The 57671-nt window shown below is 58.8% G+C and carries 43 protein-coding genes (1 of these 43 running past the window's edge); 19 read left to right on the top strand and 24 right to left on the bottom strand.

The window, feature by feature from the left end; all coding sequences use genetic code 11:
• The 4 genes from Pan181_RS00210 to Pan181_RS00195 all read left to right on the top strand — a co-directional run.
• Nucleotides 1-71, top strand: the 3' end of a protein-coding gene (locus Pan181_RS00210; RefSeq protein ID WP_145244915.1) for a hypothetical protein. Its footprint begins 313 nt before the window's first position; 71 of the gene's 384 nt are visible here — the last part of the coding sequence; its start codon lies beyond the left edge, outside the window; it ends in the stop codon at nt 69-71.
• A gap of 471 nt (nt 72-542) precedes the next feature.
• Nucleotides 543-1178: a TetR/AcrR family transcriptional regulator gene (locus Pan181_RS00205; RefSeq protein WP_145244914.1), complete on the top strand. Its 636-nt coding sequence runs from the start codon at nt 543-545 to the stop codon at nt 1176-1178.
• A gap of 31 nt (nt 1179-1209) precedes the next feature.
• Nucleotides 1210-2610, top strand: a complete 1401-nt coding sequence (locus tag Pan181_RS00200) for an efflux RND transporter periplasmic adaptor subunit (RefSeq protein ID WP_145244913.1) — start codon at nt 1210-1212, stop codon at nt 2608-2610.
• The gene (locus Pan181_RS00195) at nt 2607-5765 is read left to right on the top strand and encodes an efflux RND transporter permease subunit (protein WP_145244912.1); all 3159 of its coding nucleotides are present in this window, start codon (nt 2607-2609) and stop codon (nt 5763-5765) included. Before Pan181_RS00200 ends, Pan181_RS00195 begins: the two co-directional genes overlap by 4 nt.
• A 26-nt stretch (nt 5766-5791) precedes the next feature.
• Here the strand turns inward: Pan181_RS00195 and Pan181_RS00190 are convergent, their stop codons facing one another.
• Nucleotides 5792-8242 carry a carboxypeptidase-like regulatory domain-containing protein gene (locus Pan181_RS00190; protein WP_145244911.1) on the bottom strand — a complete coding sequence of 817 codons (2451 nt, stop codon included), beginning with the start codon at nt 8240-8242 and terminating at the stop codon, nt 5792-5794.
• Between the two features lie 210 nt (nt 8243-8452).
• On the opposite strand from Pan181_RS00190, the gene Pan181_RS00185 reads away from it, so the two are divergent.
• Nucleotides 8453-8797, top strand: a complete 345-nt coding sequence (locus Pan181_RS00185) for a hypothetical protein (RefSeq protein WP_145244910.1) — start codon at nt 8453-8455, stop codon at nt 8795-8797.
• 10 nt (nt 8798-8807) lie between these two features.
• On the opposite strand, the gene Pan181_RS00180 is transcribed toward Pan181_RS00185, so the two are convergent.
• Nucleotides 8808-10373 (bottom strand): arylsulfatase, encoded by a 1566-nt coding sequence (locus Pan181_RS00180; protein ID WP_231943708.1) that lies wholly within the window; start codon nt 10371-10373, stop codon nt 8808-8810.
• A gap of 216 nt (nt 10374-10589) precedes the next feature.
• On the opposite strand from Pan181_RS00180, the gene Pan181_RS00175 reads away from it, so the two are divergent.
• The 3 genes from Pan181_RS00175 (at nt 10590) to Pan181_RS00165 (ending at nt 15077) form a co-directional block, all read left to right on the top strand.
• Nucleotides 10590-11636 carry a zinc metalloprotease gene (locus Pan181_RS00175; protein WP_145244909.1) on the top strand — a complete coding sequence of 349 codons (1047 nt, stop codon included), beginning with the start codon at nt 10590-10592 and terminating at the stop codon, nt 11634-11636.
• A gap of 299 nt (nt 11637-11935) precedes the next feature.
• Nucleotides 11936-13585 (top strand): HD-GYP domain-containing protein, encoded by a 1650-nt coding sequence (locus Pan181_RS00170; protein ID WP_145244908.1) that lies wholly within the window; start codon nt 11936-11938, stop codon nt 13583-13585.
• Nucleotides 13586-13772: 187 nt separating this feature from the next.
• Nucleotides 13773-15077, top strand: a complete 1305-nt coding sequence (locus Pan181_RS00165; protein ID WP_145244907.1) for an NAD(P)/FAD-dependent oxidoreductase — start codon at nt 13773-13775, stop codon at nt 15075-15077.
• Between the two features lie 542 nt (nt 15078-15619).
• Here Pan181_RS00165 and Pan181_RS00160 read toward each other — a convergent pair.
• Together Pan181_RS00160 and Pan181_RS00155 are read right to left on the bottom strand one after the other, a co-directional pair.
• A complete protein-coding gene (locus tag Pan181_RS00160) occupies nt 15620-16558 on the bottom strand; it encodes a TIGR01777 family oxidoreductase (RefSeq protein ID WP_145244906.1) in 939 nt (312 codons plus the stop codon).
• Complete coding sequence (locus Pan181_RS00155) at nt 16555-18189, bottom strand: endonuclease/exonuclease/phosphatase family protein (protein WP_197528731.1); 1635 nt, start codon at nt 18187-18189, stop codon at nt 16555-16557. Before Pan181_RS00155 ends, Pan181_RS00160 begins: the two co-directional genes overlap by 4 nt.
• Before the next feature lie 705 nt (nt 18190-18894).
• Between Pan181_RS00155 and Pan181_RS00150 the strand changes: the two genes are divergently transcribed.
• Nucleotides 18895-19296 carry a tyrosine-type recombinase/integrase gene (locus Pan181_RS00150; RefSeq protein WP_145244904.1) on the top strand — a complete coding sequence of 134 codons (402 nt, stop codon included), beginning with the start codon at nt 18895-18897 and terminating at the stop codon, nt 19294-19296.
• A gap of 2041 nt (nt 19297-21337) precedes the next feature.
• Nucleotides 21338-22426, top strand: coding sequence for a glycoside hydrolase family protein (locus tag Pan181_RS00145; protein WP_197528729.1), 1089 nt, complete (start codon nt 21338-21340; stop codon nt 22424-22426).
• Between the two features lie 83 nt (nt 22427-22509).
• Here the strand turns inward: Pan181_RS00145 and Pan181_RS00140 are convergent, their stop codons facing one another.
• The 6 genes from Pan181_RS00140 to Pan181_RS00115 all read right to left on the bottom strand — a co-directional run bounded on the left by Pan181_RS00140 (nt 22510) and on the right by Pan181_RS00115 (nt 31157).
• Complete coding sequence (locus Pan181_RS00140) at nt 22510-23511, bottom strand: sigma-54 interaction domain-containing protein (protein WP_231943896.1); 1002 nt, start codon at nt 23509-23511, stop codon at nt 22510-22512.
• A gap of 95 nt (nt 23512-23606) precedes the next feature.
• Nucleotides 23607-25880, bottom strand: a complete 2274-nt coding sequence (locus tag Pan181_RS00135) for a HEAT repeat domain-containing protein (RefSeq protein ID WP_145244902.1) — start codon at nt 25878-25880, stop codon at nt 23607-23609.
• Between the two features lie 12 nt (nt 25881-25892).
• Nucleotides 25893-27272 (bottom strand): argininosuccinate lyase, encoded by a 1380-nt coding sequence (argH, locus tag Pan181_RS00130; RefSeq protein ID WP_145244901.1) that lies wholly within the window; start codon nt 27270-27272, stop codon nt 25893-25895.
• Nucleotides 27273-27538: 266 nt separating this feature from the next.
• Nucleotides 27539-28348: a PEP-CTERM sorting domain-containing protein gene (locus Pan181_RS00125; RefSeq protein ID WP_145244900.1), complete on the bottom strand. Its 810-nt coding sequence runs from the start codon at nt 28346-28348 to the stop codon at nt 27539-27541.
• A 126-nt stretch (nt 28349-28474) separates the two neighbouring features.
• Entirely contained in the window at nt 28475-29590 is a 1116-nt protein-coding gene (locus Pan181_RS00120; RefSeq protein WP_145244899.1) for a hypothetical protein, read from the bottom strand.
• A 625-nt stretch (nt 29591-30215) separates the two neighbouring features.
• Nucleotides 30216-31157 (bottom strand): IS5 family transposase, encoded by a 942-nt coding sequence (locus tag Pan181_RS00115; RefSeq protein WP_145244898.1) that lies wholly within the window; start codon nt 31155-31157, stop codon nt 30216-30218.
• 350 nt (nt 31158-31507) lie between these two features.
• Between Pan181_RS00115 and Pan181_RS00110 the strand changes: the two genes are divergently transcribed.
• Both Pan181_RS00110 and Pan181_RS00105 read left to right on the top strand, forming a co-directional pair.
• The gene (locus tag Pan181_RS00110; protein WP_197528727.1) at nt 31508-32701 is read left to right on the top strand and encodes a hypothetical protein; all 1194 of its coding nucleotides are present in this window, start codon (nt 31508-31510) and stop codon (nt 32699-32701) included.
• 81 nt (nt 32702-32782) lie between these two features.
• Nucleotides 32783-33736 carry a hypothetical protein gene (locus Pan181_RS00105; RefSeq protein WP_145244896.1) on the top strand — a complete coding sequence of 318 codons (954 nt, stop codon included), beginning with the start codon at nt 32783-32785 and terminating at the stop codon, nt 33734-33736.
• Between the two features lie 279 nt (nt 33737-34015).
• Here the strand turns inward: Pan181_RS00105 and Pan181_RS00100 are convergent, their stop codons facing one another.
• The 3 genes from Pan181_RS00100 to Pan181_RS00090 all read right to left on the bottom strand — a co-directional run bounded on the left by Pan181_RS00100 (nt 34016) and on the right by Pan181_RS00090 (nt 36594).
• Entirely contained in the window at nt 34016-34537 is a 522-nt protein-coding gene (locus Pan181_RS00100) for a hypothetical protein (RefSeq protein WP_145244895.1), read from the bottom strand.
• Nucleotides 34538-34552: 15 nt separating this feature from the next.
• On the bottom strand, nt 34553-35581 hold the full coding sequence (locus Pan181_RS00095) for a DUF1559 family PulG-like putative transporter (RefSeq protein ID WP_197528726.1): 1029 nt from the start codon (nt 35579-35581) through the stop codon (nt 34553-34555).
• Between the two features lie 305 nt (nt 35582-35886).
• The gene (locus Pan181_RS00090; RefSeq protein ID WP_145244893.1) at nt 35887-36594 is read right to left on the bottom strand and encodes a hypothetical protein; all 708 of its coding nucleotides are present in this window, start codon (nt 36592-36594) and stop codon (nt 35887-35889) included.
• A gap of 407 nt (nt 36595-37001) precedes the next feature.
• Between Pan181_RS00090 and Pan181_RS00085 the strand changes: the two genes are divergently transcribed.
• The 5 genes from Pan181_RS00085 (at nt 37002) to Pan181_RS00070 (ending at nt 43056) form a co-directional block, all read left to right on the top strand.
• Nucleotides 37002-38555 (top strand): DUF7453 family protein, encoded by a 1554-nt coding sequence (locus Pan181_RS00085; RefSeq protein WP_145244892.1) that lies wholly within the window; start codon nt 37002-37004, stop codon nt 38553-38555.
• A gap of 79 nt (nt 38556-38634) precedes the next feature.
• Nucleotides 38635-38898: a PF20097 family protein gene (locus Pan181_RS26895; protein WP_391483971.1), complete on the top strand. Its 264-nt coding sequence runs from the start codon at nt 38635-38637 to the stop codon at nt 38896-38898.
• Between the two features lie 923 nt (nt 38899-39821).
• Nucleotides 39822-40775, top strand: coding sequence for an IS110 family RNA-guided transposase (locus Pan181_RS00080; RefSeq protein WP_145244891.1), 954 nt, complete (start codon nt 39822-39824; stop codon nt 40773-40775).
• A 562-nt stretch (nt 40776-41337) separates the two neighbouring features.
• Nucleotides 41338-42501 carry a YceI family protein gene (locus tag Pan181_RS00075; RefSeq protein WP_197528725.1) on the top strand — a complete coding sequence of 388 codons (1164 nt, stop codon included), beginning with the start codon at nt 41338-41340 and terminating at the stop codon, nt 42499-42501.
• Nucleotides 42502-42654: 153 nt separating this feature from the next.
• Complete coding sequence (locus Pan181_RS00070) at nt 42655-43056, top strand: hypothetical protein (protein ID WP_145244889.1); 402 nt, start codon at nt 42655-42657, stop codon at nt 43054-43056.
• Between the two features lie 18 nt (nt 43057-43074).
• Here the strand turns inward: Pan181_RS00070 and Pan181_RS00065 are convergent, their stop codons facing one another.
• Complete coding sequence (locus Pan181_RS00065; protein ID WP_145244888.1) at nt 43075-43608, bottom strand: hypothetical protein; 534 nt, start codon at nt 43606-43608, stop codon at nt 43075-43077.
• Nucleotides 43609-43767: 159 nt separating this feature from the next.
• Between Pan181_RS00065 and Pan181_RS00060 the strand changes: the two genes are divergently transcribed.
• Together Pan181_RS00060 and Pan181_RS00055 are read left to right on the top strand one after the other, a co-directional pair.
• Complete coding sequence (locus Pan181_RS00060; protein WP_145244887.1) at nt 43768-44118, top strand: ArsR/SmtB family transcription factor; 351 nt, start codon at nt 43768-43770, stop codon at nt 44116-44118.
• A gap of 62 nt (nt 44119-44180) precedes the next feature.
• Complete coding sequence (locus Pan181_RS00055; RefSeq protein WP_145244886.1) at nt 44181-45614, top strand: SRPBCC domain-containing protein; 1434 nt, start codon at nt 44181-44183, stop codon at nt 45612-45614.
• Nucleotides 45615-45617: 3 nt separating this feature from the next.
• On the opposite strand, the gene Pan181_RS00050 is transcribed toward Pan181_RS00055, so the two are convergent.
• The 10 genes from Pan181_RS00050 to Pan181_RS00005 form a co-directional block, all read right to left on the bottom strand.
• Complete coding sequence (locus tag Pan181_RS00050) at nt 45618-47021, bottom strand: sigma-54-dependent transcriptional regulator (protein ID WP_145244885.1); 1404 nt, start codon at nt 47019-47021, stop codon at nt 45618-45620.
• Entirely contained in the window at nt 47014-48432 is a 1419-nt protein-coding gene (locus Pan181_RS00045; protein ID WP_145244884.1) for a sensor histidine kinase, read from the bottom strand. Before Pan181_RS00045 ends, Pan181_RS00050 begins: the two co-directional genes overlap by 8 nt.
• Nucleotides 48433-48481: 49 nt before the next feature.
• Nucleotides 48482-49528, bottom strand: a complete 1047-nt coding sequence (locus Pan181_RS00040) for a hypothetical protein (RefSeq protein WP_145244883.1) — start codon at nt 49526-49528, stop codon at nt 48482-48484.
• A gap of 73 nt (nt 49529-49601) precedes the next feature.
• Nucleotides 49602-50441, bottom strand: a complete 840-nt coding sequence (locus Pan181_RS00035) for a hypothetical protein (protein WP_145244882.1) — start codon at nt 50439-50441, stop codon at nt 49602-49604.
• Between the two features lie 117 nt (nt 50442-50558).
• The gene (locus tag Pan181_RS00030; protein WP_145244881.1) at nt 50559-51314 is read right to left on the bottom strand and encodes a prepilin-type N-terminal cleavage/methylation domain-containing protein; all 756 of its coding nucleotides are present in this window, start codon (nt 51312-51314) and stop codon (nt 50559-50561) included.
• Between the two features lie 84 nt (nt 51315-51398).
• Complete coding sequence (locus Pan181_RS00025; RefSeq protein ID WP_231943707.1) at nt 51399-51902, bottom strand: hypothetical protein; 504 nt, start codon at nt 51900-51902, stop codon at nt 51399-51401.
• A 165-nt stretch (nt 51903-52067) separates the two neighbouring features.
• On the bottom strand, nt 52068-54620 hold the full coding sequence (locus Pan181_RS00020) for a DNA gyrase subunit B (protein WP_145244879.1): 2553 nt from the start codon (nt 54618-54620) through the stop codon (nt 52068-52070).
• A 110-nt stretch (nt 54621-54730) separates the two neighbouring features.
• Nucleotides 54731-55129 carry a DciA family protein gene (locus Pan181_RS00015; protein WP_197528724.1) on the bottom strand — a complete coding sequence of 133 codons (399 nt, stop codon included), beginning with the start codon at nt 55127-55129 and terminating at the stop codon, nt 54731-54733.
• A gap of 41 nt (nt 55130-55170) precedes the next feature.
• Nucleotides 55171-56286 (bottom strand): DNA polymerase III subunit beta, encoded by a 1116-nt coding sequence (dnaN, locus tag Pan181_RS00010; protein WP_145244877.1) that lies wholly within the window; start codon nt 56284-56286, stop codon nt 55171-55173.
• Nucleotides 56287-56573: 287 nt separating this feature from the next.
• The gene (locus tag Pan181_RS00005; protein ID WP_145244876.1) at nt 56574-57632 is read right to left on the bottom strand and encodes a DnaA/Hda family protein; all 1059 of its coding nucleotides are present in this window, start codon (nt 57630-57632) and stop codon (nt 56574-56576) included.
• Nucleotides 57633-57671 lie beyond the last annotated feature (39 nt).

Genomic DNA, 57671 nt, shown 5'->3' with positions numbered 1-57671 from the left:
CGTTAACCGTCAACGCAGGCCCGATCAACGCCACGATCAAAATCTGGGGCGAGGCGCTCGGGCGCGAATAAGCAATGGCCCCCTACTTAGTTCTTGTTCGTCGGCTACCCCTCAACTAACAGCGGTGTGCCCAACCTCAGCGACTTCAATCCCAGTTCTTCGAAGCGTAGGTGTGAAACTTCTACACGCCGAACTAGAGATCACACTATCGACCAAATGTGACGTGCCCCCCGGCGCGTTGCCCGAGCGATTATCCGTTCCACGGCCGCTGCCAGATAGGCGTTCGCCATTTGCGGAGCCGTTTTGCTTGCTAGCAAGATGCTCTTCTTGCCCGAACCTGTGGAGCTGCTCCCCCCTCCTCGTCAGCGGAGGTTGCACTCGAACGCTTGCACTCGTTACCAGCAACGGAGCGGCGCGGCCCAGGAAACCCACACCTGCGTTGGGGAAACCCGAAAACCTCCCGGAGTGCTATTTTCTTTACCGAACCGTAAAGTAATATTAAATAGAGATGGTTCACCGACTTACCCGAGACAGGACTCTCGATGCCCAGCACTACCAGCAAAACCCGCCGGGGACGCCCGAAGTCGACCGCCAAAGGCGAGGCGATTCTCGATGCTGCTCGCGACCTGATGCTCGAACATGGCTACTCGGCGACCAGTCTCGAGATGATTGCCGAGAAAGCTGGCGTGGGGAAACCGACCATTTACAGCCGCTTTGGTTCGAAAGAGGGCTTGTTCGACGCGGTGGTCGCACGACGCAGTTTGATCGTCGAGCAAACCATCGGCGTGCTCGAAGTACTGTCGGAAGACCCTCGCGTCGACCTGATGGAAATCACCATGCGATTCCAAAAACGGGCGTTGGCGGTGCAACAGCGGCGTTGGGATCGACTTGTGATCGCCGAGGCCGCGCGGCTGCCGCAACTGGCCCAAACGTTGTATAAGGCGGGGCCCGACAAGTTCTTTCGCGCGATCACTCGCTACATTCGCCGCCAGAGTGAACTGGGGCGGCTGAACGTCGACACCCCCGAGGTGGCGGCCGAGCACCTGTTTGGCCTGCTGGTTGGCATCGAGCTGGTGCGGGGGCAGATGGCATCGCTCCCCAAACGCACCGCCAAGTACCACCAGAAGCGGGCCGAAGCCTTGGTCGACATGTTTATGGCCGCCTACGGAGTGCATTGAGCCACACGCCCAGCATGGGAAGAGCATCATCATGAAACTTCGCCGCCTTAACCTCTCGCGACTCGCCGGCCGAGCAATCTTTTTTTTGCCGGTTGCCCTCGGCTTTGCCGTGCTGGCGCTGGCCATCAATCAGCGTTCCGCGCCCGAGCAATTGCCGCCGAGCGAACTGGCAACCACGGTGATGGTGGCCGACGTGGTGCAGCACGACATCGAGCCCCGCGTCGTCGGCTACGGCCTGGCCCGCCCTGCCCGCACCTGGACCGCGATCGCGCGGGTGAAGGGGGCGATCGTCGAGACCAATCCCCATCTGAAGTCGGGCAACTTCGTGAAAGCGGGCGACGTGCTGCTGCGGATCGACCCGGTCGATTACGAGATTGCCCTTGAACAACTCAGCGCCGAAGCCGAAGCGATTCACGCCCAGATGGCCGAAGTGGAACGGACCAAAACGAACAATGAAGAGTCGCTGAAAGTCGAAGAGCGGTCGCTGGAAGTGGCACGCCGCGACTTGCAGAGGTATCTCGGTCTCACGAAGACCGGTGCTGTGTCGGAGTCGGACACCGACAACGCCGAACGGACCGTGCTGATGCAGGAATCGGCCGTGCAGCAACTGCAAAACGCACTGGCGCTGGCCGATCCGCAAACCAAGCGGCTCGAAGCCAACTTGCAACTGGTCGAAAAACGCCGCCGCGCAGCGGAGCTGGATCTCGAACGCACCACGATTACCGCTCCGTTTGATTGCCGGTTGGCGGAGGTCGACATCGAACCGGGCCAGTACGTCGCGGCCAACGAGCAACTGTTCGAAGTGCACGGAGTCGGTGCGACCGAGGTCGAAGCGCGGATTCCGCTCGATGATCTCTCGGTGCTCGCCGCGCTCGCGCTCCACGAAGGGTCGGCGAACCCATCCGCAACGACGGTCAACAGCGCTCAGTCGCTCGATCAGATCGTTCGCGGGCTGCAAGCGACCGTGCGAGTACGGAGCGGTCAATGGTCGCGCGAGTGGCCCGCCCGCGTGGTTCGACTACGCGAAGACATCGAACGCCGCACCCGAGCGGTGGGGGTAATCGTGCAGGTCGACCATCGCCAGATCGCCGAGAGTGAGCCGAAGACCCCGCTGTGGAACGACATGTTCTGCGAGGTGGAACTCATGGGGCGGTCGTGGCCAAACCAACTGATGGTTCCTCGCGAGGCCCTGCGAAACGGCGAAGTGGTAGTGGTTACCGCCGAGCATCGGCTCGAGCATCGCCCAGTAGAGCGACTGTTCTTTCACGACGACATGGTGTGCATCCGCGGCAACCTGACCGCTGGCGAGCAGGTGGTGGTTGGCAATCACGACATCGCGGTAGAAGGTTCGCTCGTGAACTCGGTACCGGTCGACGCTAGTGCAACTCCGCCGAGCGAAGCGTCGTCTACGAGCGAGGTTCCGGCGCTATGATCGCCTTCTTCGCCCGACATCCGACGGCGGCCAACCTGTTGATGGGTGGCATCATGGTGCTCGGCATCATGAGCATCGGGGGAATTCGCCGCGAGACGTTCCCTGATTTCCAGCCTCGCGAGGTGGAGATCCGCGTGGCGTATCCCGGGGCGACCGCGACCGACGTGGAAGACTCCATCTGCCAGCGCATTGAAGACGCGATCGACGGCGTGCGATTCGTCGAGGAAGTACGCTGCGACGCCCGCGAGAACGTCGGTACCGTGACAGTCGAGATGGTGGAAGGAGGAGTGTGGCAAGCGTTCAAGGACGAGATCGATACTGCGATTGGAGCGATCGACGACTTTCCCGCCGAGGCCGAAGAGCCGGTGGTCGAGGAACTGCACACTACTGAGGACGTGCTGACCGTGATCGCTGCAGGGCGGATGAGCCCCGGCGATTTGAAGCGCTACGCCGAACAACTCAAAGACCGCTTGCAGGAAACGGCAGGCATCAGCCTGGTAGAGATCGAAGGCTTCTCCGATCATCAACTCCGCGTCGAACTCTCGAGCGAGGCACTCATCCAGCACGATCTGTCGCCGGCCGACGTGGCCGCGGCCATCCGTCGGCAGAGTCTCGACGTGCCGGCCGGCGTGCTCGAAGCCAACGAAGGGGAAGTGCTGGTGCGTCTCGCCGAGGAGCGGCAAACGCCCGATGAACTCGGCGACCTGGTGGTGCTTGGTGCCGACACGGGGGCCGAGGTTCGCATTCGCGATCTCGGGCATGTGGTCGATGCATTTGAACTCGACGAAGACAAGACGCTGCTCTACCTGGCCGCTGATACCGACCACGAACACGTGCTCAGCGACCGCCCGGTGGAGTTGGATCTCGAGCAAGGTCCCGTGCGTGCGGCGGTGCTCAAGATCAAGAAGACCGATAGCGAAGATACGCTGAACGTCGCCGCGGCGGTGAAAGAGTTCCTCATCACCGAGCAACAAGAGCGCCCCGCGGTGCGGCTGATTGTTACGCAGGATCAATCGACGCTGGTCGCAGGGCGATTGAAACTGCTGGTCGAGAATGGCATTCAAGGCATGCTGCTGGTGATGGCCACGATGTGGTTGTTCTTTAACTTCCGCTTATCGTTCTGGGTAGTCGCCAGCTTGCCGGTTTCGTTCCTGGGGGCGTTCTTCCTGATTCCCAAGCTCGACCTTACCATCAACATGATGTCGATGGTTGCCTTGCTGATCGGCACTGGCATCCTCATGGACGATGGCATCGTGATTGCCGAGAACATCGCCTCGCACCGCGCGAAGGGCAAGAAACCGCTGCAGGCCGCCGTGGATGGCGTGCAGGAGGTCGCCCTCGGGGTGCTGAGTTCGTTCCTTACCACGGTCTGCATCTTGGGACCGCTCGCGTTTCTCTCGGGCAACATCGGGCGAGTGCTGCACGTCACTCCGATCATCCTGGCGCTTGTGCTCACAGTGAGCCTGATCGAAGCGTTCATGATTCTGCCGAGTCACTTAGGGCATTCGCTCGCCGCTTGCGAAAGTCGCAACCGCGTACGCGTGGCGATCGATCGCGGGTTCGACTGGGTGCGCGAACACATCCTCGGCCGCTGTGTCGACTGGGCGATTCGCTGGCGATATTTATGGACCGGAACCGTCGCCGCAGCGTTCCTTGTTGCCTTGTCGATTCCGGCAGGTGGTCTTTTGAAGTTCCAGGCAATCCCCGAACTCGATGGCGACGTCGCCACCGCGCGAGTGCTGATGCCCGAGGGCACCTCGCTAGACGAAACCGAGCGGGTGGTCGCCCAGCTTGTCGCCGGCCTGCGGCAGGTCGATCAGCAGCTCACGCCCGAGCAACCAGGGCAGCAACCGCTGGTGCATACCGTGTACGCCCGCTATAGCCAGAATACCGACGCGTTCGAAGCCGGCCCGCACGTGGTGACCGTGTACGCCGACCTGCTCACCGCCGAGAAGCGAAATGTTCGCCTGGAAGACTTCTTTGAATACTGGCGGCAAGCAGCGGGGCCGATCCCTGGGGCGGTGGCCGTGAACATCTCGGATCCTGGTGTCGGTCCGATTGGGCGGAACATCGAAATCCGTGCGCTCGGGCACGACCTCGATCAGCTAAGCCATGCCGTGACCGACATCCAGAGCTGGCTCGAACGATTCGATGGGGTCGACAATCTGACTTCCGATTTGCGAGCTGGTAAGCGTGAGTTCCAGATTCGCTTCCGCCCTGGCGTGCTCGGCATCGACCTCGATTCGCAACGGATGGCTTCGCAACTGCGGGCGGCTTTCCAAGGCGAAGAGGTCGACGAGATTCAAGTAGCTGGTGAATCGTACGAAGTGACCGCCCGATTCGACGAGGCGAGTCAGAGTTCGCTCTCCGACCTGCTCGACTTCCGCTTTACATTGCCCGATGGTACGCAGGTTCCGCTGGCCACCGTGGCTTCGGTGCTCGAGACCCGCGGCTGGGCCCGCATCGCCCGCATCGACCATCTTCGCGCGGCAACGCTGCGGGGCGACGTCGATAGTCGCAAGGCCAACACCGCTGCGGTGCTGGCCGAGCTGAAGAGCGACTACCTGCCGGAGCTGATTGCCAAGTACCCGCACGTGCGATTCGATCTCGAAGGCGAGGCGGCCGAAGCCAGCAAAACCGCGTCGTCGATCCTGCGAGGCATGATCATTGGCTCGATCGGCATCTTCATCTTGCTATCGTTCCAGTTCCGCAGCTACATCGAACCGTTGATCGTGATGGTTGCCATTCCGCTGGCACTGCTCGGGGTGATTCTCGGCCATGTACTGCTCGGCTACCCCCTCACGCTCCCTAGCCTGCTTGGTTACGTATCGCTCGCGGGCGTGGTGGTGAACGATTCGATCCTGCTGATGCTGTTCCTCAAGCAGTCACGGGCCGAAGGCATCCCCGCCGAGGTGGCCGCGGGGCAGGCGAGTCGCGACCGCTTTCGAGCGATCCTCATCACGTCGCTCACCACCATGGCAGGGCTTATTCCGCTGACGTTCGAAACCAGCTTGCAAGCCATTGTGCTCATTCCGCTGGCGATCAGCATCGTGTTCGGCATGCTCACATCGACCATGCTGGTGCTGTTCGTGATACCCGCGCTGTACGTCATGCTCAACGATTTCGGCCTGACAGAGCACGTTGAACAAGAGTAACCCGGCGGCCGCTTGCCGAGGCTCCGCTAGTCGACCGGTTCGCCATCTTCGATGCTGGCTTTGGCGTACTCTAGGTGATGCGTCATGCCCGGCTTGGTTTCGAGCCGATACGACTCGCCATAGCTGTTGCCGGTCATGTAGCCTTCTTCCGACTCCTTCCACAGGAGGCGGGATACGCGGACCTTATGGCCCGAAGGAACCGCGGCAAACGTGAAGTCCTGCGCGATGCTTTCCGAAGAGCCCTGGGACATTCTGATAAACGTGCTGGTACCTGGAGAATTGGCGACATCGACGTAGAGCATGATCGTCTGGTTGCCCAGCTTGCGATCCTGTGGCAAATGCACCGTGAGTCGCGACCAGGGTGCAAGTGTGATGTCGGCGTTGGTACTGCTGGCTGCGACCATGGCAAAACCTTGTTTGGCGCAGACAATCACATTGGTGCGAGGGGTCGGAAACTCAAACTCAAAGCGACCGTCGCTGTCGGAGTACTTCACCACGTAAGCGTCGGTGGATGCTACCTGCCCGTCGCGGAGTGTCACGTTGTTTGTCCTTTGCCGCGAACCTGTGGCCGGGGGTACCAGCAGCACCACTTGGGCGTCGGCCACCGGGTTGCCATCGGCATCGACCACCCGCCCGTTGACGGGATGCTCGGCTCCTGGGGGCCATTGATCGGTGAGCTTCATCACATCGTACCGATCAGCGGGAGCGTTGAAGAGTATGCGATACATCTGCACGTTCACGCCGGTGGTGTCGGTTAGCATCTGCGCCCAGTTCTGCGCTTCTTGCCGACGCACGGGATCTTCGTACGCTGCTCGCGTGATGTTGTACTGCACCATGGACAGGTCGCCCCCCTTGGTGCCGGCGCGGCGTTCCAGTTCTTCGGACAGGTCGGCCCAGCTGGTCATGCGATCGTTAAAGATCAGCACTTCCTTGGCGACAATCAACGTGCCGATCTCCTCTTGATGCTGCGGAACCTCTGGCTCAAGTAGTTCTGGCGGAGTTGGTTTACTGGTGACCTTCACGTTGACTAGGTCGTTCGGATCGCGATACTCCAGCACCAGCGGCGACTCCGAAGTCACCTTGCCCGACTGCTCCGATTGCCCCAGGATCGACAGGCGAAACTCATCGGGCTGGGCGTCTTCGTTCACATGCAGCGTCGCCTTGCCCTGCTGGTCGGTCTGACCAGCCGCCAGATAAGCTCCCTCGGCCATCACCCGTACATAAATCTCCGCTTTGGGTGCTCCCTTTTTGTCGACCACCTGCAGCTCTAAGGTTTTGCTTTTGGCAATCTCGAGCGGTGGCAAATCGAAGGGCTCCTCGGACTGCGGTACTTCGACGTTCCGTAGCGGGGCCCGCACCCTGATCCACTCTTTGAATTCATCGGGCATCACCACGAGCGTCTGGGCCACAGTGCCAGGCAGCACATGGACTTCGAAACGCCCTTGCTCGTCGGTCAGAACGCTCTCTCGGTTGCTAATGGTGCCATGACGGACCGACACAAAAGCACCGACCACCGGCTTATCGCTGCCACGAGCGACCACTTGCCCGCGAACGAGGGTAGTCTTGTCGTACTCGATATCGACTTCCACCACCTGGTCGGCTGCGACCACAATCGGTTCTATCCGCGGACAAAACGCGGCCTGCTCGGGCGTGTCGATGTACGTACGATACTCTCCCTCGGCCAAGTGTTTGATCTCGAACCGGCCTTGCTCGTCGGTAGTCGACTCGGCAAACCCAACCGGAGGCCCAAAAAGTTGCTCGGATGCTTCCGCGATGATCCTGCGATTCGCCACGATCGCTGGATCGTCGCACACCAGGCGGCCCTTCAGCGTGCCGGTGTTCGCGAGGGCGATCGTGAACTCATGAGCGGACCGATCGACCAGCCTGAATCGCTGATGGCTATCTGCTAGCACATTCACGTTGCGCAATGACTCGCGGGCAATTCCCTGCATGGTTGCCTGACCGGCAGCGTTGGTGGTAGCTGCGACTCGCTGGGCGATCTCATCGGGAACGATGTTGCCCGTATGCCAATGGTGAGGCTCGATCTTAGCCCCAACCACCGGTGCACCCTGCGAATCGACCACGGTGAAACTCAGCGGCTGCTTGTCGGGCAGTACGATGGTTTCTGGGTCTTTGCTGTCAGCTCGCCATTGCCGCATTCCGCGGGTGGTACTCACCGCGTGCCCATCGGCGTACGCCCAGATGGTGCCATCGAAGTAATAGGCACCCGGCACGAGCCACTCGCTGGGAAGCTCCAGCGTGTACTTACCCTCCGTGTCGGTCTCGGTGGTCACCACCCAGCGATCATCGCCAAGGCCGTGTCGCTGCACTAGCACCACCAAGGCTTCGGCCACCGGTTGCTCATGAGTGTCGTGCACCAGCCCCGTGATGCGCTTCGCCTCGCCCGCGATGCCGACAGCAGCCGACAACGACAGCACCCAACCCACGACAAACCAGTGCACCCATTTAGCAACCATGACCACTCCCCTGGGAGAAATTAACTCGAAGCGATTCGCTACGCCCGATTGTAGCGCGGGCGGAGTACGGCGCCAAACATAGTTCCGCGAGGGAGGGGTAAATAGGGGAGCACCCGATTTGGCACAAACGCCTTGGCTTGCGCCGGCGTAGTGGTTAGCCTGAGGAGGGTTCCCCCCCGCCCGACGGTTTACACTTGCCTGATCACGGTTATGGCCAATCCCTACGAGTCGCCCAGTACTAAGAACAGAGTTCACGACGACCAGAGGCCGGTGATTGCCTGGTATCTCCGGCCGTATGTCATCGCTGGCGTGGGGTTGATGGCAATCGCCGCGCTCTGCGTGGTGGCCACGGTGTTCAGCATGCAAGTTGCTTTTACCACGATCGGCAAATCGGGCAGTGCGGTCGATCCAGAGGAGCTTGCCAATGCCATCTCGCACGCACTGCTCTACTCGATCCCGGCCGTTCCGCTCGGCTTAGGCGGCTTGGTGATGGTGATCGTGGGGCTGGCCTCCAAACCTCGGCGGCCAGCCGAGCAGGATTCGTCCGACGCGTAACCGCTGCGAGCTACGGATTCACCAGTGGCGAGTCACTTTGCGGCTGCCAGTCGGGGATGCCGGTGGTTTGCTCTTGCTCGCGAAACGCGTCGTGGAACGGGCGGACCGGCGACATCTCGGCGGTTTCGTTCACCATCATCGGCCGGGTGGTTTGCCACCACTGGTCGTAGGCGGTTCGCATTTCGGCTGCTACCTCGGGGTACTGCTCGATGACGTTCGTCTTCTGACCAGGATCGGCGAGCATGTCGTGCAGTCGGGTGTTGTTCACGAAGCGGAACCGCTCGTTGCGGACCGCGAAGGTGTTCCATTGATACTCGTTCGGTTCGTCGCCGGTCTTCCAGCGGCCCAAGTGCGTGTAGAGGTAGCGATCGGGCCAGTCGGCCGACGCGTCTTCCAGCAGCGGCACCAGGCTCCGTCCCTCCACTTGCTCACGGGGAACTTCGCCGCCGGCGAGTTCGACGAGGGTCGGTAATATGTCGATGTGGGCGGTGACCTGGTCGATGTCGCGACCCGCCGAGTAGCGACCATCCCACCGCACGAACAACGGCACCCGCACCCCTCCTTCGTCGACGTTGCCCTTGAGCCCCCGCATGCCATCGTTGTTCGGCATCATCGGTGTGCCATCCTCGGCTGTGCCCAGCGGTTTGCCCGCGCCGGCGACACCGCCGTGGGCCATACCGTTGTCGGACATGAAGATCACCACGGTGTTATCCAGCAGTTTCCATTCGTCGAGCGCGTGCATCAATCGGCCGACGTTGGTATCGATGTTCTCGACCATGCCGTAGAAGCCGGCCTGATTGTCGCCGAAACCGAGGTCGAGGAACCGCTGCTTCTCGCGCTCCGGCGCGTAGTAAGGAGCATGCGGGGCGTTGGTGGCAATGTAGGCAAAGAAGGGTTGCTCGTCGTCGCGAACGCGATCGATCCAGTCGAGCGCGGCCGTAAAGAACACGTCGGTGCAAAAGCCATGCGTCTGCACGAACTCGCCGTTGTGACGAATCACCGGATCGAAATATTTGTTGCCCGGCGCATCGGCACAGCTACAGTCGTACGCCTGGCCGATGCCTCCGCCGCCATGGATAAAGGCCTCGTCGAAACCACGGTTCTGCGGCTGGTAAGCATCTTCGTCGCCCAGGTGCCATTTGCCAAAGATCGCACTGGTGTAGTTGGCCTCGCCGAGCAATTGGGGCAGCGTGGTCGCGTCGAGCGTCATCCGCTCCCGTTCCAGGATGGTATGGGTCACTCCGTTGCGCATCGGGTGCCGACCGGTCATCAAGGCCGAGCGGGTGGGGGCGCACGTGGGGCAGACCAGGTACCGGGTGAACCGCGTGCTGTGGTCGTACAGGTCGTCGAGATTCGGGGTGCGGATCCACGGGTTGCCATGCCGGCCGAGGGGGCCATAACCCTGATCGTCGGTAATTACGAGCACCACGTTCGGCCGCGGGGCCGACACGGCTGGGGTGTCGTCCGCTAGCACCGGAGGAGCTGCTGCGGTGAGTCCCACCACAACGAGTGCCAGCATCGCCAGAGCGAGGAATAACGGGCGAGAAACAAGAGAATATCGATAGCGACGAGTCATCGGGGCCTCCACGAATCGGGTGCCGGATACTAAGAGTCGGCCTCGATCATAAGGGAGCGACCACCGCTGCTCAAGAAAAAGCCGCCAAGCTCGCCCGGTAGCTCACGGTTTGTTTGCCAGCCCGAGGGAGCAGTGGTACCATGATAAGTGAAGATGGCGAGACTTTCGCACGTCGCTATGCTGTAATGTGGGCAATCGTGCTGGGACCCGAAACGCATGAGTAGGGAAAACGGTTTTCGCTGGACTATCGTCATGGGCCGCTTTGGCAATACCGCCATTGAGGTCCATCTTACGTTGCTACTTACGTTAGTCGTTTTAGTCGCCTACACCAGCGTGAACCGCTTGCTGGGTGGTTTGATCATTGCCGTGTGGTTGGCCAGCGTCGTGCTGCACCAACTGGCCCACTTTCTCGTCGCTTATCGCATGGGTGGCGACGTTACCTCGCTGGTGCTTGGTCCCGCGGGGGGATCGTACGAGGCAGATCTGGCCGACGAGCCGGAACCCCAGGTGCTCACTGCCTTGGCCGCGCCGGCCACGCACATGCTGCTGGTACTGGCTGCCATGTGTCCGCTGGCCTTTCAGGGACCCACCGAGACACTCCCGCTACTCAATCCGATTACCGGTTTCGGCGAGTTCAGCGCAGCGGTCCCGCCAGGGCTGACCATCGTAAAGATGGTGCTTTGGATGAACTGGATGCTGTTCCTGGTGAACTTGCTGCCCGCTTACCCGTTCGACGCGGCGATCATCCTGCGGAGCCTGCTGTGGCCGATGGTTGGTCGCCGGACCGCCCACATTACCACCAGTCGCTTGGCGCAAGCCGCGTCGCTGGGATTCCTGTTCGCTGGGCTGTACCTGGCAGCCATCCTGCAAACTGCGCCGTACGTGTGGTCGGTTCCCCTGGCGGCAGCGTTGTACTTGCTGGTGGCCTCGCAGCGCGACTGGCACCTGCTCGAAAAAGACGAGCATCAGGAACTCGAAGAAGATTGGCTGACCCTCGAAAACGAGATTGAAGCCGACGAATGGCTCCGCGACGATCCCAGCCATATGGTGCTGGTCGAGCAGCACTACGACCAGCTTCGCGAACGCTACGAGCGCAAACGGAAAGCCCAGGAAGACTACGAAGACGCCCGCGTCGACGACATCCTCGCCCGCTTGCACTCCGACGGGTTCGATCAACTCTCGCAAGACGATCAGGCCTTTCTCCGCCGGGCGAGTCGTCGGTATCGCGACCGTCGCCGCGACCGCGGTGAGGGCGAAGACTAATCGGGCGGCTGCGTCGCACCATGGGCGGCCTTCGACCGTGAGCCCCCCAGCTTGGTGACTCGATTCGCTTCGTGCGGCTTTCGTGCGGCAGCCCCAATCGCTACCACCGGAATCACTGTCGCGATCGAACGCGATTTTGCGCTGGGTGTCGCGCCGCAGCGGCCCGCCGGCAGGCCTAGAGCCGACAAATATCGTATTCTAGCGAGCGCTCTGCGCGCGTACAAAAGTGACCTTCTTGTGATATGGATACTTGTTGAATTAACGTGTCTTCCGCTCAGTCCAGTTCGATCACGGACACGATGGCTCCGCCATCGGTGGTGCCTGCGCTAAGCGACACAACACTTCGTGAGCGATTCGAGCAGCTACGCAAGTCGTTTGGGGTTCCCTTCGCCGTGGTCGACCTCGGCACCGGCGAACTGAACCATGTACCGGCCGCCTGGTTGCCGATCGATCTAGATGTCGCTTTGCCGGTGCTCGAGGAAATCGCTCGCCGAGGCCGCCCCGCAGTAGTCGAAGACTGTGCTCCCCTGTTGGTTCTAGCCGTTCCGCTGCTACCCGACGACGATTTACCCTGCAGCGAAGTCGCGGTGGCGACGTTCCTCACCCAAGCGGTCGCTGACGCTGAGCACCTGGCGGCCGCTGCGAAAGCGGTGCGTGTGGAACTCGAAACCCTGCAGCACTGGGCTCTTACCCAGCCGATCTGGCCGCCGCACGCGGTGACCCAGCTTAGCGACTCGGTCTGCCGCCGAGTCTCAGCCGAAGCCGAAAACAAGAAACTACGCACCCAGCTTACGAGTGTGTCGCAACATTTGTTGCAGACCTTCGAAGAGCTGAATCTGCTGCATCGCATCAACGAGCGACTGTCGCTGTCGATGGACGATCATCAACTGCTGGAACTCGCGGTCGAATGGTTGAGCGAGGTGCTGCCGGCGGAGTGCTTACTCGCTTGCATGTTCGAGGCCAGTCCGACGGGTATCCACCAGCTTCCGCGACAATGGATCTACACCGGCGAGTGCCCGCTGCCGATCGACGAACTCGACCAGTTCCTCGATCGCTTAGGCCCCGACGCGAAACAGTCGATGGTAGTGCTCGATCAGGACGAAACTTCGAGTCCCACCTGGTACTACTCGACGGTTCGCGAGGTAATTAGCGTTCCTATTCGCACCGGCAACAGCGTGATCGGCTGGCTGGTGGCCATCAACCACTCTCCTTCGGCCCGACGCCAGAGCAATCAGTTCGGTACGCTCGAAACCAGCCTGCTATCGTCGGTTGCTTCGATGGTCGGCATGCACTCAGGCAATGTACGGCTCTACAACGATCAGTCCACCTTCTTCGAAAGCGTCGTGCGGGCGTTTAGCTCGGCGATCGATGCCAAGGACCCCTACACCTGCGGCCACAGCGAACGGGTCGCCCGCATTTCGGTGCTAATCGCCCGCCAGTTGAAGTGCTCGAAAGAACAACTCAACTCGATTTACCTGGCGGGCTTGTTACACGACATCGGCAAGATCGGTGTCGACGACCACATTCTTCGCAAACCTGGCGAGCTAACCCTCGAAGAGTTCGAGCATATCAAGCAGCACCCCACTTTGGGCTACAACATTCTCAAAGGGGTACGACAGTTACAGCACGTGCTGCCAGTGGTGCTGCACCATCACGAAGCCTGGGACGGTAGCGGTTACCCCGGGGGGTTGGTTGGCGAGGAGATTCCCTGGCTCGCCCGCATCGTGGCCGTGGCCGACTCGTTCGATGCGATGAGCAGCGACCGACCTTATCGTGCCGGCATGCCGGCCGAGAAGCTCAACAAGATCTTCCATTCCGCCCGCGGACAACAGTGGGACGCCCGAGTTATCGACGCGTTCTTTGCGGTGCGCGACGAGATTGAATCGGTGATTCACTTGGACCGCAAGCAGCTGTCACTCGACGTAACCGAGTGGAATGTGATCTACTAAGCCACGACTCGACCGCTAACGATCTGCAACTGCTTGCAGCACTCGCTTGTTGGCTACTCTTTTATCGCTGTCTCCCGATAAACGAACTGTGCGTTCGGGAAATCAATCTCTATGATGTTGATAAACGAGATAAGAATAAGAATAGGTCAAGGCAAATCAATCAGGCGGGGACGCTTCGAGAATCTCCATGGATCGCACACAGTCGGCAAAGCATCGCGTTGTCATCATCGGAGGTGGGTTTGGGGGGCTGCAAGCAGCGCAGTCGCTAAAGCGAGCTGATGTCGAGGTAACCCTCGTCGACCGCTCAAACCACCATCTGTTTCAGCCGCTACTCTATCAAGTGGCCACTGGCGGGTTGTCGCCCGCTAACATCGCGGCCCCGCTGCGGAGCATCCTCGAACGACATGCCAATACCCGCGTGTTGCAGGCCGAAGTCGTGGGGTTTGACCTAGAGTCACGAACCGTGAAGCTCAACGAAGGAGAGCTGGCGTACGATTCGCTGATCGTTGCGGCCGGTTCGTCGCACAGCTACTTTGGCCACCCCGAGTGGTCGTCGCTCGCCCCTGGGCTGAAGTCCATCGAGAACGCAACCGACATGCGGGCGCGCATTCTGTCGGCCTTCGAGCGGGCCGAACGCACCGACGATCCCGAAGAGCGGCACCGCCTGCTCACGTTTGTGATCGTCGGCGGTGGACCGACCGGTGTGGAACTGGCCGGCGCGCTCTCCGAACTCTCCCGCCATACGCTGCGGCACGAATTCCGCTCCATCAAGTCCGAGGAGGCCACCATCATGCTGGTCGACGCTGGCCCCCGGGTGCTCGGCATGTACAGCGAGCATCTGTCGGACGAAGCAACCAAATCGCTGGAGAAGCTGGGGGTCACCCTCTGCAGCGGCAAAATCGTCACCGAAATCGCCCCGTCGCATGTGGTGCTGACGAAAGACGACCAGCACGAGACGGTCGGCACCGAAACCGTGCTCTGGGCGGCCGGCGTTGCCGCTTCGCCATTGGCCAAGATGCTGGCCGACGCTAGCGGGCAGGAAGTCGACCGCCAGGGACGCATCGCGGTGAACGAGAAGCTCGATATCACCGGACACGACAATGTGTTCGTGATCGGCGACATGGCCCGCTGCCTCGACGCCGACGGTCAACCGCTACCTGGGCTAGCACCGGTAGCGATCCAACAAGGCAAGTACGCCGCGAAGCTCATCGCTCGTCGATCGTCAGGCAAAAGCCTAAAAAAGGGCTTTGTTTACCGCGATTGGGGCTCCATGGCCACGGTCGGTCGGTCGATGGCCATCGTGCAAATGGGTAAGTTGGAATTTGCCGGTTACTTCGCTTGGCTCGTCTGGCTGTTCGTGCACCTGATGCAGTTGGTGACGTTCGAAAATCGCTTACTCGTGCTCTTTCAATGGGCCTGGAACTACATTACCCGCAACCGTTCCGCTCGCCTGATCACGAATACCCCTGTAGCCATCACGACAAAGTCGTAGTCGGTGAAACTCGGGCGTTTGCACCGGTGTCGAAGGAGGTTCCGCAAGGTGTCTCGTTCCGCTGTCCGTAGCGGATAGGCGCAGCATACCGGAAGAAACACCTCAGTTCTTTAAGATTCCATGAAGGCACTCTGAAGAGCAAATTCCTCCTAACGTGTTCGTACACTAGGAGTTGATGCCCGGCATGCGGAACTACGCTGCATGCAGCAATCCGCGTGCACCCCTGTCGCGCCCTGCGACTTTGCTGTCGATTAGCGCGACAATCTAGCCACGCTCGTATCAAGTGATTACTATGAGAAGAAATACAATTATTAGCGCGCTCAACATTTCAGCATCTACACTTTAGTAGTACGATATTCATACGAGCTCATCGAGCTATCAGACAAGGTTGGGGGTTCTTACTGACATCCCCCCAAACCGGCAGGCAGAGGGCCGAGGGAATCCTGACTACCCCTTGGTCCTCTGCCGCCTTTTTTAGGTGCTCACTTTTGCTAGAGCATTCGCGCGAGTGACTTCTCGCTGACCCACGCAGCGAAGCTGGCTTACCGATAAACTTCCGCGAGCGCGGGGGCGAGTTCGGGGTACTCGAACTCAAAGCCATGCGCGATCAGTCGCGCGGGAACCACGTAGCGTCCATAGAGTGCCAGTTCGGGATCGGTCCGCAGTACGAGCGGTGCCCCGAGTCGCACCATCCATTCAAAAGCAGGCAAGCCGATCGGCACGCCCATCGTCTTGCGGAGCACGCGCATGAACTCTACCTGACTCACCGGGTGCGGCGCGGTGGCGTTGTACACGCCCGACATCGTTTCGTCGACGATCGCCTGGGCGAACAAGCGATTGAGATCGGCCTCGTGGATCCACGACATCCCTTGCGTTCCCCGCCCTACCCTGCCCCCCAGTCCCATGCGGGCGGCCAGGCTCAGCTTGCCGAGTGCTCCGTTACCGGCGCCGCGGTTTCGCCCCACGACAAAGCTAGTGCGTAGCACCACGCCGCGCTGGTCTGGCAATTTGGCCGCTGCGAAGGTCGACTCCCACGCCCTGGCGACCGTGGGGGCGAGCCCCATACCTTCGGCGGCGGTCTCGTCGCACACCGCGGTCGGTGGATCGCCATAGATGTGCGCGGTACTCATCTGCACCCACACCAGCGGAGGACTCTCGACCACTCGCAATGCCTTGCCGAGCACCCGCGTCGACTCGACTCGCGAGCGCAAGATCTCGTCCTGATGATCCGGGGTCTTGATGCAGTCGACCGATCGCCCCGCCAGGTTCACCACCGCGGTCGCTCCGGCGAGCGTTTGTTGCCAGTCGCCAAGGGTGCGACCATCCCACTCGGCGACCTGCCAACCGTCGATCACTTTCGGTCGCGATCGCGCGAGCACGGTCACCTCCGCCCTCGCGGCGACAAACGCCGCGGCCATCGAGGTTCCCAAGAAGCCGCTACCGCCAGCCAACACGATGCGATGGTTCGTCAGATCGATCATGGCAGCTTCAACTCAGTAACAATCGGGCGATGATCCGAGGCCATTGGTTCGTCGACCACGGTCGATTCCGAAAGCTCCCACTCGTGCTTGCGATCGACGAACAGGAAGTCGATCTCGCGATTCGGTCCGTCAGCCGGAAACGTAAAGCGGTTATCGTCTGGCTTCGCCGCGCGACGAAACTCCTCGCTAAGCATCTCGATGGTTCGGCTGCCGGGCCGATCGTTGAAGTCGCCGAGCAGCACCACCGGCGTGTCGAGTTGCTGGCACGCGTCGCGCAGCAAGCCCGCCTGGCTCCATCGCTTGGTGTCGTCGGCCACCCAGTCGAGATGCGTATCGACCACCGTGACCACGCGGTTGTCGTCGGTCATCACTTCCACCGCGAGCGCTGCGCGGGGCTCGGTGCCCGAGGGGAGTTCGATGCGATGCACCCGCACGATCGGCAGCCGCGACAGCAGGCCGAGCCCGTACCGGCCCCCTTGGTAGTCCATGAACGACAGGAACGCGGTGTGCATCTGCAGGCGGCTTCCCAGTTCGCGAAGTTCGTTGAGCTTGCCGCTCCGCTCCACCGCCATGTCGACCTCCTGCAAGGCAACCACGTCGGCGTCGAACTTGCGAATCGCGTCGGCGGTCCGTTTGAGATCGAGCTTCAGGTCGATGCCCGCCCCGTGGCGAATGTTGTACGACGCAATGCGTAGCGGGCGGTTAGCCATCGGTTGCGGAACAAACGTCGAGAGCACCGCCGCGTGGTCCGAAGGCCATCCGCCGGAGAGTTGGTTGAGCACCTGCGACTGCTGGCACCGCCAGCCGTTGCTGCGATAGTACACAAAGTCGATGCGATCTTGCTGCTGCTCAGGAAAACGCGGGGTCCAAGTCGCGTCGAGATGGCGATTCACGACCGGATTGGCCTCGCGGAACGAATCGCGGAACCGCGCGTCGGTCATCACTCGGCTGGTCGGCCACTCGACGGTTCGCTCGTAGGTATCCTGGTTCACGGCCGAGTAATCGAGGTGCGACATCGAGTTGAAATCGCCCGCCAGCATCACGGTTACGTCTTGGTACTTGTCGTCGGCGAGTCGCTGTTCGATAAGCGGCACCAACTCGGCCAGCACGTCGGCCGAAGGCTGGCAGACCGCGAGCCATTTGTCGAGGTCGGCCTGCTCGCGATTGCCAGGCAGCCAGATGTCGCCATCGAATGGCAGCCAGATGGAGAAGAAGGCCACCCGTGAACCATTGGGCAACTCGACCAACGCCCCCACGCAGTTGAACTCCCGTCCAACCGACAGGTCTTCCACCACCGGGTAGCGGCTGAGGATCGACACGTTGGTGCCCCGCGGCTGGAAGTGAAAGCCGAGCCCCTTGGCAATTTGCTCGCCCGATCCGTAGGTCTCCTGCAGCGCAACCACATCGGCCCCGCTGGCGCGAATCGCTTCGACCACCTGTTGCGGCCCCCGAGCGTCGCCATCCTCCCGCCCGCCATGCCAGATGTTCCAAGCCATCACCCGCAACGACGCGTCGACACCCGCTGCGGGAGGATCCGCCGCCGCAGGAACAGAAACAACCACGAGCAACACACAAACCGCCGCGACCAGCGGAACCACTCGCCATGGGCGAAGCAAAGGGAGAGAAAACATCGGCAAGCCATTTCCAAGGGAGACAATCGGAGAATAACGCCATCGCATTATATAGGCTTGTCGAGCAGGAATGCAGCATGCAGCGGGAGAAGGAGCGAGGATGTAGTGGGATGCTGACGAAAACAGGTCGCGGACTACAAGCGAAGTCGAGGGTCAAGTAGTTGAATGGCTGTCGTTGGATCCCCGAGAGAACGACTAGCCCCTTTCTCGAAGCCGCCACCTGTTTGAGACAGACTCACCCAGGTCTTTTCCGAATGGGAAGCGATGACGAGAGTCACCACTGAACGTCGCTAAACAGCTCCACAACACCAGAATGGTCCCCCTTAGGCACTTGGGAGAGAGAGCTTGTCTGCTTTGCATTCCCTTCCAGTAAAACACACCACATGCGAATTCGCGCACATAGGGTCTTCGCATTAGTTTCACAAATTCGTCGAAGCGACACGAAAACTAATTGCATTGCACCAATGGTAGACATAGACTGACGAACGGTGTCGAAGCAATCGCTTTGTTCTTGGAATAATCGTCTGATAACTGGCGATTACGTTCGGTTTGGCACCTTTGGCATCGCAATTGGATTCGAGATATGCGTGCATGCATTTTCGCGTCACTAGTATTTACTCTCGCAAGTGTTGAAGCGGTAGCGGATAAACTCAGTAATCCCAGCTTTGAAGATGGCAGCGTTGGACTTGCTGCATCCATCCCAGGATGGACAGAAATCGACACACCGGACGTTGCTGTACCGGGTGGCTCGGCTCTAGGAACGCCGAACATTGTCTTGGCAAAGGACATGGTAGCTTCACCGGATGGAGGGCACTTCGCAGGCTCAAGCGTGACTATCCGGACTCGCCATATCTCTTCACCACTGAGCGGCAGGGTCCGCTAACCGATTCAGCCGTGCGGAAAATCGTCACGCGAGCAGGAGAAGTTGCTAAGTTCGCGTTCCCGATTCACCCGCATATGCTCCGGCATTCCACGGGATACAAGCTCGCCAACGACGGCCACGACACGCGAGCCATCCAGCAGTATCTCGGCCACAAGAACATCCAGCACACGGTCCGCTACACCCAGCTATCAGCGGCCCGGTTCAAGGATTTCTGGAAGGATTAGCTCCGCCTGGGCAGGGCTGACGACCGCTTAGCGTATAATCCTGTTCCATTGGTCGTCACACCCCTTCAAACTATCAAGCAGTGTCGATATTGTCTTCGCTCGTCCACCCATGAAAGCTGAAGAACAGTCTTGCCAGACGCTAACCGTGCGGGAGCCTCGCTCGCTCTTCGTGTTCTTGAGTGTGTACCTGCTGGACCTATATGTCCTTGTCTTAGGATTCCTTATGTTCTCAGCGGTACTCCGGTTTGTTTTTGGGATCAACGTTCTAGCGGTATTCGGTCCCAGATTATTGCCCATAGGTATGTTCTTTTTGGTCTTCTTATCAATCTATGCTCTTGTTCACTTTGCGGTGTTTGCTCTGCTAAGAAAGAAGATTGTGATCGAAGAAGGCCGTGTCACAGTTACTTGCATGGGTTGCAAGCGGACAACCTCACTTGAACAGTGTAACTGGTACGCAACTACGGCTCATGAATTGAGCAGAGCAGATCGAAGGTTGTTGAAACTTCGAAAATCGACAAGCATTGGAATTCTGCAGTTGCCCGGTTCTGCTTTCTGTATACACCGCAAGACGTACGTTGTACTGACAATAAACCAGTTGAATTGCCTCGAAACAATCGCACGATCGTCGGCCTGGTTGTGATCGGCGACCCGACACACCGTAACCGTCCCACCATCCCCACCCTCTAACTGGACCATTCCCGGCGGGCGAGCGAACCACGTGCAGCTTCGACTCCGCGGGCCGCGAGCAGGCGAGTTGCGAGAAGAGCAGGTGCCAAATTAGCGGGGGAACAAAGACGCCAAACTGCGATGATAGTTTGGTCAGAAACAGTGCCAAAGCACGATCAAAGCGAGGGCGGTAACACATGAGCGTTCACAAGACCCTCGTCGATTCTGGTTCGTGAGAAATCGGGCTCAATTCTAGGCACCCCCACCGATTTTTCAATCCTTGCTTACTTCCGATATAATCTGTTATCAGAACCGAACTCGCTGGTTGCTTCAGCGAACTGTGTGATAGCTCGCTGATTCAGCATCCAACGCGAAGCGACAAACCACTTCAGAATCGTGGTCGGTGGGATTATTGTACTAGCCTGCAATGGATGCCTAGGCGGCTGGCGGCATTGATGTACAAGCGGAGCAATCCGATACGGATTGGCATAAGTTAGCGTTACCGTAGTAGGTTTGTCGTGCGACTCTCGGCTGGATTCCTACGGGGAGGAGCGGAGACAGCTAGCACTCTCAGCTCCGAATTAGCGGGCGAAACGGATTCTCCGATCTCGCATTTTTCGCTGGAAATTGGCCACCTGTGGTGTTCTAATGGACAGGTGTATTTGGCTGTCGGCTTTCAGCTATCGGCTGTTGGCTGTTGGCTTTTTAGTGATGGAAGGTGATTGCGATGTGATGCTTTTCCGAATGCCAGAATACTAGCGACGCGCAGGCGAAGGGTTGCTTGCGTGGGCGTTCGCTGCTGCGCGTGTGGGTAAAGCTGTGGGCTTTAGGCTGTAAGCGGTAGGCTAGATCTTTCAGTCGCTGGAAGCTCCTTCAAGATCACATCCGCAACTCAGAAATCATAAATCCCAAACTCCCCTGTCCCCCGAATCCTGTTTCCTAACTCCTCCCAAAAATACTTTCCCACCCATGGGAATCTATTTTGGGCACTTTCGGCGGAGGTGTTGATGCAACTCATTGCTAACAAACGACTTGCGACCGCCAGACGCCGTGAGAATAGATTCCCACTCGATGCGTTTTGGGAAATGGGAATCTATTCGAGGTCGAAAACCGCTGGTTTTGTAGCGTGGGCGGAGATTCAATTTTCCCATCGGTGGGTAAATTGGGAATCTATTCGCGAGTGTCGCGTTTGTGCCAACCCTAGCCAGGCTAACCAAAATGGAGTAACTCGGTTTCGGCAGCGACGGATGGCAATGTAATATGACGTACTAGCACACCGGATATAGGTGGTAAGGTAGAGTGCTGGCGACCGTTTTCAGTTAGAGAGCATGGAATGGTGTTAGAGTTATCCCCTTATCGAATCGTAAGTCTCATCGTGTTGTCCATCGCCTTCTGGTCGGTGGCGGTAACGTCGCACTGCGCGGAGACTTCTACGCCTCTCGACTCCACGGCGATCGATCAGGAGACGGTCGAGCGGTGGTCGGCTCCGTTGCGTGGCTGGCACCATTATCCTGACCATGTGATTCCATCCCAACCGCCGATCGTGGGTCACGAAGACGTCAAAATGACAGACGTTCCCACCGTGTTTCAGCTGCCGGGCGAGAAGAAATGGTACATGACTTACATCGGATTCGACGGCAAGGGCTATCAGTCGTTTGTCGCCGAGAGCGACGACCTGGTGCACTGGACCAACCATCGTCTCGCGATGGGCTACGGCCCGAAAGATGAGTTCGACCACGGCGGGGTCGTGCTGGGGGCCTATCTCTACGAATCCTACGACATTAAAGCCGCGCGAACCCTCAAGAAAAAGGATGGCAAGTTCTGGTCCCTCTACGGGGCCTACCCGCGCCAGGGAGGCTACGAGCTCCGCCCAGGGTACGAGGGGGTCGCTACCAGCAACGATGGCATCCACTGGGCCAGGGAACAGGACGAGCCGATCTTATCTGTCTTTCAGCAGGACTGCGGCGAATGGGAGAAGTCGTGCATCTATCAACCCTGGCTACTGGAGCACGACGGGCGCTACTACGACTTCTACAACGCGGCCAATGGCAAGATCGAGCAGACGGGGCTGGCGTTCTCGGAGGACCTGCTAGTGTGGAAACGCTACTCCCACAACCCTGTGATCCCGGTTGGCCCCCAGGGTAGCTACAACCAGGAGTTCTCCTCGGATCCGAAGGTGTTCCGAGACGGCAACCACTGGGTGAACTTGTTCTTTGGGGTGGGTAAAGATGGTGCCCACATCATGGCGGCCTACTCTCGTGACCTGCTGCATTGGACCGTCGATCCCGAACCGCTCTACAAGGCGGGGGCCAACCCGTCGGGATTGGACAAGCAGTATGCCCATAAGGTCTCTCTCGTTTGGAACCCCGCGAACGAGACCTTCTACCTGTTCTACAACGCGGTAGGCAACCAAGGTCGAGGCATCGGGTTGATTACGAGTAAACCACTTGTCGTAGAGGAGTAATATGGCGGATGCAAGGCGTTCGCTTTAAGAAGCAAGAGCACTTCGTATGCAGTCGAGGCCACTGTTTCGAGTCCACCACCACGCTAATCCCCAAGACCGTAGTCTTTGATTTTCTTGTGCAGTGTGTTGCGGTTGATGCCTAATCGGCTGGCGGCTTTGATTTGCACGCCTTGGCATTGGTTGAGCACCTGGGCGATGACTTCGCGTTCGACGCGATCGACGATGCGGCTGTGCAGGTCTTCGGAGTTTTCGTCGGCTTGCGACAGGCCTTCGACCACCAGGCTCTTGGCCAGGGTTTCGAAGTCCATCGGCACCATGCCGTTGGCCGCCATGGAGCCCGAGGCGATCGATGGTTCTGGCTCGCCGAGCACTACGCCTGGCAGGACGTCGGGCGTGAGTTCGTCGCCGGTGGCCATCACCACTGCGTGCTCCACTACGTTTTGCAGCTCGCGCACGTTGCCCGGCCAGTGATACTCCTGCAGCGCCCGCATGGCGGCCGGGTGGATGTGGGTGACGTAGCGGTCGTTGCCTTCGTTGTAGATGTTCAGGAAGTGACCGACCAGCTCGGGAATGTCCTCGACCCGATCGCGGAGCGGCGGCAAATGAATCGGCACCACGTTCAGACGATAGTACAAGTCCTCACGAAAATGCCCCTTGGCCGACATCTCGAGCAGGTTCCGGTTACTGGCCGAGACGATGCGAGTGTCGACCCGAATCGTCGTGTCGCCGCCGACGCGTTCGAACTCCCGCTCCTGCAACACGCGGAGCAGCTTCACCTGCAGAAGCGGCGTAGTGCTGTTGATTTCGTCGAGGAAGATGGTGCCGGTATCTGCACTTTGGAACCGACCTGCACGGTCGGACACCGCGCCGGTAAACGCCCCCTTCATATGGCCAAAGAGTTCGCTCTCGAGCAGGTTCTCGGCCAGCGCGCCGCAGTTCACCCGAACGAACGGGCGATTGCGTCGATCAGAGAGGTCGTGCACCGCCTTGGCGACCAGTTCCTTACCGGTGCCGGTCTCGCCGAGCAGCAGCACCGAAGCCTTCGACCGAGCCACCTGACGGGTGATGCGATACACCTCGCGCATGGCTTCGCCGCTGCCGATGATGCTGGGCAGTGGAGCCATCGCGTCGGGTTTGCCGGTGCTCAGGGACATGGTATTTGCTTGAATGACAGCCACAGTTACTCTTGTTCGCTCTCGTTGGTGCGACCTTGTTCGATGGTGTCGAGTAGGTCGCCCAGCACCTGTTGCGACGCTTTGGTGTCGCGGGCACTGGCGTTGTAGAGATCGTACTGGTGCACGATTTCTTCGGCCGTGATTCGCAAGCCGAAGCGACCTACGCTATCGGCAAACGCTTTGGCCGCCGCTTGGCGCGACTCGATTTGCTCGGTCGTGGTACTGGCGTACGCCAGCAGTGCGACTTGGCTGTCGTGAGTGCCGAGTCGCGACAGCAACTGCCAGGCATCGTCGGTCTCCGGGTAGACGCTTTGGGTAATCTCGCTACTGGCCGACCGCAGTCGATAGAACGTGCGGTCGTTGTCCATCAGGTGATTCATCGCCTTGATGGCGGCCACGCGTTGCTCGAACCGTTGCTCGGCGGTAGGCCAATCGGGTGGCAGCTGCGCGAGCATGGTGCGAACCAGCATCTCCATGGTTTGATCGTCGTGCGGACGCAGGAACGCCCCCACCGCTTTATGCTCGGTAGCAATCAGTCGGGCGGAGCTGAGCTGCGACTCGCGGGCGATCAAGGCAATCGGTACCAAGGCGGTCGACGGGTTGATTCGCAGTTGGTACACCACGTCGCGAACCGACGGATGGTTGAGGTTCATGTCGATCACAATCAATTCAACATCGGCCAGCAGATCGGCTTTCTCGAACAGCTGCTTGCCGCTATTGGCTACCTCGCTGGCCAGGCCGATCGACGTGAGTCCGCCGGCCCAAGTAGCGGCGGTACCAATCCGTGGCGAGGCACCCAGTGCCAGACGCTGACCGCGCGAGCTGGCGAGTTTCACGATGGCCGGGCATAGCTTGCTGGAACCAGGGAATGGAGTCGCCGGATCGATAGCCGCAATGGCCTCGACCGCCGCGGCACGCACCGAAGGATGCGGGTGGACCAAGGCCTTGGCCGTAGGCGAGGGCTGCCCGTTGCTGGTCGCCAGCATACCAGCGTCGCCACGATCGGCAATCACCTGCAGGGCCATCCGCGCGGCGGCCGATTGGTTGTGCTTCAGGGCATCGGTCAGGAGTTGATTGAGCGAGTCGGCTGGCAGTTGCGTCAACTGCTCCATCGGGTAAGCCATGGCAAAGCCATGCCGGCCCAGCACGTCGATCGCTTCGAATTGCAGACGAATCGCTTGCGACTCGGCGCTCGGCAACTCAGGACGAACCGTTGCCAGTGCCGTAGCAAGCTTGTCCATATAAAGAGTGTCGGACTCGGCGGTCGACAGGCTCAAAGCCTTCGGCCCGGGAGTTCCCTTGGAGTCCCACACCCAGTACTTCACCTTCCCCTCGAAGTCGGGCTCGAACACCGGCGAGCCCCCTTCGATCACTTTCATGGTTCGCTCCAGCAATCCGGCGGCCGACTCGGCCGAAGGAGCTTGCCCGGTGAGTTGCTGATACGCCTGCGCCGCCGCACCACCTGTCAGCGCAGGCGCGGCAAGCAGTGGAGCCGCATCGCCCGAGCCAATCGCGGCGAGCAACGTCGCGGCCTCGTCCACCAACTTGGAGTCGGCGGAATCGAGCGTCGCCATCAGTGGGCGTTCCGCGTAAGGAGCTAAACGCATGAGCGACGCCCGGGCACCAACTCGGGCGGTATCGCTGGCATCGGTTCCGCCGAGCAACTCGATGAGCGGCACCACAGCGACTTCGCCAGCGCCGGCCAAGGCAGCCACAGCGCGGCTGCGAGCCACTTTGTCGTCGCTACCGAGTTGGTCGATCATCGCTTTGATGCGTTCGACCGATTGGGCCGCTTGCTGACTGGCGGCCAGCAGCGACTCGGCGAAGGGTCGGGCCTTTGGTCCCAGTTCGGGCGAGCGGGCTAGTTGTTGGATGATCGCGGGGCCAAACTGATTCACCAGTTCGACCTTCGTCGCATCGTTGGGATTGAGCTGCAACAAGCGATGAAACTCACCAGCAGCCAGCGCTGGTTGACCAAGGTCGAGCAGCAAGTGAGTCGACTTCAGGTAGTCGGCCGCGGTTTGTCGCGAGCCATTCAGCACCGCCCGCACTGCTGGATTCACCAACGCCGACGGTGCCGGCGTGGCTGGCACGTATCCTTCGTCGCCCGGCTCGAGTGGTTGCTCGACGACCCCGGCCTCTTCGTCAGCGGCCTGCTGGGCCTGGGCTATGCGAGCCCCTAAAGGCAGCATTGCCAACAAACCAATACCGCAAGCAATCGCTGCGTAACAGCGGAAGTGATTGGCTCGATAAAGGGGAAGAAAAGCAATCGTGCGCATGATGAATTCGCCTTAGTTGTTCAGCTTGTTTTTCCACACCTCAACTTGCTTGGCCACGAGTTCCGGATTCGTGGAACCAAGACTCTGGAACGCTGCTACCGCCCGCTCGACTCCCAACACGTCGTACACCTTGTTGTCGAGCGAAGGATGAGCCGCTTCGAACTCGGCCGCTGGCAAATCGGCCAGGCGGCAATCTTGTTTCATCGCCGTGCCGACGAGCTTACCAATGATCTCGTGGGCAGTGCGCTGCGGCACGCCAACCGAAATCAGGTATTCCATCAGTGTGGTCGCGTCGAGGTAACCGCGGTCGATGCCAGCGGCAATCGACTCGCGTTTGAGCTCCGCGCCGGCTACCATCGGGGCGGCCAGTTCCAGGCAGGCGGCCACGGTGTCGGCCGAGTCGAACACCCGCTCTTTGTCTTCCTGCAAGTCGCGATTATAGGCCATCGGCAGGCCCTTGGTGAGCGTGATCAGCGCTTGCAGATTGCCCACCACGCGGGCGGTCTTGCCGCGAATTAGCTCGAGCCCGTCGGGGTTCTTCTTCTGCGGCATGATCGACGAGCCGGTACAGAACGCGTCGGGCAGCTTCAGGAAGTTGAACTCGGTGGTGCACCACAGAATCCACTCCTCCGCCCAGCTCGACAGATGCAGCGAGATTTGCGTGAGCACGTAAGCAAACTCCAACGCGAAGTCGCGATCGCTCGACGAGTCGAGACTATTCGCGACCACGCCTTCGAAGCCGAGTTCGTCGGCCACCATCTGGCGGTCGATTGGAATAGTAGTGCCAGCCAAGGCTGCGGTACCGAGCGGCAGTTGATTCACGCGGCTACGGCAGTCGGCCAGTCGCTGGCGGTCGCGAGCCAGTTTCTCGCACCAGGCGAGCCAGTAGTGCGACGCGAGCACTGGTTGCGCCCGTTGCAAATGCGTATAGCCCGGCAGAATCACGCCGGGGTCCAAGTCGCACCGATGCACGAACGCTCGTTGCAGGTTGGCAGCGAGTTGATCGAGCGTGTCGATCTGATCGCGAATCCACAAGCGAAAGTCGGTGGATACCTGATCGTTGCGGCTGCGGCCGGTGTGCAGCTTGCGACCGACGTCGCCGATCCGCTCCACCAGCGCTCGCTCGATATTCATGTGGACATCTTCGAGCGATGTTTTAAACTCAAAGGAGTTGTTGGCGATTTCGTCACGAATCTGGACCAAGCCGTCCACAATCTGATCGCGCTCGTCATCAGTCAGCACGCCGACCGCGGCCAGCATGCGAGCATGTGCCACCGAACCGCGCACATCTTGGGCATAGAGCCTTCGGTCGAAGCTAACACTCTCGCTGAATTGCTCCAGTAATTGGTCGGTTGGCTGCTCGAAAGCACCACCCCAAGGTTTGTCGGACATCGCTGTGCGTTACGGATTGAATAAAGGATTACCACCTGAGCCACATGGGCCAACTCGTTTAGGTTAAACGAGTTACGTCGGTTGGTCAATGTTCAGGATGCAGCGAGTGCCTAATCTTTCAGCACGCTAACCGTTAGGCGGCCGATTGTTCGGTGGGTACCGATAATCGTACCTGCCTATCTGCAATGCATGAGGTGCCTAGAAAATCAGGTCGTCGCCAGCGACCCACGAATCATTAGCCAACGCTCGGCCGTCGAAAAGGCCCGCTACCGCCGGCGGAGCACCCCCAGGGCACACCCCATCGCGGTCGCGAGTAGCACCATGCTAGCAGGTTCTGGCACCGAAGTCGCGTTGCCGGCCAGCACTTCGAAGTTGCTGAATACCGCAGTCAGGGTTCCGCTCTCCAGCGGCCCTGACACCGGCGAGCCATCCTGACTCCGCAGAAAGAACGAAGCCAATAGCGGCTGATCGTTCCATTCTTGCTGGCGAGCGGCAAAGGTGCCGAGTACCGAGAAGCTGCTCGCGCCCGGCGTGTCGGAGTAGCCGTAGGCAATGTCGCCGGTCGATGCGGTGTAGTCGACAAACAGTCGACCCACTAGTGGAGCACCAAGTACGTCGAGCGTGGTATCGCTCACGTCGTTCGTGCGGGCAGCACCCCCTACGCCGAGGCCGATGCCATCGAGCACGCCGACGGCCACGCCAGCTGAGTTGGCACCCGATTGATCTTCGCCAATGCCGAAGCCGATACCACCAAGCCCTTGCGACGATTGGCTCGAGATCGCGTAGTCGACCGCGATCGTAAAGTCGGCCGCAGGTGAGAAGTAGAAGCCCGAAGTCGAGCTGGCAACATTGGCCCCGTTGATCGACTGGTAACCAATGTCGACGGCATCGGGCACCGCGTCGATGGCCGTGAGCGTTAGCTGCGATCCACTATCGAGCGATGCGGCCATGCCAGCATGAGGTGGATCTTGCACCAGGGTCCAGGTGGCGAAGTCGTCGATCGTGGCCGCCGAGGACGACACCGACTGCACCAGGAACATCGCCAGCATCACGGGGGCAACAAAGCGAACGAGCATCGCAGACCTATGGGGTGGAAAAGAATCGCTCAACTGCGGACGATTCAGTATGGTAAGTCAACGCTCAGCAAGCAAGCTTTGTGCAGTTTTTCGCTTCTACCAGCGATCGAAATCTAAACCAACCGGCTAAAACCACACTCGCAATCCAAGCAGCGGGCCAGCGAGTTCCACGTCGCCGATCCGCTGGTAGTCGTAGCCGCCGTACAGTTCGCACCGCCCGATCATCGCTCCCACGGTACCAGCCGCATGCAGGTGCTCCGCATCGCCGATGGTGCCGAGGTCCAGCTCGCCGGAGAGCACGATCGGATCGACCGGCGCGAAGTCGGCCTTCAGCGTGAAATTGATGCCATAGTCGGTATCGTACGAATCGCCGAGCCACACGGTGCCCAACCCCAGACGCACGAGCGACCGCTCCGACTCGGCCACGCGATAGAGCAAGTCGAACTCGCCGAGGTGCAACTCGTCGTGCCCGCCCCCTGGTAGGTCTTCGCTGTAGCTATCCCAATCGAAGTCGATTCCCAAGCCGCTCGAGTGTTCGACCAACAGCCCGAAACCGATGCGATCGAGCCCATCAAAATCGCTCCCCATTTCCATCTGTGCGCGGCCAAACCAGTTCGAACCAATGTCGGCGGTGGTGTTGGCCATGAATCCAGCACCCGGCAGTTCGTAAGGATAGCGGGTGAACATCCATTGGTAATGCTCCGTGATCTCCGGCACGATGCGTTCCTCGTACTCCACTGGTTCGGCCGGAGTTTCGAGTACCACTGCTGGCTCGGAAACCACGTAGACCGGGGCGGGCGTGCAGGTGACCGCCGGCCGGCACGTATACACCGGAGGGCAGGCGTGCACCGGGTGGCTCCATCGCACCGGAGGAGTCGGGCAGGGCTGGCTCGACATGAAAAAGCCAAAATGGCTGCCGCCGTGGCTCCGGGTAGGGGGACGATGATAGCTACCGCCGCCGGAGTGGTGGGGTGGGGGATCGGCCGCTGGCGGTGCCGGGGCGGGGGCGGGCTGGGGAGCACTCGGCCGGCGAACTTCGTTGCGGGCCTGCGATAGCTTTCCGCCGGACGATTTGCTGCTCGCATTGCTGCTGGCGGGGGGTGCGGTTTGCTGGTCGTCGTCGTTGCTCGACGTCTGAGGTCCACGAACCGCAGTGCGGGCGCGGGAAAGCTTACCGGCTTGGGCAAATGAGGATGGCACCGCGAGAACCACCAACACACAGGCAACAATCAGAGATCGCATAGCTAGCACTTCCATAGCTGGCGCGGCGGGCGCGCTCGAAGGGTCGTTCCGTCCGGCCGAACCAACCCGCCCGCACTCCGGCGGATCGATCGATTCGGGCCTAGGCTCCCGAACAAGGAGCCAACGAAGACTAGAGAAAGGCAAGCAGCGTGCCGGAACCAGTGAGTCGGTCGCAAACTGTTCTGAGATAACCGTTTACGACGATCCAGCAAAAACAGGGCAAGCAAAGAAGTGTCGTCAGAACGACAACGCTAGCAGAAAACTCTACAACAGCGGCCGCCATGGTTTGGCGACCGCGCAGTAGCCTACGGAGTTTCGCACCTTGTTAAATGGTGCGAGCCTGGAAAGAAATGTCGGGGACCGGAGAGTTGCCACAGTCCCACACACGAGAGCTAAAGCCCTGTGCTTAAGAGATTACTTCTTACGATGGCGGATCTTGGCACGCATCCGGCGCTTCTTGCTGCCCTGTTTGCGACGACCCTTGCCCGATTTCTTCGTACCCAAGCGAAAACTCCCGAGTTAAAGAGGAACTTATATAGTGGAACGGCCTTGTTGACTAACTCCACTCGAACTGTGGAAGCCCGAGTTGGGTGAATTGATTGATGATTTTACAGGGCCTTGTTGACTAACTCCACTCGAACTGTGGAAGCCCGAGTTGGGTGAATTGATTGATGATTTTACAGCGCAAGCGGGCTTCCGTTTGTTGGTTTTCGAATACTCGGTTTTTGAGATGGCTCCCAAAGCTTTGTTTCACTCGGTACATGGTCGTTTCCGCCAAGCTTCTACGATGATAGCCCACTTCCTCTTTCCAACTCCTACGCCCCTTGCGTCGAATCTGACGAATTGCCTCGTCCCGGGGCAAAGGCTCCTCCGCAGAGTTGCCATGTTGTTTGATCTTGGCGTTGTGCTGCGGCGGAATCACCGGCTCAATGCCTTCGGATTCCAGCCCTTCATAAACCTTCCACTTGTCGTAACTACCGTCGCCGTGAAACTTTTTTACGGGCTGCTCCACCTGCTCCAGCATTTCGGGAACCGCATCGGCATCGTGGCAACTGTTCTCGGTCAAAATCTCCGCCACAATCTCGCGGGTGTCAGGATTCACCGACAAATGCAGCTTCCGCCATGTCCGCCGCTTCGACTTGCCATGCGTCCGCATCTTCCATTCGCCCTCGCCAAACACTTTCATGCCGGTGCTATCCACCACGATATCGATGTCGCCCCTCTTGTTAGCGATATCGAGCGAAACATTCAGCTTGCTGGCTCGCTTGGCGAGCGAAGAATAATTGGGAATCGCTGCCTCGACGCCCAACATCGCCACCAGCGAGCGGCCGAATCCCTCAGTCTGCCGATAGGGAAGTTTCAGCAGTTCGCGAATCGTCAGCAAGCACTCGATCGCCGTATCGCTGAAGACAAAAGGGCGACCGACTTTTGTCTGGTCGTTAGGATGTTCCCAGTTCTCCAACGCCTCGTCGCTAAACCAAATAGTGATGTTTCCACGCTCGATGAGCGACTTGTTATACTCCTTCCAGTTCGTGACTTTGTAGGTTCGTTTTTCTTTCGTAGCCATGTTCGATCTCCGTAAAAAAGGTACGTGGTTCCATTCCACGTTAGTTTTTACGGAGGTTTGTGACTAATTGTTCAACAAGGCCTAGTGGAACTACTGAATAATACGTGAACCTTGGATTATAGCCGACCTGTGCAGATTCTCGCAAGTAGGAGGGGAGCGGGTGGCGGTCGGTGAATAAATACGGCACTCCGCCGGTAATCAACCATAGAATATCGATTGCTGCCCCGCCGGGACCAACCGACACGTGCCCTGTTCACTTGCCCGCCATGTACCCCCTCCGCCGAATCCTCGCTCGCTGCCGAAGGTTGCACCCGTTTACTTGGTGTGTAACCGCCGCGGTGACGCTGGCGATGGTGCTCATTGTGGTGCCGGGGGAGGACATCAACGCGTCCTATTTTTCCATTCGATCTATCGAGAAGCCCGAAAGAGTGGCGCTACGCTTTAAGGCCGAACAGACGGTTTGGGAACGATACCCAGATCTGTCACGCAGCACGACTGATGTTTACACCACTAGCTACCAGCATGGCTGGCCGTGGCCCTACTTGGAACGTAGTCGTGCCTTCTTAATCGACTTCTCGCAGCCAGACGTAGTCCCTGAGTTCAAATTCGGAGGTGACGATTATACTCCGTACTACGTCTCACGACCGCTTCCTTCAACGCCTTGGATTTGGTTCTATCCAGAAACAGATCTAATACCACCAGTGACTCATCGCTGCATCACTTGGTCCAATTTCGATCATTGGCCTCTCCGGAGCGATAGCCAGCAATGGTACCGGGTAAATCTGGTACTCGATTCATCCATACTCCTAGGAGTAACACTGGTTACTCTAGTTGGTACGGAGCAATGGATTCGCTGGCGAGGGGGATTGCTGAAGTTTCGTCTCGTCGAACTCTTGGGAGTCCTATTACTTTGCAGTGTTGCGCTGGGATGGCAACAGTATCACGCCCGCTTAGCCCAATTTGAAGAAGGTTTGACGAATGAGCTTTACGCTTCGGTGGGCGAGCTTAATCGTGAACTCATGGCCCCACTCTGGCTGCAGAAACTCGTTGGCTACGAGCCATTGCTACCTGACTTCCTACGTCACGTCACCGAATGTCGGTACTTGGGGCATACAACGCATGGTCAAGCGGAAGAGCTTTGGCAAAGCGATTTTAAACAGTTGGCTAAGCTCGACTACCTTGAAGAACTTACCCTGTCGCTCGACGCCGAGAATACTGCGAAAAAGAAACTGCCCGATTTTTCAAAAGCGGTGCTCCCTGCAGAGCCATTGCTCAAAGTGCAAAAGTTGGCCATCGATGGCACACATTTCAAACACGCGGACTTAGAAGCGTTATTAAATGTAGTCGCCGTTGAGAAGTTATTTCTCACCAACCACCGCTTAACCTCTGCCGAAGTTCAGCAACTGATGGATCGGCATCCCAACATCCAGGTCTGTACTACCGGTAGTACAGAACGTCGAGATCCAAACGACTCGCCATCGCCATCCTTCAGCTCTGATCCAATCAACGAAATTGAAGATAATCCGTTGATTCAAGTCCAATAGCCACTTCCAAGTATGAACCCCCTCCGCCGAATCCTCGCTCGCTGCCGAAGGTTGCACCCGTTTACTTGGTGTGTAACCGCCATGGTGACGCTGGCGATGGTGCTCATTGTGGTGCCGGGGGAGGAGAGTTACTTCGGTGCTGAAGACACCTGGAGCCATCGACAAGCCCACAACGTTCAATGTGAGTTAGCAGGTGAAGATCTGCCCTATGGTATTAAATGGGGGCATGTCAGTGTTTACATCCATGGCTACCCTTGGCCCTGCTTTGTGCGTGGTATCGAAGGGCATCCCGCGGATGAAATCGGCACCACAACCGACCGAGTCTTCTCGGAGCCTCTATTTGAAGTCGAGGGGGAGGAGGACAAGACCTTTGGTGTTCCAGTGTACGAACCGGTCACGTGGAGCAATTTCGACAATTGGCCGTTGGAGACCGATACTTGGCGGGCTGATTACTGGCTACTGTATCTTGATCTGATGATCTTTGCCGTGGTACTGGTTACAACGCTCGTGGCGACCGAGCGATGGATTCGCTGGCGAGGGGGACTACTGCGAATTCGACTCGTGGAACTCTTGGTCGGCATCACCTGCATTAGCCTCCTCTTAGGCTGGTACCATTTTCACAGTCGCTTGCAAGAGCGGGAACAAGACACCCTGGATTTGATGGAAGAACATAGACTCATAGTACATGCTTCCCGCAGTTATTTTGGACCGGTCTGGTTAAGCCGGCTGCTAGGGAATCAGCATTTGACTCCCCAGTTGCTCCACGTCACCCACGCCGACGTCGACTTATCCTTGCGAAGCTGGAGCTCAGATCCACAGGAAGCATCCGCGGTCATGGACGATTTGGCTTTGACCCAAGAGTTCGTTTACTTAGATTCACTCACAATCTGGTCGGAATATTTTGACACGAGTAAAGACATTGCTTCCAGGTCAGCGATTCCTATCTCTAAGAAGGCCGACCGCGTAAAGGTCAAAGTCAATGACCTTACCCTATGCGGCAATGCCTTTTTGAAAGAAGAAATCACGCCTTACTAGAGGGAATTGAGACCAGAACAGTCACTCTGGAAGACGTGGAGATTACGTTCGAAGATTTGGTCGAACTAGAACAAGCTTTCCCTCACATCTCCTTTGAAGCATTTTAGTCACTACAGCGCAATCTCGACCTCTCAAGGTCGAAAGCAACTCCATACCGCTCACCCGCGGATCAAGAGAAGAAAATCGAACGCCTGAGAGAATTGCGAAAGTCGCCAGACAATGGTTCTCTCGATACCGAGGGCTTCTAGCTAGGCGGCACTTCCGCCGCCCTCCACTCTCCTATTCACTCTCAACCGTGAGTTCGAAGTGGTTCTCCGACTGCTTGGCGACCGTGCACTTCAAGTCGCTGGTCGTGCGGCTGGCGTATTTCAACGACACCACTTGAATCGATGCTGAGTGGTCCTCGTGCTCGGGACCAAGTTTGCGGGCGACTTCGGCGTTCATCGGTGGGGTCGATTGCGTGACGAGCACAATGTAGTCGCCGGCGATCGCTCCATCGTCGGACCCATAGGTGCTCAGGGCGAAAGTTCCATCGCGCTCGATAGCGGCCCGCGCCGAGGGGCCGCCGGCCGTGGGTAGGAACTCCACATAACCGGTCCGCAGCGGCATGCCATTGCTGTACGACACACTGCCTGTCACGGGATAGACCGCCGGGCGGCCGCTGTCGCATCCCTGCAGGCAGCCTGTCAGCAACGCCGCAAGCAGCATCCACCGCGCTGGCAGCTTGGGATTACGATGGCCTACGGGTCGGAGGTTTCTCTCCACCAGCGACTCATCCTTCGAGTGACTTCTACGAATCATGTCCTCCACGGTCGACTAGCGAACGCCTCCGGTCGGCCTGGTAGTGGTTTCCAACTCGTAATCGTCGTTCCGGCGACACAACGACTGCAGCACCTGCGTGTCGACGTAGTTGTCGATCGCATCGACCGAGCCGTCGGCCAGCACGAACGGACAGACGCCGGGATGCCAGCTACCGAAACCGATGATCGGCACCGAAACGTCGCTAGGCCCACGGGCGAGCGGTACCCCTTCTCCCCCAATGCGGGCGAAGGCGGTAAGGTCTTTGCCGTTGTACATGGGACCGTTCTCGGGATACTGACTCAAGCGTGTTTCCGGAACGTGCATCTCGCCGGCAAGCGCGGTGTTGCTGGTGCCGTCGACGATGTCTTTCATCCGTATCTTGTCCATCCAGTCGACCGGCCCAGTGGCCCCGCACCGCGGGCGGCTCGAGATGATCACGCCGGTGCCGTTGCCCCCGCGCCAGTAAGCTTTCGCATTGTTGTAGGAGCCGCCGGTGAAGTCGCCATGGTTCGCACCATAGTCGCCGACCGCGCCGCTGGTGAGCTTCACTTGCTCGGTGTAGCTACATCCACAAGGGTAGAAAAGTTCCTGCTCGATCGTTTCGCTCGGGATGACCGCCTCGGTTAAGCGTCGCCGGGTGGGGCACACAAACACCTCGGGCGAGTACTCGCGCAGGTCCGACGCGTTCGCTTCAAACTCGCTGTAGAGCTGCCAGTCGTTGGCCGCGTTGCCCTCTTCCAGGTAGGGAAGAATACGCACCAACCACGACGCTTGAGTATTCTCACAGGCGTTCTCGCCGAAGTCATTACGTGCTCGCAACCGCGCTGGCGGAAACGCTTGCAGGGCGTCGTGATGCATGATCGACGCCAGGCCGATCGATCGCAAATGACTCTTGCACTGCATCAGCCGAGCCGCCTCGCGAGCCGACTGCACGGCCGGAATCAACAAAGCGACGAGCATACCGATGATGGCAATCACCACCAGCAACTCAACGAGAGTGAACGCGCTTTGACGCGACTTAGAGAAGCGAACTTGGAACACCACAGGCAAGCCCTTTCTAGTGATCGATGCCAACAACGATTGCCATTACCACACGCCCGGAACCCGCCTCTTCTCCAGGGGGATCAGCATTCTAACCGCAAACGGTCCCTGCTTGTCCACAATTTCAGGGCCAAAATCAAAGGTTTTTGCCGACTTTTCTAGCTCTTAGAATGGGGGGAATCTTCGGGCAAGCTCGCAACTAACGCGGAACTCCCCTTCGGTAACAGACCGAATAACATCGCAGGGCGCTACGAAACTACCAGGTGCTTCCTCGGTGTTATTCTATGGGAGCGATCAGAACACCCACGCTAAGTGCACACATTGAACACGATCACCGTTCCGCAGTAGTAGCACAGCCCAAAGCAAAAGGCGACGTCTCCCTCGTACTCGTACCAGAACGAGGTATCGCCGGCGACCGGGATCGGCGGCACCATGGTCAGGCACTGGAAATGAACGCTACGATCGTGGAACTCGCACTCGGGGTTCCGGCAAATCACGTCGCCTGCATTCGGGATGGACCCCCGTTGACCACCGAAGGGAAGATAGAACGGATCGTGCAAGTCGTTCCTCAGTTGCTTGTCATCCCCTTCCGCCTGGAAGTACCCGTTGTATTCCATGAAGGTCATAATCCGGGCTTGCTCGTAACTCAGTGGTTCGAGTGCTAAGGCAACGCTTGGAAGCTGGTCGACCTGCACGTACTGCTCGTCCGGTTCGTCAGGCTCAGGATCCGACATGTAAAGAATCTGAATTTCGTTGTCGCTAAGTACTGCGTACTGCACCTCGGGGCCTCCGCACCCGTACTTGAATGGGTAGAAAAGCGGCAGCCGGGCAAGCGGCGCGTCGGCCTCGACCGGCAACTTCTTGTCCGTCAGATCCAGTTCCAGCACTAACTGCAGCGGAACCGTCGAACCACTGGGCGTCGAGCCGTTCACCGTGGAAACACCGCCGAAGCGATGAGGTCCTTGATCGGAAGGGACCAGCCGAAAAGGACGTCGATTTACTCGTTCGATTTTCACCGTCGGACCGCCAAGGTTGGGGGATGTAGGAGTGGGTGGAAGCCTCTATCGATGGACGACATCATACGGGAACACTTCCACGCCGGCAAAGCTTGCGATTTCCAGTCACAAGCTCTTTTCGAACACGAATGCGTGCTGGTGTTTCTTGCCCCTCTCTCTGCAAAAAATACATCGTTTCGCTAGGAATTATCTTGACCTCCGAGCACGTATAGCTAATCTGGGTGTGGCACAATCGGGGGAGTGCTGCCGCCTCTCTAGCCACTTAAATGTGATATTTTTTGTCCGTCGTTGGCTGGATGACTTCAAGCTGATCTTTCGAAGTCGTTCCCACAGTATAGGTAGATTGACTAATGCTTGTTCGCGGCCTGGCACCTGTTGTTTCATGCGCTTTGGTACTCGGTTTCCTCATGGCCGACAGCCGTGTTGCCTGCTGTGCAACGATCGTGATCGCTGTCGACAACGGCGAAGGCCCCGCCAACGGCGATCCGACCCCCACGTTCTCCAGTCCGGTACTCAACGAAGCTGGCCAGGCGGCGTTTAGCGGCTTTCGAGTCGGAGGCTATTTCAGCCCCGTGCTCGCAGGCGGTGTCTACGTTGGCGATGGCATCAATCCCCTGCAAGAACTCGTGAAAACCGGCGATCCCGGCATCACGCCTGATTCGCTGGCAAGCTCCTTTGTCGTCCGAGCCATCAACGATTCCGGCGTGGTCGCCTACGAGCAGCGAGACGTCGCTACGGACAACTCGCCGCTGGCCAACAGCACCAGCGCGGTACTTAACAACGGCTACACCGCGCCAACGATCGTGGTACACGAAGGCGATTCGGCCCCCGGTGGAGATAGAGTCGATTTTATCCGCATCAACGACCTCGATGCTAATGGACGCTTGGGCCTGTCTTTGCGACTTGTCGACGGTTCAGGCCCTGAATCAGCGGTGCTCTTCGATTCAACGACTGGCTTAGCTACACTCGCCACAGTAGGGCAGCCGGCGCCCGATGGGGAAGGGGTGGTTGGCGGTGCTTTCTATCCCGCGCTAAATGATGCAGGGCAAACACTCTATACTCCTCGCATCGCCCGAGCGGGACTGCCCGAACGACCTGCCATCTTTCGCGATACACCCGGCGTTGGTCGGGAACTGCTGTTTCGAAGCGGAGATCCCACCACCTCGCCGAATGTCGATGGTTCCCTTCTGCTTGAGTTATACAACCCGTCGATGAATGCCCACGGTCGCGTCGCCTTCTACGGAAGTGTCGCCGACGCATCGACTCCTGCAGGCAACGGCCTCGGTCTGTTCGTGGTCGACACCCCCAATGGCGCTACGGCCGTAGTTCGCGAAGGCGAAACCGTTCCTGGCGGCGACACGTTCGCTGGATTCGGCCGACCTTCCCTGAACGACGAAGGCGATCTCGCATTCTACGCACTGCTGACCGACGATCCGAATGCCGAACTCGACCGCGAGAACGTGGGACTGTATCGCTACGACACGAGCGGCCTGGTCGAAATCGTTCGCGAAGGCCAACTTGCCCCTAGCGGCGATGGCACCATCGACCTGCCGAGATTCCTGCCGATCTCTAGTTCTGCTCCAAACATGAGCATCCGGCCAATGTTTAACGATGCTGGGGAAGTGGCTTTTCTGGCCGACCTCAACGACACGGCCTCCGGCAACGAAGATGCTGCGATCTACTACTTCAACGAAGTCGATGGACTGCAAGAGGTCGTCCGCACCGGCACGCCGCTGCTGGGAAGCATCATCACAGACCTCGGGCTGCAACAGAACATCAGCAATTCTGGCTACGAGGAAGATGGCTTTAACAACGCAGGGCAAATCGCCTATCGCTTCAGCCTGGCCGACGGACGCCACGGCGTCGCCCTCTGGTCGACTAATTCGATCCCCGAACCCACCTCGGTCGCACTCGTGTCGATGGCAGCGTTGCTCGTAGCATGCTACCGCCGCTTCGCGTGAGGGAGGAGGCGGGGCTACGCGGGGCAATGGATCGAGCTGGCAGGTGAGTTAGGGACTTGGTAGATTGCCTGTTTGATACGTGCTAGTAACTGGAGTGAATGCCGTGCGATGCCCACAGTGCCAAACTGAAATGGAAGAGGGCTATACCTGGCTCGACCATGTGTTGGCTGGTGGATTGTTCTGGAGAAAAGACCCACCTGAATTCAATCCGCTACTTCCGGGACCAACTGGGGAGACCATTTTCCATTCGCATTTGCTAAATAAGAAGCGGGCGGTCAAGTGCGCCTACAAATGCCTCCAGTGCGAGTCCATCACAATTCTGCGTGAGCAAGCGAATGCGTGAGGCGCTAACCATATGACTGTCCCTTCGAACCGACAGTCATGGTGGTGACTATACTAAAGGCTCTTGCTAAACACCCGCGTTCACATTTTGTGAAACGTTGAAGCTACGGTGAGACTGTTGGTCACGCCCTCCCTTCGCTGAGAGACGTTTCCCTTTCAGGAAATGGGGGCGTGTCTTTGGCCGTGATCCGCTCATCCCAGCCGCGCAGCGGCGATAGCGCGTGGCCTGGACGCTAGTCCCAGGGAACGGTTTGTTTCAATCGAAGCGCCGCGTTCTGGTGCTACCCTCCCCGGTCCTGAGTCTGCTTGGATCCTTATCACTACTTCATTATCTGATTGGGTGCTACCCAGTTGCCGAATTTGAAACAGTAAGACGCGTACTCCGCTTCCCACCTCCCCGGGCCTGATAGCCCGACCCGTGTTCCTGAAATTGGGCCAGCGGAGGGTGAATTTGATGCTTAGATTCTTTCCAGTTTTCGCTGGGAATTGGCCACCTATGGTGTTCTAATGGACAGGTGTCTTTGGTCCGTTGCTTGTTGTCCGTGGTCCGTTGTTGGAGGGTGAAATGGTTTAGCAGTTTTTGAATTCCAATGAATGTCAGTATCGACGCGCAGGCGAATGTTCGGTTGCGTGGGCGTTCACTGCTGCGCGTGTGGGTAACGCGGGTGGTGGGGCTGCGTCGCTGGAAGCTCCTGGACCCACCCTTGTATCTTGCAGAGGTGGTGCTATCAACGATTTCGCCGTCTTCTGCGGAGTGAGCGTAGCGAACGAAGTAGAAGACGGCGGCCGCCGGTAGATCGTCCCACCCTCGGTCCTCACGAGACCGATCTCGTAGCTGGATCGCCGGCCGGCCGCCTGTCGCATTAGCCCGAACAGTCGCCAGAGCTGTTTTAACAAGCTCGCATATGCAAGGAAGGGTAATCGATGGAAAACCATTTGCAAAGTACTTGGATTGGGATCGATGTTTCCAAATACCACTGGGACATCGTCGTTGCGGGGCAACCGCAGATGCATCATTGGTCTGCCGGTCAAGAAGGATGCCAGCAACTTCGGCAGTTGTTAGTGCAGCATCAGGTGACCCACGCCTGCCTGGAAGCCACGGGAGGTTGTGAACGCATGCTAGTCGACTTCCTTCGCGAGCAAGGGATTGCGGTGAGTGTCGTCAATCCACGTCAGATTCGCGACTTCGCCCGCGCGCAAGGTCAGCTCGCCAAGACCGATCGCCTCGACGCGCTGGTGATCGCCCGCTATGCCGTGTTGATGCAGCCCAAAGAAACCCAAAAACCCTCGGAAAACGAGCAAAAACTCCGCTCCCTCCGAACTCGTCGTCAGCAGGTGAGTGATGCTCTGACACGGGAAAAGAATCGGCGAGGCACGCAGCGAGATGAGCAGGTGCGTCAGTCGATCGAAGAAGCGATCGACTTCTACCAACGACAACTGGAGCAGCTCGACCAACAGATTCAACAGCTCATCAAAGCCGATCCTCAGTTTCAAGAACGCTCGTCGCTGCTAGTCACGGTGCCTGGCGTAGGAACGACGACGGCGGCGGCCTTGCTCGCCGATATGCCGGAGTTGGGCACTCTCAATCGTCGCGAAGTGGCACGCTTGGCAGGGCTGGCACCGATCAACCGCGACAGCGGAACCTTGCGTGGCAAGCGTATGATTGGCGGCGGTCGAGCGGCGGTGCGTCAGGGACTCTACATGGCCACTCTTGTGGCCACCCAGCACAACCCGATTATCCGCGAACACTACCAGCAACTTCTGCAGCGAGGCAAAGCCAAGATGACCGCTCTCACCGCCTGCATGCGAAAACTACTGCTGATACTCAATGCCATGATCAAAACAAAAACGGACTGGAAATGCTCCAAAGAGACTTGAACTTTAAGACAGTCGCTACTATCCTTTCTAACTTCCAACTCCCAACCCCTAACTCCCATCTCAAAATAGTTTCCCATGGGTGGGAATCTATTTTGGGCAACTATCGCAGAGATGTTGATGCAACTCATTGCTAACAAACGACTTGCGATTGATTCCCAGCGGGAAAATAGATTCCCACTCGATGCGTTTTGGGAAATGGGAATCTATTCGGGAGCGAAAACCACTGGTTTTATAGAGTGGGCGAAGATTCAATTTTCCCATCGGTGGGTAAATTGGGAATCTATTTGCCCAGCAGTGGGAAACTATCGTCGGTCTTGGGAATCTATCGAGTCGGTGCTGGGAAACTATCCCGCGGAGGATGGTGAGGAGCATGGGGGTTCGCGCATGCGGGGGCGAATGGGCTCCCTGGGGAAAGCGGGTCGAAAAGGACGCAAGGGTCCTTTTTTTCTGGTCCCGGCGCGGGAGTTTCGCTACAATGCGTGACCCTACCGGTAGCGCGATTTGTAGCGACTACCACCGACGCCCGCCGCTTTGCCCACCCTGCGATTCCTTCAAGAGGTTGATGATGCGCGTTTCTAGCTCCAAGCTTACCCTTGCTGCACTGGTTTGCTGTGTTGCGTTTGTGGTCGCAGCCGGTGTGGTGGAACTCGGCGGATTGGCGTTTGCCGATCAGGAGCCCGCGGAGGAAACGAAGATCGTACCAGTCGCGGTCGAAGGAACCACGGCCAAGATCGGCCCGGCGAACACCCGCGTCGACTTTGTTGGGATCCACACCGGCAACGATCCGAAACCACGCCTGGGGGGCTTCAAGAAGTTCCAAGGGGTGCTGGTAGTGGAAGGCGATGCGCTGAAGACCATCAGCGTGGAGTTCGAGATTGGTTCGATCTGGACCGAGTTCGATAAGCTCACGCAGCATCTGCAAGCGGCCGACTTCTTTCATGTCGAAGAGTACCCGACCGCGTCGTTCAAGAGCACCAAGATTGAGCCGGCCGACAAGCCAGGCATGGTGGACGTGACCGGCGTGATGAACATGCATGGCACTGATAGCGAGATCACTTTTCCCGCGAAGGTGCGTTACTCGGAAGAGGGCATAGTGCTCGATAGCGAGTTCAAGCTCGATCGCACCGCGTTCGGCATGTCGGATCACCTTGACGGCGTTGCCAAGCTGGTCGACGTGCATGTGGTCGTCGGTCAGGCAACCGACAAAGTGAAGGAAGCACCAAGCGAAGAGAAAGCGACTCCCGCCGAAACGGGCGAGGCTCCCAAGTCGGGCCTGGCAGTTGGTCAGTCGGTCGAGCCGTGGACTCCGATGCATGTTTCGGGACCTGATAAGGGAACGCGTACCTGCCCGCTCTGCACTTACTTGGCGCGGCCAGCCATCGTGGTGTTTGCCAAAGATGGGGCGACCACCGAGAAGCTGGTTGCCGATGTTGAGAAGCTGCTGGCCAAGCATCAGTCGGCCGAACTGAAGGGGTTTGTCGCGGTGCTGGATGCCTCGCCGGGTCGGTTGGAAACGCTTGCGACCGAGCAAGGCTTGAAGCGGACCGCGCTCTGCTATCCCGACGCCCAAACTGGTCTGAAAGATTTGGCTGCGTACCAGATTGATCCCGAAGTCAACAACACGGTCATGATCTACAAAGACTACAAAGTGGTCGCCAATTGGGTGGATCTCGACGCGGCCAATCTGAAAGAGTTCGACGCGGCCGTCGCAAACATGGTGAAGTAACACGGCGCGACAAAACCGCTTGCTGGCAGGCGTTTTGTTGTTTGTGGCGTGATCGCTCCGTGGTAGGATATTCAGTAGTTCACCCCACCCTCAACCGAGAGTGGGTATTTGTGACCTGCTTATCATCCTTACTCTCATCTGCGGTACACACCAATGTCCAGTAATCCCTTCGAGTCACCTCAAGAACAACAAGTCACCGGATTGCTGAGCGGTGACCGCGACGACCTCCGTAAAGTTGCCCAGTATCAGAAGGGTATCTTGGTCTGCATACTGTTATACTTCTGTGCTGTTTTCGCTCAGTTTGCTGTTCCAGCAGAAGTGGTACTCATCGTGGGTTTAGTCGCATTTGCGGCCGCCATTGCGGGGGCGGTGTTCACCTTTTTGCTGGCGGTCAAAACCTATGGAACCGTGCTGGGGATCATTCTGGGATTCCTTTGCCTGGTACCGCTCTTGGGTCTGCTGATTCTGCTGATCGTCAACGGCAAAGCGACCACGATCCTCCGCAACAACAACATCAAAGTCGGCTTGCTGGGGGCCGACCCTTCGTCGATCTAGCGGTTGAAACTGGGAGAGTTAGATCTTCAGCAACTGACCGATGGCTTGCACGAACTCCTCGACGTTCGGCCGGGGGCCGTCGCCGTAGTTGGAGTGGCTGCTCGTATCCCATTCACAAAGAACTGTCCGCGGAGTGTTATCGAGTTGAAAACCCTTTTCGAGCGTAAAGTACCGGGCGTCGACCGGCTCGCCTTCGCGGATGTCGGGCGTGTCGATCAACGCGACCAACGCCACCATGTGGGCGTGGGCTATCTCGTGCGGGTCGGGCAATTCGACTACCGCACAGGAGTAGTCACCGATTCGGACCGGCTGCACGCGAATCGCGTCGGCGTCGAACGACGTCTTGCGACCACAGTTCTCGGCAACGTTGTCGAGCACATCTTCAAAGAACAACTTGCTGTCAGGCGACATGACGATGGCGAGAAACTCAAGCGGCTGCGCGAGCGCGAACATTCGCAGTGCGTAGTGAGCAAACGCGTAGTCGGGCGAAAGACCATCGTCGGCCGACGGCGGTGCCTTGGATTTCCGCCCTAAGAAACTGAATAAGCCCATCGTGACAGCCCCCTGTTCCGATTTGGAAAAGCAATAGTCCGGTCGATCGCTCTAGTGTACCCGCAGTGAGGGGTGCGATCGTAGTGGGAATAAATGGTTGACGAAATGGAGTCGGGACGTTACTTTACCGATTAGTTAATTAACCCAACGGTAAATAACGTGGTCACTGATTCCCTTAGCTCAACGTTTTCTGCTCTGGCCGATCCCACCCGGCGCGAGATTCTGCTGCATTTAGCGAGCGGAGAAGCGACGGTAAACGAGCTGGCCGAGCCGTTCGAACTCAGTTTGCCAGCGATTTCGAAGCACCTGAAGGTGCTGGAGCGGGCGGGTTTGATCGAGCGTACCCGCGACGCCCAACGGCGGCCGTGCAAGCTCGATCCCGCGCCGCTGAAGGTCGCATCGGACTGGATCGCCCAGTATCGGCAGATGTGGGAGGACCGCTTCGACCGCCTGGACGACTACTTGCAGGAACTGCAAAAAGCAAAACAACCGCCACGCAAGAAGAAGTAGTCGTAGCTTCTCAACAAGTGGATCGACGAACCAACAATAACGATACTCACAGGAGTTCAACCGTGGCTGCTGATACGCAAAGCGATGCACAGGTTTCGGGATGCGAGATGATCATCACCCGCACGTTCGATGCGCCGCGGGAGCTGGTGTGGTCGGTGCTGACCGATCCCAAACACATCGGCGAGTGGTGGGGTCCCGAGGGGTTCACGACCACCACCGAGCGGTACGAGCTTCGCGTGGGTGGCACTTGGAAGCACATGATGCACGGGCCGGATGGCACCGACTATCCGAACAAGAGTGTCTTCACCGAAGTGGTTGCTCCCGAGCGACTGGCTTACAAGCATGCGGGCGGTGATGAAGAATCGGGCGGGGTGTCGTTCACTTCGCAGATCACGCTTGAGAAGCTGAGCGAATCGCAAACCAAAGTCACCCTCCGCAACACGTTCCCCTCGCCTGAAGAAGTGCAGCGTGTGATCGAGCAGTACGGCGCGCTCGAGGGTGGTCAGCAATCGCTCGCTCGCTGGGCGGCATTTACCGAACCGCGGGCGACGCGCACCATTGTGATTACGCGAGTGTTCGACGCTCTTCGGCCGCTGGTCTGGAGTGCGTTCACCCGGCCCGAGCATATTACCCAATGGTGGGGCCCGCGTGGATTCGACACCACGGTGACCGAGTACGATTTTCGCGTCGGCGGAACCTGCAAGTACGTGATGACTGGCCCCGATGGCGCCCAGTATCCGGTGAAAGGTCAGGTGCTCGAACTCGAGCGGGGCGAGAAACTGGTGATGACCGATGAGTTCGACGAGGGCTTCGACGCCGGTGGAGCCGACTTGCCAACTGGCATCATCACCTCGTTTCTGTTCGACGATCTCGGCGAGCAAACACGACTCACGATGTTGATCGAGCACGACTCGGTCGAAAGTCGCGAGCAGCATGCGAAGATGGGAGTTACCGAGGGATGGGGATCGAGCTTCGATTGCATGGACGATCACCTGCAGTTGCTCACTGGTACCGATCCCTATGCACTGAGTTTGAAGGTGTTATCGGATACCGAAGTGGAGCTGACCCGACGGTTCGATGCCCCTCGAGAATTGGTGTTCCAGGCGCTCACTTCAGCGGAACATCTACAGCGATGGTGGGGCTGCCGAGAGTTCGAGTGCACCACGTGCGAGGTTGACTTCCGCGTCGGGGGGCAATGGCGGATCGTGCAACGCGCGCCCGACGGCACCGAGCATCCCTTTTGCGGTGAGTACTTGGAGATCGACTCGCCGAATCGTTACGCGAATACGTTCATCTACGATGTCGACTTCATTCGCGATCATCCCTCGATCGAAACGATCACGCTCACCGAAACCGATGGCCAGACCCTGTTGGTGAACCACATCAAGTACGACTCGGTCGAATCTCGCGATGGTCACATGGGTTCGGGCATGGAGTCGGGCGCGACCGAATCGATGGATCGTCTCGGCGAATTGCTACTGGTGATGGACAAGTAGTGCTTACGACTCGCTTACTTCGTAATCGTCCAGCTTCTTTTTGAGCGTGGTGCGATGCAGCCCGAGCGCCCGGGCGGCGGGGGCGTATTCGTTGGCGTAATGGTTCATCGCTCGCAGCAAGAGCGGGCGTTCGACTTCGCTGAGTAGCAGGCTGTGCACGTTGCCGGTGGCTTCGGGGTCGTTCAGCAGTTCCTCAGCCCGGCGGAACAACAACTCGGCCAACTGGGTTTGCACATCTGCTGTGGTCACCGTGTCGTCGCCCAGAGCAGGGTGCGGGGTGGGGAGATGCTCAGGCGTGATCACCCCCGACCGGCATACCACCTGGGCGTGCTCCACCGCATTCCGCAGTTCGCGAACATTGCCATGCCAAGGTCGGCGACGGAGCTCCACGATGGCAGGGTCGCTGAAGGTCTGCGGGGCATGAGGTCGGCGTGCTGCAAAGTGCTGCGCGAGGAGCGGAATATCGTTCGCCCGCTCGCGAAGTGGTGGAATGGTGATTTCGAACGCGGCTAACCGGAAATACAAGTCGTGACGAAACGTTCCCGATTGCACGCACTGTTTGAGCGACTGATGCGACGCACCGATGATGCGGAACCGGGTTTGCACTGGTTGATCGGCACCCACCGGCAACACTTCGCCCTCTTCGACCGCTCGTAACAATTTGACCTGCAGTGGCAACGGAATGTCGGCCACTTCGTCGAGGAACAGCGTGCCGCCGTTGGCTTGTACCAACAGACCATCGCGGGCGCGGCTGGCTCCGGTAAACGCCCCGGCGGTGTGCCCGAACAGTTCCGATTCGGCCAACGATGGGCTTAGCGCAGCAATGTTCACAGCGACAAAGGGTTGGTCGGAAGCAATGCTATGGCGATGGATAGCCCGCGCGACGACTTCCTTGCCGACACCGCTCTCGCCTTGCAGTACCACACTGGTATCGGTTGCCGCGACCAGTGCGATCTGCTTGAACAGTTCCTGCATGATGGGAGTTTGCCCGATGAGCTTATCGGGGCTCGATGGCACTGCTTCGGCCGCAGGGACCTCGGCTGGCGGGGTGTACTCGAGCGCCCGCTGGATGGCCGAGCGAATCGACGCCAGGTCGAAAGGCTTCACCAGATACTCAAACGCCCCGCTCCGAACCGCCCGAACCGCGGTATCGATGTCGCCGAACGCGGTGATGATGATGATCGGGACCTGCCCGAGCGTTTTGCGAAATTGCTCGAAGGCGGTCAGTCCGTCCATCCCGGGCAGGCGGACGTCGAGCACCACCAAGTCGTAAGGCGACTCGGCAGCCAGTTTCAGCCCTTCTTCGGCCGACGCAGCAGTACCGACTTCGCAGCCGATCTGGCGGGCGAGCTTAGCGATTCCCCAGCAAATGCTTTGTTCGTCGTCGACTATCAGGATACTAGGCATGGTCGGCCGCTTCATTACTTAGGGGGATGCTCATCACGAATTGAGTCTCATTGTCAACGCGATGCCATGTAAGACTCCCTCCGCAATTCTCTGCGATATCGCGGGTAACCGCTAGCCCGAGACCGACTCCTTCCGGCTTATCGGAGACAAAAGGCTCAAATAGCGATTCGGACAACCGATCGGGTGGCCCGTCGCCCGAATCAGAGACTACTAGTTTTACATGGGGACACGCAGAATCCCTAGTAAGTTCAACCCGAACGTAACCATTGGTTCCAGTGGTAGCGGAACGTTGCCGAGCGGCATCCATCGCGTTGAGCACCAGATTCATCACCGCCTGGCTGAGCTGTTCGGGGTCGGCCATCGCCTGCGTGGGGTCGGCGGGTGGCTGCCAAACGAGATCGATCCCAGCGTGCTTGGCCGACGAGCGAACCAACCCAATCAGGTCGCCAACCAACTCGCGGAGATCTACGAGCGACTTTTGTTCGCGATCCGACCGCTTGCCGAGTCGTAAATACTTCTGTAATTGACGCTCCATGAGTTGGAGTTGCTGCATGGCCATCTGCAGGCTGTCGTCGTCCCCTTCGCTCTGGCAAACCTCGCGGTGTAGTTCCACTGCCATGCGACAACCGGTTGCCGCGTTACGCATCTCGTGGGCGAGGCCCGAACCCAAGATCCCAAGCGTTCGCATTTGCTCGGTGCGACGGGTTTCGGCTTCGTAGTCGACCAGCCGCTGGGCGGTGCGATTCACGGCAATGGCCAGGTCCTGAGTTTCGTCTTTGACCTCCGGCACTTCCACTGGCGAGAAATCCCCATCGGCTAGTCGCTCGACCTCGGTACCGAGTTGGCCGAGCACGCGATTGATGCGGGCCGCAATGAACTGCGTGGTGAGTACCACCGCCAGCACGGTGGCCATACCGACCAACAGCGGCGGCAGAAACACCGCCCGCCAGGCAGTATTGAAGTCGCCCTGTGGAAACAGCATGTGGAGCACCTGAGTGGAATCGCCACCCCGACGGTCGGCCATCTGCAAACTCGCCAGGTAGTAGAACACGCCATTGAGTTCGACCACTTCTCCGAGCGAAACCTCTTCGGCATGCTTGGCAACTGGCTTGCCGCTGAGCGAGTCGACATTGCCCACTTCCTCTTCATGGCTCGAAGCCACTGGCAGCCCGCGGGAGTTCACGAGTACAAACTCGGCTCCGGCCAAATGGCTCATGTCGTGCAGCACCGCGTCGGTCAGGGGGAAGCCACTGCCTGCCAGCACCGCGGCCACGCCTTGCAGTTGCTCCTCGACGCGAGTGCGGGTGTCGATCGTCGCCCGACGTGCATAGTAGGCCGAGATGGCGGCCAAACTGGCGAGGGCCACCACGATCAACGGCACCATGAACTGATAACGAATGGGCAGACGCAACGCGCGGTGACTCCAAGCAGGGAAAGGGACTCCCAGTAATAACAGGGCTTCAATCTTTGAGTATACCCACCGGTTTTGCCGGATGCCTTGCTCGTTTGCCAGAAAGCACGCCGGCTATCAATAGACACATCAGCAGTAGGGGTTTGGTGGATGGCTCGGGCACTGCGGCCATGGTGGGGGCAACTGCGGGATCCATCAAATGGTCGCGCCATACCGTATAGTCGGCCAGGTCGACCTGACCATCGCTGTTACCATCGGCCAGGTTGCCGCCGGCAAAGTTGGTAAGGTCGCTGCCGAACTGTTCTTTCCAGACCGCGTAGTCGTCGAGATCCACCTGCCCGTCGTAATTGTAGTCGCCTGGCAAAATCAGCTCGTGCTGATTCGCATCGACCCAGGCGTAGGCAGCCTCGACCGATTCCAACGAGTTACTCGCGAGTGGAAAGGTGCTGGCAAGCACGAAGAACGGATCCGACGGGGTGGCTCCCGCCATTCGCAGCCGCATGGCGATCAGGTACGCCCCCTCCGGCACCGTGGTCGGCAGCACCCCGTCGCCATCGTCGAGCAGGTAATAGTTGTGATAGTGCAGTCGCAAGCGATCGTCGGTGGTCGAGGTCGTGCCGAGCAAGGCACCAGGCACCAACTCGGCAGTGCCAGTTACGGTGGCCGACTGCGAGTCGTCGATGTTGTACAAGCTCATCGTCACGCCTGCCTGCGGGACTTGCTCGAACTGAACGCTGTCGATCGAGGTACCTTGGCCATCCCAGTACCACAGGTTCGAAGTCGCCCCGTTGATGGTCATTGGCAGGAAGTCCCAATAGATGTCGGTTCCTTTCGGCAACGCCTCGGTTCCCTCCGGTGGATTCGACAACGACAGATACGACGGCAAATCCTGGGCGTAAGTCACGCTGTTGAGCAGACTGGTGAATACGTTGGTCTCGAAGTTCGGCGGCATCCCCGTTTGTTCCGAGTCGGCCCCGACATCGATTTGACCATTCCGCAGTTGCAGCAAAACCCCTCCGTTGTGGGCCTGGCAATCACTCGCACCAATCAATCCGGCGATAGCTAGCACCGCGATGGTGGTAATCATGCATCGCATGGTTCGTTCCTCAAAGAGAAAGCACCTCGGAACCACCCGACGAGCGTGCGATTCCGAGGTGAAGGAAGGTTGGTTAGGCACGACGCATCCGCGAACCGATCGCCACCGCGAGTCCAGCCGCTGTGAGCAGCAGCCCGCTGGTCGGCTCGGGCACGGGGAGCGTGCGAGCGAAGCTCACCGCGTCGGCGTAGAACGTGTAGTCGGTGCCTTGGTACACGGGGGCTTCGGCGAGCGTTCCATCGAGGTATTCTCGCACCAGCTCACCAACCGCGACACCGTTATTGGCATCCGATTCGGCATTGCCGGTGTAAAGCGTGTCGTCCTTGAGAGTCACCAGATAGTAAGGATCGGACTCTTCGAGTGTGTCGATGCTCACGGTCGCTTTCGCCAGATAGATGCCGTTGGGCACGTCGCTATCGCCGACCACGCCAAACCAGGGGTGCGAGTGGTGGCCGCCATCGATGTCGGTGTCCTGCGGCATCGGAGCGTACCCGCCGGTCACCTGCACAGTGCTCGCGGGCTGGAAATCAAGCTCGCCGGAACCATCCCAGTACCAAACATCGGAGACATTCGCGTACATGTTTGCCAGCGCCGGCAGCGAACCTTCATTCGCGTCGAAACCTGGTTCCTGCGTCGCAAACGTGTAAGGCACGCCGAGCAGACCGCTGCTGGGGGTATGCGGAATCAGTACCGCTTGAAACACGCTAACGGTGGGGTCGAAGTACTCTTGTTCTTCGTCGTTATCGTCGAGCACGGCAAAACCAACGTCGACTTGGCCATCGGTCTGGAACAAAGCGATGTCGCCTCCGCCGCCGTGGGCAAGTGACTCGTTGGCGAAGCTCGCTATTGCACCGCCGACCAGACAAACCAACGCCACTCGTAATATAGATAGATTCATTAGATTCTCATTCATTAGGTAGTATCATTGGAAGACGAACGTCCCGTGTGTCGTGCCGCTGCAAATTTGCAGCACACGCAATACAGCGTTCGGTGACAGGAGTGGTGAACTTCGCGCAGCAGGGCCTAGCGACTAGCGAGGCAAGGCGAAGTTGGTGCCTTCGGCACACCACTCAGCAATTTGTTGTTGCGAAATCACCTGCACATGCCCATCGGCGTACAGGTAATTGGCGACCTTTCCTCCATGGCGGTCGAGCGCGATCTCCTTCTCGACTTCCGAGAGAATGGCAAAGTGAGGGGCCCCACGATTCGCGAGATTCACCTCCGTGAACCAGGCATACGAATGCACGTGGTCGTAGTGCATACTGAGCCGCGCGGCGACTCCTTCGACCATCAACAACGTGTCGTGCGTCTGTCGCAGATCGTAGAGACTGCTCATCAGCCCCTCGTTCGACTGGCGAACCGCTTGCGCTAGCACCGGCGGTAGACCGGTAGTATCGACCTGCTTTGGTTCGCGCAGGTAGCCATTCATGGCGTAACTGGTCGCGGTGTCTTCGAGTTTCTCCAGGCGAGACACATCCTCGGAGCATAACCGCAATTCATCGACGTTTTCCGTATAAGGCGCCAAGGTCGCGATCCAAGACTTGGCTTCCTCGGCCGAGTTGCTTTGATCGGCATTGTGGTAAGCCATCAGCGGAAACCGACCGTCGTGCGTCTCGGCGTACTGATGAATGGCCAACCCTAACTGCCGCATGTTGTTTGCGCATTGGGTGCGCCGGGCACTACCGCGGGCCGACTGAATCGCCGGCAACAGCAGTGCTACCAAGACACCAATGATCGCAATCACAACCAACAACTCCACGAGCGTGAAGCCAGATGGCTTGCGCATAGCATGCATCCTTTCCCCGAGCACCAATTGGGTGCCGTGGCTAACACTCATGCCGATGCATGAGTCTTTCGAGATGAAAGTTCGTTACGCCAGGGAGTTTGAGGGAGGTCCCCGCGGTAAACAGGCGGAGATGGCGTCCAATGCGCGAGGTCGCCAAACAACGACCCGGAGAAACTGACCGTTGAGATTCGTCGGTTGCACCAGCGCCGGCAAAGCGGCCGAGTGCTTTAAGCTGGCGATCAGCGATAACGCAGGGCAGGCGTGGGGCTCGTGCGGGGTGAGCGTCGCCCGGGCTGCCGGGCCAGCGACGTCTGGTGCGTGCTCCTGCGAAGTCTCTTCGACCTCGTGAGTGTGCAGATGCCAGTGAAAGTCGGGACCATGCACATGGCCATACTGCTCGACATGACGATGGGTCGTCGAGTGGAGGTCCGCAGCGTGAGCGGCCGCGTGACTCGTGGCCAGTAGCGACAACTGCCAATGGTGCAGCGACTCACCGGCTGCTCCCACCATGGTGTGCAACATGGCAAGCAGCAGGGCCGTCGTTTTGACGAGTCGCGAGCGGACCATGAGAACGTGGGAGCCAAGCAAAGGTGGGACGAAGGTGCACGTCGCCGCAGGCGCACCGAGGGTCCACAGTATGCCACAGGATCGGCCGGAGCGAAAGCATGTTGGCAAAATAAGCAAAATGGGGGATACCGAAGGGGCACGGGCGGCGTCCCTTCGGTTCCTGTTGTGCTTGTTTTGCGACAGCAGTTAGACGTCAAGATTCCTGACGTCGAGCGCGTGCTTCTGGATGAACTCCCGGCGGGGCTCCACCTGGTCGCCCATCAACACGCGGAACAAATCGTCGGCCGCCCCGGCATCTTCCATGCGAACCTGCATCAGCGTGCGGTTACCGGGGTCGAGCGTGGTTTCGCGAAGTTCCTCGGCGTTCATTTCGCCCAGCCCCTTAAAGCGGGTGATCTGCAACCCTTTTTCACCCGCCGAGCGAATGGCTCCTGGCAGGCCGCGGAGGTCTTCCAGGCCGGTTTCGTTGTCGCCCCGACGGAGCGTGTAACGCGAACCTTCTTCGCCGGTCCGCTCCTGAGGAATCAACGCATCGATCTCGAAACCCATCTCTCGCAGATCGCCCAGCAACGTGTTGATGGTTCGCACCTCGTGCAGTTCGATGATTCGCAGTCGCGTCACTGGCACTTCGGGCGATTCGCTGGCCTCCCCGTTTTCGTTGTTGTCGATTTGCAGTCCCGCTGTGCCGGAGTCGATCACGAGCTCGCCTTCGGTCGATTCTTCCTGCTGCTTGACGAACTCGTCGAGCTCGTCGCGATCCTTGAACCAATGTTCGGCCGAACCGAGCAGCACGTGGAACACTGGCAGCTTGCCGCTCACGGGATCTTGCCGTACTGCGTGCAGCTTCAGGCCGATGCCTCGCCGTTCGAGGGCGAGGATGGCATCTTCCAGCGCGGCCAGCGTGCGGACCAGCTTGCTCATGTTCTCACCATCGATCATGCGACCATCGCCGGGATCGAACACCGAATCGCCGAGACCGAGGTCGAGCAGTTGGGTTTTCATTTCTTCTTCGGTCTGCACGTACGTGGTCTTCTTCCCCTTCCGCACCCGGAACAGTGGCGGCTGGGCGACGTACACGTGGCCGCGGGCAACCAGGTCGTACATCTGGCGATAGAAGAACGTCAGCAGCAGCGTGCGAATGTGCGAACCGTCGACGTCGGCGTCGGTCATGATCACAACCCGGCCGTAACGACGTTTGGTCACGTCTTGCTCGGCCCCGATGCCGATGCCGACCGCGGAAATCATGTTGCGAATTTCTTCGCTCGCCAGCACTTTATCTTCGCGGCTTTTGTACGCGTTGATAATCTTACCCCGCAAGGGAAGAATCGCCTGGTACTCCCGCATGCGACCACCTTCGGCCGATCCACCGGCCGAATCACCTTCCACAAGGAACAGTTCGCACTTATCGACATCCTTGCTCGAACAGTCGCGAAGCTTGCCCGGCAAACCACCGCCAGAGAGGGCACCCTTGCGCTCGCGGAGCAACGCCTTGGCTTTGCGGGCCGCTTCGCGGGCTTCGACCGCGGTGATTGCTTTATTAACAATCGTCTTTGCTGTTTTGGGATTCTCCTCAAAATACTTGGAAAGGAACTCGCCGAAGATCGAGTTGACGATGCCTTCGACTTCGCCGTTGCCGAGTTTGGTTTTGGTTTGGCCTTCGAACTGCGGATGTGGCACCCGGCAGCTAATCACCGCGGTAAGACCTTCGCGTACGTCGTCGCCCGAGGGAACCAGATCCTTGAACATACCAGCGTTTTTACCGTAGTTGTTCAAGCAACGCGTGAGTGCCGAGCGGAAGCCCGACATGTGAGTACCACCTTCGGTGGTGTTGATGTTGTTGACGTACGAGTGGACGTTTTCGGTGAATTCGCTGGAGTATTGCAGTGCAATCTCGACCGTCACCCCTTCCAATTCGCCCGAAACATAGAGCACATCGGGATGCACCGCTTCGCTTGCCCGGTTCAGATGCTCCACGAACTGGCGGATACCATCTTCGTACTGGAACGACTCCGTTTCGCCGGTGCGGGCGTCGGTAATCGTGATGCGCACGCCTTGGTTCAGGAAGGCCAGTTCCTGCAACCGCTTGAGCAACGTCGAGTAGTTGTACTTGGTCGTTTGAAAAATCTGCGGATCGGGTTTAAACGTGGTGCGTGTGCCTCGTTTCTTGGTAGCTCCCACTCGGCGAACCGGGCCCTTCGGCACCCCTCGTTCGTACTCCTGATGATGCACGTGCCCGTCGCGCGAGACATCGACTTCCGACCATTCGCTCAGAAAGTTCACCACGGTCACACCGACGCCGTGCAAACCACCGGAGGTCTGATAAGCACCTTTGGAGAACTTACCACCGAACTTCAGCACGGTCATCACGCCTTCGAGCGTGGAGACTTCGCGATCCATCAACTCGGAGAGCTGAGCATGGCGCTCCACTGGGATGCCACGGCCGTCGTCTTCAACGGTTACCGATCCATCGCCGTTGATGATTACCTGCACTTCATTGGCGTAGCCGGCCATCGCTTCGTCGATGGAGTTATCGACCACTTCGTACACCAGGTGATGCAAACCACGCGCGGTGGTATCGCCGATGTACATACTGGGGCGTTCGCGAACGTGCTCCAGGTCGCTTAAGTGTTCCAGGTCTTCTGCGTTGTATTCGCTGTTGGCCAGGCTACGCTTAATCGCCCCGTCCGGCTGAGCCTCTTCTTCGGGAGTCAATCCGTACGCTTCGTTTTCGTCTGCCATCTGTCGCTTTCGCAGGTATAAGTAATGGTGTGTTTTTTGTTGTTTGATTTGACATGCGAAGTCAAACGGCCGTGGTCAATCGCTCGTTCGGCCAGATGCTTCGGGCGGGGCTAGCCGATCGGCCCCACACGGAATCGCAAGCCGGTGATCTTGGCTTCGGGTATCGCTTGTTGCAGTTGTTTGACAATGCGGATCTGATCGAAGCTCAGTTCCTGGGCTATCGCCGAGTGGGCAACGGTTACTTCGAACTTGCCTCGTTTGATTCCGGTCGGTCGACTTCGCTTGGCAAACTGGTTGCCGACCACCCGCTCCCATGCTTCCACCAGCGCTACGTTTGCATCGTTGCAAGCGTAGCGGTTTTGAATCACCACTTGCGCGAGCACCTTGCCGAGTGCTTGCGGCTCGCGCGCATAAAACCGCTTGCGTTGCCAGTCGGCGCGACGCATCAGGTAGTCGAGTTTTTCCGTGGTTTCGTCTTGCATTTCGCGTTTGGGGTTTCTGTGACTCAAGCATCCATGGTCGGCAACCTGGCCAACGACTACCGAAGCTCTTACCGATCGCGGGCGAGCGGCATCACCACGTAGCCGTAGCCATCGTCGGTGCTGCAGACCGCTGCGGCATCGCCATTTTCGAGATCGAGCGTAAACGTCTTCTCGGCGTCGAGCACTTTGAGGAAGTCGAGCATATAGCGTGGATCGAGGGCAATCGTGATGTCGTCGCCGTCGTAGCTGATGGGGAGTTCCACGTGCGACTGGCCGATGTCGGCTGTCTTACCGGCCAGCACCAAAGTGCCGTTGCCAAAGGAGAAATCAACACCGCGGCTTTCGTCGCTCGTGACAATGGCAGCCTGACGAACTGCCGCGCCGAACGGGCCGACCGAGAGTTCGATCTTGGCCGACTCGCTGCGAGTCGGGAACACATCGCGCCAGCCAGGAAAACGCCCTTCGAGTAACCGCGTGTAGATGGTCGCCCGTGGGGTCTTCACCAGCACTTCGTTCTGTCGCACCGCGATTTGCACTTCGGCATCATCGTCGTTGACGGTTCGCTCGATCAATCGCATCGAACCAGCCGGCACGATGGTCGCTTCGCCGAACTCCATGGGGTCGCCCACTTTGTTGATCGGGCCTTCCATCTTCGACAGTCGGCGACCATCGGTACCAATGGCGATGAGCGTTTCGCCATCGCTTTCGAGCTTGATGCCGCCCAACGCGTAGCGACTGCTCTCGTTGTCGGTCGCGAACAGCGTGCGGCGAATCAGTTCCTTGAGCAGCCGCGCGGGAACTTCGTAGCACGACGATTCGTCGAAGCTCGGCACCGGCGGGTACTCGCTGGGATTCGCCACTGGCAGGTTGAACTTACTGCGCGAGCCTTTCACCGTGGTGTGCTTGCCATCGGCTTCGATCTCGATCGTCTCGTCGCTCGACTCGCGGAGGATGGATACCAGCTTATCGGTCCGCAGCAGCACGGTACCTGGCTGCTCGACTTCAATGCCTTCGACAGCAAAACGAATCCCTACTTCGAGGTCGGTTGCCATCAGCGTGCAGGCGTCGGCCGCCACATCGAGCTTGATGTTTTGCAGGATTGCCTTGGGGCTACGAGTAGGAGCTACCGGGGCGACGGTCTGAAATGCGTGAAGCAGCTTCTCTCGATTGGCAACAATCTTCATGAGGATCCCTTCGTCGTCCAATATTAAATTTTAAATTCTGTTGTTGTTATTTATAAGCCGCACAAATGTGTCGATAAGGGTCCGACGGCGATTCGTAAGTGCTTATGAGTATTCGATTTAGGTTGATATCTTAACAGTGGAAAACGCGTCGATTAGTGGTTCGCAGCTGGTCGATTCATGGTCGCCTAATGTCGACCGTTTTTTGGTGTTGTCGGCCGCGCGGGAGCAACATCAATGTTGCCTACACCGATGGTGTCCGCGAATCGACAGGTTATCCACGTATTGGTCTATTTTCTCAGTAGTCGGGTCAGGTCGTCGATCGCCGCGCGAAGTGCTGCTTCGTTTGGCAGGGATTTCTCGACTTTTCGGAAGTTGTGCATGATCGTCGTGTGGTCGCGCCCACCAAGTATTTGCCCAATTTGCTCATAACTACTGGAGGTGAGTGTACGGGCTAGGTAAATCGCAGTGGCGCGGGCCGACACGACCGCCGCGCGGCGCGAAGCACTGGTGAGCTGCTTCAGCGGGATCTCGTGATACCGGGCCACCAGGCGGACGATATCGCGGAGCGACGGGGCGTGCGACTCTTTGCGTTTGTTCAGGAAGTGGGCCAGCGTGTCGGCCTCGAAGCGGGCGCCGGGGCCAAACTGGCGAAGCATATCGGCCGCCAGACGGAACAGCTCGCGCGGTTCTGGCGGGGTTTGCTCCACCAGCAGGTCGAGGGCCGAATCGGTGAGTTGCCACAGGTTGGTCGCGGCCAGTTGCTCGAACAGCTCGCGGCGGGTTTGCGTGCCGAGCGGCGAGATTTCGATCGTCAAACCGCTGGCAAACCAGTTCGCCAGGTCGGGCAACCATTGATCGAGGTGGGCAATGGGGCGCGACGAAGTCACAATGAGCTTCTGGCCGAGCGCTTCGCGATCTTGTAGTAAATGCAGCAATTCCTGCTGAAAACTGCCACGAATCGGCAAATGATCGAGGTCGTCGATTATCAACAGCGGCACCGCAACCAGGCGATCGTGCCAGGCGCGGGCCTGGTTGGCTTCGATGGCGTCGGCAAAGTCGCGACGCAGGTCGTTGGCCACCGCGAAGCAGGCTTGCTCGTCGCCCGCCAAGTCGGCCAGTCCGGCCGCCAAATGAGTTTTGCCGCAGCCGGTCGAGCCTACCAGCACCAGCGGGCTAGTGAGCCGCGACCACGTTTCGCGGCGGGTGCGCGCCGAATCGTGCTCGAGCACCGCACACCAGGCTTGCAGAACGGCCACCAACAGGCGGTTTTCTTCGCCGGCCACGAAGCCTTGCATGCTGAGCGCAGAGCTACTTTCGTCGCGGGCGGTGAGGCGCGCGCGAGGCATCCGACGTGGCACAGGAAGCGTCGACACTCCGTTGACCAA

Source organism: Aeoliella mucimassa, from assembly GCF_007748035.1.
In the GTDB taxonomy this organism is placed as follows: Bacteria; Planctomycetota; Planctomycetia; order Pirellulales; family Lacipirellulaceae; genus Aeoliella; species Aeoliella mucimassa.
Note: the sequence above shows the minus strand (reverse complement) of the source record. Positions and strands in the feature narration are given on the sequence as shown.

Coding starts and splice junctions, on each gene's coding strand:
- Pan181_RS00205 (WP_145244914.1), top strand. CDS start 543: ATGCCCAGCACTACCAGCAAAACCCGCCGGGGACGCCCGAAGTCGACC.
- Pan181_RS00200 (WP_145244913.1), top strand. CDS start 1,210: ATGAAACTTCGCCGCCTTAACCTCTCGCGACTCGCCGGCCGAGCAATC.
- Pan181_RS00195 (WP_145244912.1), top strand. CDS start 2,607: ATGATCGCCTTCTTCGCCCGACATCCGACGGCGGCCAACCTGTTGATG.
- Pan181_RS00190 (WP_145244911.1), bottom strand. CDS start 8,242: ATGGTTGCTAAATGGGTGCACTGGTTTGTCGTGGGTTGGGTGCTGTCG.
- Pan181_RS00185 (WP_145244910.1), top strand. CDS start 8,453: ATGGCCAATCCCTACGAGTCGCCCAGTACTAAGAACAGAGTTCACGAC.
- Pan181_RS00180 (WP_231943708.1), bottom strand. CDS start 10,373: ATGACTCGTCGCTATCGATATTCTCTTGTTTCTCGCCCGTTATTCCTC.
- Pan181_RS00175 (WP_145244909.1), top strand. CDS start 10,590: ATGAGTAGGGAAAACGGTTTTCGCTGGACTATCGTCATGGGCCGCTTT.
- Pan181_RS00170 (WP_145244908.1), top strand. CDS start 11,936: ATGGCTCCGCCATCGGTGGTGCCTGCGCTAAGCGACACAACACTTCGT.
- Pan181_RS00165 (WP_145244907.1), top strand. CDS start 13,773: ATGGATCGCACACAGTCGGCAAAGCATCGCGTTGTCATCATCGGAGGT.
- Pan181_RS00160 (WP_145244906.1), bottom strand. CDS start 16,558: ATGATCGATCTGACGAACCATCGCATCGTGTTGGCTGGCGGTAGCGGC.
- Pan181_RS00155 (WP_197528731.1), bottom strand. CDS start 18,189: ATGTTTTCTCTCCCTTTGCTTCGCCCATGGCGAGTGGTTCCGCTGGTC.
- Pan181_RS00150 (WP_145244904.1), top strand. CDS start 18,895: ATGGACAGAAATCGACACACCGGACGTTGCTGTACCGGGTGGCTCGGC.
- Pan181_RS00140 (WP_231943896.1), bottom strand. CDS start 23,511: ATGCGCGAGGTGTATCGCATCACCCGTCAGGTGGCTCGGTCGAAGGCT.
- Pan181_RS00135 (WP_145244902.1), bottom strand. CDS start 25,880: ATGCGCACGATTGCTTTTCTTCCCCTTTATCGAGCCAATCACTTCCGC.
- argH (WP_145244901.1), bottom strand. CDS start 27,272: ATGTCCGACAAACCTTGGGGTGGTGCTTTCGAGCAGCCAACCGACCAA.
- Pan181_RS00125 (WP_145244900.1), bottom strand. CDS start 28,348: ATGCTCGTTCGCTTTGTTGCCCCCGTGATGCTGGCGATGTTCCTGGTG.
- Pan181_RS00120 (WP_145244899.1), bottom strand. CDS start 29,590: ATGCGATCTCTGATTGTTGCCTGTGTGTTGGTGGTTCTCGCGGTGCCA.
- Pan181_RS00115 (WP_145244898.1), bottom strand. CDS start 31,157: ATGGCTACGAAAGAAAAACGAACCTACAAAGTCACGAACTGGAAGGAG.
- Pan181_RS00110 (WP_197528727.1), top strand. CDS start 31,508: ATGGTGCTCATTGTGGTGCCGGGGGAGGACATCAACGCGTCCTATTTT.
- Pan181_RS00105 (WP_145244896.1), top strand. CDS start 32,783: ATGGTGACGCTGGCGATGGTGCTCATTGTGGTGCCGGGGGAGGAGAGT.
- Pan181_RS00100 (WP_145244895.1), bottom strand. CDS start 34,537: ATGATTCGTAGAAGTCACTCGAAGGATGAGTCGCTGGTGGAGAGAAAC.
- Pan181_RS00085 (WP_145244892.1), top strand. CDS start 37,002: ATGGCCGACAGCCGTGTTGCCTGCTGTGCAACGATCGTGATCGCTGTC.
- Pan181_RS00080 (WP_145244891.1), top strand. CDS start 39,822: ATGGAAAACCATTTGCAAAGTACTTGGATTGGGATCGATGTTTCCAAA.
- Pan181_RS00075 (WP_197528725.1), top strand. CDS start 41,338: ATGATGCGCGTTTCTAGCTCCAAGCTTACCCTTGCTGCACTGGTTTGC.
- Pan181_RS00070 (WP_145244889.1), top strand. CDS start 42,655: ATGTCCAGTAATCCCTTCGAGTCACCTCAAGAACAACAAGTCACCGGA.
- Pan181_RS00065 (WP_145244888.1), bottom strand. CDS start 43,608: ATGGGCTTATTCAGTTTCTTAGGGCGGAAATCCAAGGCACCGCCGTCG.
- Pan181_RS00050 (WP_145244885.1), bottom strand. CDS start 47,021: ATGCCTAGTATCCTGATAGTCGACGACGAACAAAGCATTTGCTGGGGA.
- Pan181_RS00040 (WP_145244883.1), bottom strand. CDS start 49,528: ATGCGATGCATGATTACCACCATCGCGGTGCTAGCTATCGCCGGATTG.
- Pan181_RS00035 (WP_145244882.1), bottom strand. CDS start 50,441: ATGAATGAGAATCTAATGAATCTATCTATATTACGAGTGGCGTTGGTT.
- Pan181_RS00030 (WP_145244881.1), bottom strand. CDS start 51,314: ATGCGCAAGCCATCTGGCTTCACGCTCGTGGAGTTGTTGGTTGTGATT.
- Pan181_RS00020 (WP_145244879.1), bottom strand. CDS start 54,620: ATGGCAGACGAAAACGAAGCGTACGGATTGACTCCCGAAGAAGAGGCT.
- dnaN (WP_145244877.1), bottom strand. CDS start 56,286: ATGAAGATTGTTGCCAATCGAGAGAAGCTGCTTCACGCATTTCAGACC.
- Pan181_RS00005 (WP_145244876.1), bottom strand. CDS start 57,632: ATGCCTCGCGCGCGCCTCACCGCCCGCGACGAAAGTAGCTCTGCGCTC.